45 protein-coding genes, 1 tRNA gene and 1 pseudogene are annotated in these 44,805 nt (G+C 70.5%); 19 read left to right on the forward strand and 28 right to left on the reverse strand.

The features are described 5' to 3' along the window. Positions 1-34 precede the first annotated feature (34 nt). From OUY22_RS13100 to OUY22_RS13115, 4 genes are all read right to left on the reverse strand, one after another. Complete coding sequence (locus OUY22_RS13100) at positions 35-586, reverse strand: hypothetical protein (protein WP_270155169.1); 552 nt, start codon at positions 584-586, stop codon at positions 35-37. Positions 587-679: 93 nt separating this feature from the next. Beyond that, positions 680-2,395 carry a ParB/RepB/Spo0J family partition protein gene (locus OUY22_RS13105; RefSeq protein ID WP_270155170.1) on the reverse strand — a complete coding sequence of 572 codons (1,716 nt, stop codon included), beginning with the start codon at positions 2,393-2,395 and terminating at the stop codon, positions 680-682. Between the two features lie 163 nt (positions 2,396-2,558). Further along, positions 2,559-3,014 carry a single-stranded DNA-binding protein gene (locus OUY22_RS13110; protein ID WP_270155171.1) on the reverse strand — a complete coding sequence of 152 codons (456 nt, stop codon included), beginning with the start codon at positions 3,012-3,014 and terminating at the stop codon, positions 2,559-2,561. A gap of 333 nt (positions 3,015-3,347) precedes the next feature. Further along, complete coding sequence (locus tag OUY22_RS13115) at positions 3,348-6,167, reverse strand: AfsR/SARP family transcriptional regulator (protein WP_270155172.1); 2,820 nt, start codon at positions 6,165-6,167, stop codon at positions 3,348-3,350. A 336-nt stretch (positions 6,168-6,503) separates the two neighbouring features. On the opposite strand from OUY22_RS13115, the gene OUY22_RS13120 reads away from it, so the two are divergent. From OUY22_RS13120 to OUY22_RS13155, 8 genes are all read left to right on the forward strand, one after another. After that, a complete protein-coding gene (locus tag OUY22_RS13120; RefSeq protein ID WP_270155173.1) occupies positions 6,504-7,139 on the forward strand; it encodes an HAD family hydrolase in 636 nt (211 codons plus the stop codon). A gap of 66 nt (positions 7,140-7,205) precedes the next feature. Next, positions 7,206-8,375 (forward strand): helix-turn-helix domain-containing protein, encoded by a 1,170-nt coding sequence (locus tag OUY22_RS13125; protein ID WP_270155174.1) that lies wholly within the window; start codon positions 7,206-7,208, stop codon positions 8,373-8,375. Positions 8,376-8,599: 224 nt separating this feature from the next. Further along, positions 8,600-9,463, forward strand: coding sequence for an SAM-dependent methyltransferase (locus OUY22_RS13130; protein WP_270155175.1), 864 nt, complete (start codon positions 8,600-8,602; stop codon positions 9,461-9,463). Positions 9,464-9,765: 302 nt separating this feature from the next. Further along, a complete protein-coding gene (locus OUY22_RS13135) occupies positions 9,766-9,888 on the forward strand; it encodes a hypothetical protein (RefSeq protein ID WP_270155176.1) in 123 nt (40 codons plus the stop codon). Between the two features lie 178 nt (positions 9,889-10,066). Further along, positions 10,067-11,062, forward strand: a complete 996-nt coding sequence (locus OUY22_RS13140) for an ABC transporter substrate-binding protein (RefSeq protein WP_270155213.1) — start codon at positions 10,067-10,069, stop codon at positions 11,060-11,062. Then, positions 11,059-12,120 carry a methyltransferase gene (locus OUY22_RS13145; RefSeq protein ID WP_270155177.1) on the forward strand — a complete coding sequence of 354 codons (1,062 nt, stop codon included), beginning with the start codon at positions 11,059-11,061 and terminating at the stop codon, positions 12,118-12,120. The genes OUY22_RS13140 and OUY22_RS13145 overlap by 4 nt, the downstream gene beginning before the upstream one ends. Before the next feature lie 43 nt (positions 12,121-12,163). Next, on the forward strand, positions 12,164-13,090 hold the full coding sequence (locus OUY22_RS13150; protein WP_270155178.1) for a thymidylate synthase: 927 nt from the start codon (positions 12,164-12,166) through the stop codon (positions 13,088-13,090). Between the two features lie 5 nt (positions 13,091-13,095). Next, positions 13,096-14,802 carry a carbamoyltransferase family protein gene (locus tag OUY22_RS13155; protein ID WP_270155179.1) on the forward strand — a complete coding sequence of 569 codons (1,707 nt, stop codon included), beginning with the start codon at positions 13,096-13,098 and terminating at the stop codon, positions 14,800-14,802. Between the two features lie 39 nt (positions 14,803-14,841). Here OUY22_RS13155 and OUY22_RS13160 read toward each other — a convergent pair whose 3' ends face one another. Next, the gene (locus OUY22_RS13160; protein ID WP_270155180.1) at positions 14,842-15,024 is read right to left on the reverse strand and encodes a hypothetical protein; all 183 of its coding nucleotides are present in this window, start codon (positions 15,022-15,024) and stop codon (positions 14,842-14,844) included. A gap of 13 nt (positions 15,025-15,037) precedes the next feature. Further along, on the reverse strand, positions 15,038-15,292 hold the full coding sequence (locus tag OUY22_RS13165; RefSeq protein WP_270155181.1) for a MerR family transcriptional regulator: 255 nt from the start codon (positions 15,290-15,292) through the stop codon (positions 15,038-15,040). 181 nt (positions 15,293-15,473) lie between these two features. Between OUY22_RS13165 and OUY22_RS13170 the strand changes: the two genes are divergently transcribed. Together OUY22_RS13170 and OUY22_RS36895 are read left to right on the forward strand one after the other, a co-directional pair. After that, positions 15,474-16,502, forward strand: coding sequence for a helix-turn-helix domain-containing protein (locus OUY22_RS13170; protein ID WP_270155182.1), 1,029 nt, complete (start codon positions 15,474-15,476; stop codon positions 16,500-16,502). A gap of 920 nt (positions 16,503-17,422) precedes the next feature. Next, positions 17,423-17,965, forward strand: a pseudogene (locus OUY22_RS36895) (site-specific integrase); the annotation flags it as partial. A 185-nt stretch (positions 17,966-18,150) separates the two neighbouring features. Here OUY22_RS36895 and OUY22_RS13175 read toward each other — a convergent pair. Next, positions 18,151-18,224: transfer RNA gene (locus tag OUY22_RS13175), tRNA-Arg, on the reverse strand. A 142-nt stretch (positions 18,225-18,366) separates the two neighbouring features. Then, complete coding sequence (locus OUY22_RS13180) at positions 18,367-19,392, reverse strand: ArsR/SmtB family transcription factor (protein ID WP_270155183.1); 1,026 nt, start codon at positions 19,390-19,392, stop codon at positions 18,367-18,369. A gap of 162 nt (positions 19,393-19,554) precedes the next feature. Here OUY22_RS13180 and OUY22_RS13185 point away from each other — a divergent pair, with 162 nt between their 5' ends. Next, on the forward strand, positions 19,555-20,544 hold the full coding sequence (locus OUY22_RS13185; RefSeq protein ID WP_270155184.1) for an endonuclease/exonuclease/phosphatase family protein: 990 nt from the start codon (positions 19,555-19,557) through the stop codon (positions 20,542-20,544). Positions 20,545-20,560: 16 nt separating this feature from the next. On the opposite strand, the gene OUY22_RS13190 is transcribed toward OUY22_RS13185, so the two are convergent. The 12 genes from OUY22_RS13190 to crcB (OUY22_RS13245) form a co-directional block, all read right to left on the reverse strand. Then, positions 20,561-21,271, reverse strand: coding sequence for a class I SAM-dependent methyltransferase (locus tag OUY22_RS13190; protein WP_270155185.1), 711 nt, complete (start codon positions 21,269-21,271; stop codon positions 20,561-20,563). Between the two features lie 46 nt (positions 21,272-21,317). Continuing rightward, on the reverse strand, positions 21,318-22,178 hold the full coding sequence (locus OUY22_RS13195; protein WP_270155186.1) for a fumarylacetoacetate hydrolase family protein: 861 nt from the start codon (positions 22,176-22,178) through the stop codon (positions 21,318-21,320). 122 nt (positions 22,179-22,300) lie between these two features. After that, positions 22,301-23,227 carry an FUSC family protein gene (locus OUY22_RS13200; RefSeq protein WP_270155187.1) on the reverse strand — a complete coding sequence of 309 codons (927 nt, stop codon included), beginning with the start codon at positions 23,225-23,227 and terminating at the stop codon, positions 22,301-22,303. Positions 23,228-23,274: 47 nt separating this feature from the next. Next, positions 23,275-24,219, reverse strand: a complete 945-nt coding sequence (locus tag OUY22_RS13205) for an urease accessory protein UreD (protein WP_270155188.1) — start codon at positions 24,217-24,219, stop codon at positions 23,275-23,277. Further along, positions 24,201-24,878 carry an urease accessory protein UreG gene (ureG, locus tag OUY22_RS13210; RefSeq protein WP_270155189.1) on the reverse strand — a complete coding sequence of 226 codons (678 nt, stop codon included), beginning with the start codon at positions 24,876-24,878 and terminating at the stop codon, positions 24,201-24,203. The genes OUY22_RS13205 and ureG overlap by 19 nt, the downstream gene beginning before the upstream one ends. A gap of 13 nt (positions 24,879-24,891) precedes the next feature. After that, positions 24,892-25,563 (reverse strand): urease accessory protein UreF, encoded by a 672-nt coding sequence (locus OUY22_RS13215; protein WP_270155190.1) that lies wholly within the window; start codon positions 25,561-25,563, stop codon positions 24,892-24,894. Then, positions 25,560-27,284, reverse strand: coding sequence for an urease subunit alpha (gene ureC, locus OUY22_RS13220; protein WP_270155191.1), 1,725 nt, complete (start codon positions 27,282-27,284; stop codon positions 25,560-25,562). The genes OUY22_RS13215 and ureC overlap by 4 nt, the downstream gene beginning before the upstream one ends. Before the next feature lie 5 nt (positions 27,285-27,289). Next, complete coding sequence (locus OUY22_RS37000) at positions 27,290-27,769, reverse strand: urease subunit beta (RefSeq protein WP_270155192.1); 480 nt, start codon at positions 27,767-27,769, stop codon at positions 27,290-27,292. A gap of 33 nt (positions 27,770-27,802) precedes the next feature. Further along, positions 27,803-28,108 (reverse strand): urease subunit gamma, encoded by a 306-nt coding sequence (locus tag OUY22_RS13230; protein ID WP_270155193.1) that lies wholly within the window; start codon positions 28,106-28,108, stop codon positions 27,803-27,805. 9 nt (positions 28,109-28,117) lie between these two features. Further along, positions 28,118-29,050 carry an urea transporter gene (locus OUY22_RS13235; protein ID WP_270155194.1) on the reverse strand — a complete coding sequence of 311 codons (933 nt, stop codon included), beginning with the start codon at positions 29,048-29,050 and terminating at the stop codon, positions 28,118-28,120. 141 nt (positions 29,051-29,191) lie between these two features. After that, positions 29,192-29,569, reverse strand: coding sequence for a fluoride efflux transporter CrcB (gene crcB, locus OUY22_RS13240; RefSeq protein ID WP_270155195.1), 378 nt, complete (start codon positions 29,567-29,569; stop codon positions 29,192-29,194). Beyond that, the gene (gene crcB / locus OUY22_RS13245) at positions 29,566-29,961 is read right to left on the reverse strand and encodes a fluoride efflux transporter CrcB (RefSeq protein ID WP_270155196.1); all 396 of its coding nucleotides are present in this window, start codon (positions 29,959-29,961) and stop codon (positions 29,566-29,568) included. The genes crcB (OUY22_RS13240) and crcB (OUY22_RS13245) overlap by 4 nt, the downstream gene beginning before the upstream one ends. Before the next feature lie 399 nt (positions 29,962-30,360). Here crcB (OUY22_RS13245) and OUY22_RS13250 point away from each other — a divergent pair, with 399 nt between their 5' ends. Continuing rightward, positions 30,361-31,260 (forward strand): CHRD domain-containing protein, encoded by a 900-nt coding sequence (locus OUY22_RS13250; protein ID WP_270155197.1) that lies wholly within the window; start codon positions 30,361-30,363, stop codon positions 31,258-31,260. 12 nt (positions 31,261-31,272) lie between these two features. Here OUY22_RS13250 and OUY22_RS13255 read toward each other — a convergent pair whose 3' ends face one another. The 3 genes from OUY22_RS13255 to OUY22_RS13265 form a co-directional block, all read right to left on the reverse strand. Continuing rightward, positions 31,273-31,686, reverse strand: coding sequence for a sensor histidine kinase (locus tag OUY22_RS13255; RefSeq protein WP_270155198.1), 414 nt, complete (start codon positions 31,684-31,686; stop codon positions 31,273-31,275). A gap of 462 nt (positions 31,687-32,148) precedes the next feature. Continuing rightward, positions 32,149-33,129 (reverse strand): GlxA family transcriptional regulator, encoded by a 981-nt coding sequence (locus tag OUY22_RS13260; RefSeq protein WP_270155199.1) that lies wholly within the window; start codon positions 33,127-33,129, stop codon positions 32,149-32,151. Between the two features lie 67 nt (positions 33,130-33,196). Beyond that, positions 33,197-33,973, reverse strand: a complete 777-nt coding sequence (locus OUY22_RS13265; protein ID WP_270155200.1) for a hypothetical protein — start codon at positions 33,971-33,973, stop codon at positions 33,197-33,199. 385 nt (positions 33,974-34,358) lie between these two features. Between OUY22_RS13265 and OUY22_RS13270 the strand changes: the two genes are divergently transcribed. The 3 genes from OUY22_RS13270 (at position 34,359) to OUY22_RS13280 (ending at position 36,059) form a co-directional block, all read left to right on the forward strand. Next, entirely contained in the window at positions 34,359-34,550 is a 192-nt protein-coding gene (locus OUY22_RS13270; RefSeq protein ID WP_270155201.1) for a hypothetical protein, read from the forward strand. 16 nt (positions 34,551-34,566) lie between these two features. Next, positions 34,567-34,743, forward strand: coding sequence for a hypothetical protein (locus OUY22_RS13275; RefSeq protein WP_270155202.1), 177 nt, complete (start codon positions 34,567-34,569; stop codon positions 34,741-34,743). Between the two features lie 164 nt (positions 34,744-34,907). Next, positions 34,908-36,059 (forward strand): DUF5685 family protein, encoded by a 1,152-nt coding sequence (locus OUY22_RS13280; RefSeq protein WP_270155203.1) that lies wholly within the window; start codon positions 34,908-34,910, stop codon positions 36,057-36,059. A gap of 147 nt (positions 36,060-36,206) precedes the next feature. On the opposite strand, the gene OUY22_RS13285 is transcribed toward OUY22_RS13280, so the two are convergent. The 5 genes from OUY22_RS13285 to OUY22_RS13305 form a co-directional block, all read right to left on the reverse strand. Further along, a complete protein-coding gene (locus tag OUY22_RS13285) occupies positions 36,207-36,752 on the reverse strand; it encodes a 2,4'-dihydroxyacetophenone dioxygenase family protein (protein WP_270155204.1) in 546 nt (181 codons plus the stop codon). Positions 36,753-36,995: 243 nt separating this feature from the next. Next, a complete protein-coding gene (locus OUY22_RS13290; RefSeq protein WP_270155205.1) occupies positions 36,996-37,826 on the reverse strand; it encodes an IclR family transcriptional regulator in 831 nt (276 codons plus the stop codon). Positions 37,827-37,883: 57 nt separating this feature from the next. Further along, positions 37,884-38,669: an SDR family NAD(P)-dependent oxidoreductase gene (locus OUY22_RS13295; RefSeq protein WP_270155206.1), complete on the reverse strand. Its 786-nt coding sequence runs from the start codon at positions 38,667-38,669 to the stop codon at positions 37,884-37,886. Further along, positions 38,659-39,705: a transketolase family protein gene (locus OUY22_RS13300; RefSeq protein WP_270155207.1), complete on the reverse strand. Its 1,047-nt coding sequence runs from the start codon at positions 39,703-39,705 to the stop codon at positions 38,659-38,661. Before OUY22_RS13300 ends, OUY22_RS13295 begins: the two co-directional genes overlap by 11 nt. Next, positions 39,696-40,562 (reverse strand): transketolase, encoded by an 867-nt coding sequence (locus OUY22_RS13305; RefSeq protein WP_270155208.1) that lies wholly within the window; start codon positions 40,560-40,562, stop codon positions 39,696-39,698. Before OUY22_RS13305 ends, OUY22_RS13300 begins: the two co-directional genes overlap by 10 nt. A 180-nt stretch (positions 40,563-40,742) precedes the next feature. Between OUY22_RS13305 and OUY22_RS13310 the strand changes: the two genes are divergently transcribed. From OUY22_RS13310 to OUY22_RS13325, 4 genes are all read left to right on the forward strand, one after another. Further along, positions 40,743-41,807, forward strand: a complete 1,065-nt coding sequence (locus OUY22_RS13310) for a zinc-dependent alcohol dehydrogenase (RefSeq protein WP_270155209.1) — start codon at positions 40,743-40,745, stop codon at positions 41,805-41,807. Further along, positions 41,804-42,889 carry an SDR family oxidoreductase gene (locus tag OUY22_RS13315; protein WP_270155210.1) on the forward strand — a complete coding sequence of 362 codons (1,086 nt, stop codon included), beginning with the start codon at positions 41,804-41,806 and terminating at the stop codon, positions 42,887-42,889. The genes OUY22_RS13310 and OUY22_RS13315 overlap by 4 nt, the downstream gene beginning before the upstream one ends. Positions 42,890-43,038: 149 nt before the next feature. After that, positions 43,039-44,049 carry a sugar ABC transporter substrate-binding protein gene (locus OUY22_RS13320; RefSeq protein WP_270155211.1) on the forward strand — a complete coding sequence of 337 codons (1,011 nt, stop codon included), beginning with the start codon at positions 43,039-43,041 and terminating at the stop codon, positions 44,047-44,049. A gap of 47 nt (positions 44,050-44,096) precedes the next feature. Continuing rightward, the coding region (locus tag OUY22_RS13325; RefSeq protein WP_270155212.1) for an ATP-binding cassette domain-containing protein at positions 44,097-44,805 on the forward strand (709 nt) is incomplete at its 3' end.

A 44,805-nucleotide genomic window follows, 5' to 3' on the forward strand; every position in this document is an offset into this window, starting at 1 on the left:
GGGGGCGGGGACCCAGAGGGGCAGGGGGTGGGGGTTACAGCGTGGTGAGGAATTCCTCGTCGCTCGGCAGTTGGTCGAATCGCCAGCCCGTGACCAGGGCCGCCGGATAGTGATCGTGGGGGTGCGGCCGGGTGGCGAAGCGGCCTCGGTTGTGCGGGGCGGCCTGCCGGCCCCGGTACACCTCGAAGACCTGGGTGTCGAGGTCGACGAGGTAGCCCCACTCGCAGTCGGAGGACTCCACGGGGTAGCAGGAGGCGTCCTCGATGACGCCCGCGCGCAGCATCGCCTCGGGGCCGCCCTGGGTTTTCCAGAGCAGTTCCACCCAGGAGGTGACGCCGCAGGAGGAGAGGTCGTCGGCGTACTCGCCCAGCCGCTCGATGTCTTCCACGGTGGGCCGGGTGTCGGAGCGGACCACCCGCAGGGCGGCGACACGCTCGCGCAGCAGGTCGGGCGTCTTCGCGGCGGTGCGCAGCCACGCCAGCACGAGCAGGCCGATGCCGTCCGGGCCGGAGTCGAAGTGGTTGTAGGCGATCTTCTCGGTGTGGTCGGTGACGAAGCCGACGAATCCACGGCTGGCCATGGTCACCGGACCTCCGCGTCGGTACAGGTCATGTCAGGTCCTTCGCGTCGTTGGCGGGAATGCCGGAACTCGGTGGGAACGGGGCAGCCGCCGTTGGTTTCAGGCCGCCTGGAGACCGTCGTCGGCGATGACGGTCTCCGTGCCATCGGCCGCCCCCGGGTCCGCGGGTTCAGAGGATGTGGCGTCGTGCTCCGGGATGTCGGCGGTGGTGGCGCCGTGCTCGGGTGCGGGCGCATCGTCCGCGGCGGGGTTCTGGTCCACGGCTGAGTCCGCCGGATCGTCGTCGTCCGGGCCGGGAGTGACCGGTTCGGTGGCGGGCGTGTCTCCGAGGTACGGGACGCCGTCGATCAGGGCCTGCTCGATGGGCGCCGGCACGTACGCCTTCTCGCCGAGCTCCGGCCCCAGCTCGTTGACCAGGAAACGCAGCCAGGCAGCGGCGTCAGCGGTCGAGCAGGGGCTGTAGCGGCCCTCGCGCCAGGTGTTCTTGCACTCGGCGGAGGCCTGGCTCATCTGGTACTCCCACGCCACGGCGATCGGCAGGAGCTGGAGCATGGTCAACCGGCCGGCAGCGGCGGTGGCCAGGGCCGCCTCCAGGTCCGCGGGCCCGCCGAGCTTGCCGTACAGCGTCGACAAGGCGGCTGAGCCGAGCTTGTCGCGCACCGGCGCCGGCATGTCGTTGAGCATGCGGGTGATGAACCTGGCGACCGGCTTGGGCGCGCTCTTGCGCGCCAGCAGCGTGGCCAGCCACTCCTGGCGGACCGTGGCCGCCGCCATCCACGCCCGGTTGCCCTGGACGACGACCTTGCGGGACGGGCCGTCGTGCTCGGTCTTGGCGGGCGGCGGAAGCGTGATGGCCGGCGGTGGCGTGTAGCCGTGCCGCTCGGGGGTGCTGCAGTACAGCTCCGGCTGTTCGGGGCGAAAGCTGGAGAAGAACGCGCCGCGGCCCGGGCAGTCGGTGTGCTGCTCGGGGTCGAAGCCCTCCATCCTGGTCGCGAGCCGGCTGAGGCGGACGGCACCGGCCGGTTCGTCCTCGGTCACTGGAATGCCGGCAGCGGCGAGGTCGGCCAGTGCCCGGTCGTGCGCGGCCGCCTCCTGGCGTTCCCGGCGCACCCGCTCGATGGCGTGCCGGCCGCTGTGCCCCCAGCTGGAGATGAAGGAGTCGATCCGGGCCAGGGCCTCCTGGTCGCCGTCGAACTCCTCCAGCAGCGCGAGCTCGTCCAGCGTCCAGGCGTACTCCATGGCCTGGGCCCTGCGGCGGGTCCGCTCCGACAGCTTGCCCGCGGCGATCGCCTGGGCGACCTCCTCCCGGGTGCGGCCGGTCCGCTTACGGATCTCGGTCCTGGTGGCGCCCAGCTGGTGGGCCATGAACAGAGCGCGGGACTGCTCGAACGGGGTGAGGCCGATGCGGAAGTCGTCGTCGTTCTCCACGACCTGGTCGACCAGCAGGCTTGCCTTGTCCTCGGCCTTGGTCAGGTCGATCAGGCACAGCAACTTCGGCAGCTTGATCGTGATGGCGCCTTCCAGGCGGCGGTTGCCTTTCACCACCCACCAGCGGTGTTCCTCTTCTCCCTCGCCGCGCTGGTAGTCGGCCGGGATCGGGATGACGGTGACCGGGACCTGCAGCTGAGCCTTGAGCGAGGCGCAGAACTCCTGGGTGAGGTGGTAGTCCTCCCGCACGTTGTCGGGGAAGTGGCCGAGCTGGCGTACCGGGATCCGCGCCAGGCGGAAGTCCTCGGGCAGTTCCAGATCGGCATCGGGTTCGACGGTCTCGGAATCGGAGCCGGACGGCTCGCGGGCTTGGTCGGTGATGGACATGGGGCAGCGACTCCCGTCGGGACGAGTGGAAGGGAAGAGGGCTCCCGCCGCCCGCCCATCCGCGCAGGCGAGTGCGCGGAGGACCCGGCGGGGCGGGCGGCGGGAGGAACGAAGAGACGCCGGCGGGAGGGAAGGCCGGTGCCTCTTCGGCTTGGGGAGGCCGTCAGGCCGCGGCGGCGGTGGACGCGGTCTGGTCGGCGGCGGAGGCTCCCTGCACCATGCGCGGGGAGACGGCGCCGGGCTGCGAGGGGCTGACGCTTTCGCCGACCATGCTGTAGCGCGAGGACAGCCCGATCGCGGTGGCGGTGATCTTGATGATGCTGCGTACGGTCGGGTGACCCTTGCGGTCCTTGGACTCGAAACTCCGGGCGACCATGTCGCATCCCTGGACCACCAGCAGGTGGCCCTTGCGGTAGGACTCGCCGGCGCGGATGGCCGCGACCCCGTAGGTGACCACCTCGACCGCCCGGGTCGGCACGTACGGAGAGCCGTCGCGGCCGGGCGTCGGCGGCCCGTTGACCTCCAGCCTGGCCGACCACATGGCGGGCGAGTCGCCTTTGGCGGGGAAGAAGCGGGGCGGGAAAGCGATCCTGCCGGTGACGCTGATCTGGATGTCCATGTGCGAGGCCCTTCCTCGGCCGACGCCCCGGACGGGGCGCGGCGGACTTGATCGGCTGCCGGGGCGAGCTCTGACCGTGTGGTGGAGCCCGTCCCGGCAAGGCAGACCCAGCGCCGCCGGGCGTGAGGGCCGCAACCGGGTGGTGCCGGCCACGGGCAAGATGTTTTGCGCCAGCAAAAGATCTCTGCCGTGGCGGGCACGAGCCTCCTGGCGAGAACCCGGTCTGCGGCGCCGCGCCCAGGGCGGCGCACAGTCAGCCGGCCGGGACGAGCCCGCCATCCGGTCCCTGACCCGAACTGATCCCTGGCTGATCAGGATGCTGGGGCGCGGCGGCTATCCGGCGAGCTTGGCCCGGCAGCGCTTGGCGTCCTCCGCTCCCCCGTCCGCTTCGAACGTCGCGGCCGCGTCCCTGTACTGCTCGTCGGCCTCCTGCCGGCGCCCCAGCGCGGCCAGCGCGTCACCGGCCGCCTCCTGCGCTTGTGCCTGCCCGGCTCGGTGGCGCAACCGCACGCTCAGTTCGCGCGCCTGCTCGCTCAACCGCAACGCGGGCTCCGCGTGACCGGCGTTGAGCATCAGCGTGGCCAGTGTCTGCAGTGCCAGCCGCAGGTAGGACCGATCCTGCGGGGCCTCAGCGAGTTGCTCGGCCGCGGTCACCGCCTCATGGCCCAGGGCCAGCGCGCGTTCGTGCTCGCCGCGCGCGCTGAGCACGGTGGCCATCGCCCGCAGGCAGACCAGCTCCGCGTGACGGTTGGCGATCTCGCGGGCGATGCGCAGCCCTCGACCGGCGTCCGCCTCGGCTTCGCTCAGCAGAGCCGAGTGATCCGGGCCGCTCGAGAGCTGACGGCGGCATACCGCTCGCAACGCCAGCGACCGCGCCAACCCGAAGAGGTCTCCACTGCTCTCCCTACCTTGCACACAGTCATCCAGCAGTGGCAGCGCCCGCTGTGCCCCACCCGGCCCCTGCATGATCAACGCGGCCAGACGATGGCGCACCTCCGCGGTCATGCGCGCATCGGTGGGCGAGAAGCTCTGCAGCAGGTGCCGCCACATGTCCGCGGCGTCGCGATGGCGGCTCTCGCGATACAGATAGGACGTCACGCGCAACGCCAGCCCCATCGCCAGGCGGTGTAGCCCGTGCTCGCTGACGATCCGGATCACGTACAGGAGATTCGCCGCCTCGGTCGCCAGCCAGCCATCGGCGTCGTCCACGATCGACTGGCGGACATCCGCCGGCGCGAACATGACCATCTCCAGCACCACGACGGGCGGGTCATGCGGTTCCCGGGCGATCTGCTCGTCGGCCAGGCTGGCCAGCTCCAGCCAGCCCAGCATCAGCCGGTGGATGGCCCGGTCGCGCTCGTTGGGCCGTTCGGCCAGGCGCGCGGCGGCGAAGACGCGCAGCAGGTCATGCTGGTGATAGCGGGGCTGGCCCAGCGAGTCCACCCCGAGCATGGTCAGCAGGCTGCGGCGGCTCAGGCGCTCCAGCACCTCCTCGACGTCGTCGATGTCCCCGCCTCCCAGCATGGCGACCTCCCAGCCGGCGAACCCGCCCGGCCTCAGCAGCGACGCCAGGCGGAAGACCCGCGCTTCGGGATCCGGCAGCGACTCGTAGCTGTCGGCGATGCTTGCCTCGACCGTCATGCCGTCGGCCTGCAGCATGCTCAGCAGCCGCTTGCGCAGCCGGGTGACGAACATCGCCAGCGGCCAGTGCGGCTGCCCGGATAATCGAGCGCCGGCGATCCGCACGGCCAGCGGGAGCCCGCCACAGGCGTCGACGATGTCGGCGGCCGCGACCGCGTCGGACCGGATGCGCTCGGCGCCGATGATCTCGCCCAACAGGGTCAGCGATTCCTCCGATGACAGGGGTTCCAGCCGCACCATCCGCATGCCGGCCCCGCCGACCAGGTGCGCGCGGCTGGTCACCATCACCGCGCATCCCGGCGTACCAGGTAGCAGCGGGTCCACCTGGTGCATGCCGGACACGTCATCGAGCACCACCAGGACCCGGCGGCCGGCCAGGACCGAGCGGTAGAGCGCGGTGCGGCCGGGAACGGTGGCGGGCACGTCGCTGAGTTCGACGCCCAGCGCGGCCAGCACCTCCCCCAGCACATCGGTGATCTCCCGCGGCTGGTCGGACATGCCGGCGAGATGCACGTACACCTGGCCGTCCGGGAAGTGCGGCCGCAGCAGGTGCGCGACCTGATGGGCCAGGGCGGACTTGCCCACTCCCGGAGGGCCGCTGATCGAGGCGATAGGCATGCGACCGGTCTGTCCGGCGGTGCGCAGGTATCGCGTCAGTTCTTCCATCTCCGCCGCGCGACCGGTGAAGTCGCTCACCGCCGGTGGCAGTTGTGCCGGAGCCAGTCCCCCGGTGCCCCATGTGGTGGCGGAGGTTGCTTGCTCGTTCTCGTCCAGAGTGCGGAGATCGAGGGTGTCGTTGACGATCTCGTCACGCAACCGGCGCAGCCTCGCCCCTGGGTCCGCCCCGGCCTCCTGGGCCAGCAGCGTCACCAGGCCGTCGTAGTGCCGTAACGCCTCCATCCGGTATCCGGCCCGGTGCAGGGCGGTCATCAGCAACGCGTTGAGCATCTCCGACAGCGGATCCTCAGCCAGCTCCCGGCGGAGGTCGCCGAGCAGCTGCTGGTGCTCCCCCGTCTTCAGCCGGGCCTTCAGGAGGTCCTGCTGGGCGACCTTGCGTTCCCACAGCAGTTCTTGCCGCCAGGTCGCCAGTCGGATGGGGTCCTCGGGCACGTCGGCCAGGGGAGGGTCGCCCCATAAATCCAATGCCCTTCGTAATGAGGCGACTGCGGCATGTTGATCACCGGTTGCTATCCGGACCCGACCCTCCTCGGCCAGCAGCCGGAATTCCGTCAGGTCGAAACTGTCTTCCGGGCGCAGCACGATGCGGTAACCATGACCACGTGCGGACGGAATACGCCCCGGCAGCAGTTGACGAAGCTGCGACAAGGCAGTTTTCAGCGAGTTCTCCCGGCCGTAAGTATCACCCCAGACCGCCTGCATCAGTGTCTCGGCGACGATCCCGTCGGAGCCGGCCAGCAGCAGTGTCGCCAGCAGCGATCGCCTGGTACGCGTGATCTCGACCGGCTCGTCCCCGCACTCGACCTGGAGCCGGCCCAAGATGGCGAACCGCACAGGAGCCCTCCATTCACCATGTGAAGGCGATCGGCGATGTGATAGCAGTGATTCCTGATCAAATATGACCAATGTGGATATTACTGCGCAAATCCACGAGAGGATCATGACCCGGCGACAACCACATCACAACCGGGTCAACACCATCGCCTGACAGGTTCCCAAGGGGTCAAGAGTCTCGCCTGCGAAGACGGACTGAGCCTTGTGTCTCGTTTCCATTGACGTGAAACATGTATGCGTTATCTGCCTTGAGTGAAGGGGCTCGGCGTCTCCGAGTATGAACAGCTCCAGCGCCGCCGGCTTCTCCCTCAGAGGCCGAGCCAATAGGCTCGGGCAGTGAGGAGAACCTTCGTCTTCGATGTCGGCGAGACCATCGTCCGCGACGACCGTTACTGGGCATCCTGGGCAGACTGGCTCGACGTACCGACACACACGTTGTCGGCGCTCGTCGGCGCTGTAGTCGCTCAAGGTCGGGACAACGCCGACGCCCTTCGACTCCTGCGACCCGGCATTGATATCAGGGCCGAGTATGCCGCACGTGAAGCAGCAGGTCGCGGTGAGCGCATCGAGGAGGCCGACCTCTACCCGGACGTCCGACCGGCGCTCGCCGCGCTGCGGGCGGCCGGCCACCGCGTGCTCATCGCCGGGAATCAGACACGTCGCGTCGCCGAGCTGCTACGCGCTCTCGACCTTCCCGTCGACGGGATCGCCACCTCAGGCGAGTGGGGCGTCGCCAAGCCGCACCCGGCATTCTTCGCCCGCCTGGTGGAGTTCGCCGACACTCCGCCTGAGCGAATCGTGTACGTCGGCGACCATCCCGCCAATGACGTCATCCCGGCCAAGGCGGCCGGCCTCGGCGCCGCTCACATACGGCGCGGCCCCTGGGGGTACTTGTGGGCCGACGATCCCGGCACGGCCGCGGCCGACTGGCGGATCACCAGCTTGCGGGAGCTCGTCGACATCACCGGGTGACGCGAACCTCTGGGCACAATCGTCACCGGGTCGCTACAGTCCGAGAAGAGCACACGGGAGCACCTCATGCCTACCACTCCTCACCGCGGGATAGGCAAGCGTGTCGCCTATTACCGGAGCGTCGCTCGCCTCACTCAGCAGCAGTTGGCCGATGCCGCGAGCATCCATGTGGGCACGCTACGCAAGATCGAGCGTGGAGCTCGAGGGGCTGGCGACAACATCCTGGAAGCACTCGCCGCGGCGCTCGGCATCGACCCGTCGCTATTGGTAGCCGATCGGGCGCAGGCAAGCTCCCGGATCGCCGCGGCGATCCCCGCTCTGTCGGCAGCCATCGCGGCCTATGATCTGCCCGACGACGGACCCGTGCGCCCGCTGCCGGAGCTCCGTGCTGCCGTCGCCGAGGCGACCACGTGGCGGCTGGCCTCCCAGTACGTGCGCATCACGCGCCGACTGCCCGAGCTGCTCGGCGAGCTGTTACGTGCCGGGCCCGACCACGATCCCGACGTGGCAGCACTCCTCGCGTCCGCCTGTAGAGCGGCGGACGCCGTCGCCTTCAAGTTCGGCGCCTACGACCTATCCGCTAGATACATCGAGCTGATGCGGTGGGCCGCCGCCAAAACTGGCGACCCCATCCTGACCTCCACGGTCGCCTACGTCCGCACGGAGACTTTCTTCGCCTCCAACGCCCATGCCAAGGGCCTGCTTGCCCTCGAACTCGCCATCGACGCCGCGGCCTCGCCAGACACCCCGCCAGCCATCGCCGCGTGCGGCGCACTTCACATGCGGGCTGCTGTGATTGCCGGTCGTACCGCAGACGCGGACGCCGCCGACCTCCATCTCGCCGAAGCCCGTCGGCTGAGCGACCAGGTGCCCGAAGCCATCTACTCCGGCACTGCCTTCGGGCCGTCATCGGTCCGCATACATGAGGTGTCCGTCGCGGTCAGCCTCGGCAGAGACTACGTCCGTCGCGCCCTTGACATCGTCCGCGGGTGGACACCGCCGCCTGAGCTGCCCGCCGAGCGGCGCAGCGGGTTCTACATTGAGCTGGCCCGCGCGCAACTGTGGTCCGGCTTGCCGGACGACGCGTTCGAGTCCCTGAAGATTGCCCGGCGAACCGCCCCTCAACACGCGCGCGACCATCGATGGGTACGGGAGGACGCCGCGACTCTGCGCAGACTCAAGCGCGCCAACAGCGAGGATCTGAACAGCTTCGCCGAGTGGTGTCACGCCACCTGACCCCGGTGACCCACATTGGGTCACTTCCCCTCTGGCCTCCGGACGACCATCTGAGTGTCACAGCGACCAGACGGGACCCGCTATGTCAGAGGCAGCACTCCCCACCAAGCTGATCACCGCGCTGGACGACGCCACCACTCTGCGGGCCCGGCGGAACTGCAGGTGGAGCAGGACACCTCCCGCCCAGCTACTTCCCCTCAACCCATGTCGGAGGTCAGCGCTCGATGAGCCTCCCTGATCACGCCCCCACGCCTGGCGTCGAGCCCCTGTCCCAGCAGTCGACACCCGCCCGCCTGTACGGAGCGCTCGGCGAAGGCAAGGATCACTTCCAGGTCGACGAGGACAACGCCGCCGCGCTCGACGAGATTCTGCCGGGCATGGCGCGCATCGTGCCGGACAACCGCAGCTGCCTGCGCCGCATGGTGGCCGCCGCAGCGGATCTGGGGATCAGCCAGTTCGTCGACCTCGGCTCCGGCTTGCCCGACCAGCCGCCCAACCTGCACGAGGTGGTTCATGACCGGCAGCCCGGCGCGAGCTTCGTCTACGTTGACCGTGACCCGGTGGTGTGCACGCACGGGCGTGCCCTTCTACGCGCCCCCCGGGTGACCATGGTCGAGGCCGATGTGCGTGACCTTGACGACGTGTTCAGTCGGCCTGAGGTGCGCATGCGGGTCGACTTCGGGCTGCCGGTATGCCTGGTGCTCGGCGCGGTTCTCCACTTCCTTGCTGATGATGAGGTCCGCGGGGTGATGGAGGCGTCCCACGACTGGTTGCCGCAGGGCAGCCTGCTGCTGGTCACGCACGCCACCAGCGACCAGCCCCACTACACGCCCGAGCAGGTCGAGGCCGCCCGTGACTTCTACCAGGCTCAGACCGGCGAGCGGCTTTACCTTCGCCGGGTGCAGGAGATCGCCGACCTGGTACTACCCGGGTGCGCGCCGATGTGGCCCGGCCTGGTCAGCACCGCCTTCTGGCGGGCGGGCCCGGAAGCGGGGCCGGACGCACGGGCACCGTACTTCGTGGCTGTGGCCGCCGAAGTGCGTGGTCTCGTCGAAGATCGGCGTGCTGTCCAGGAGTCGGCCGGATGAGCGGCGACTCCCCAGACCGGCGGCGGAGCCGGTCGCACCCCGGATGTACTCCTATGCCCAACAGGATGGTCCGGGGCGACGACCACACCGCGGGCTTCGCCGCCTTCAGATGCTCGTGGTCCGATGCGGAGATTCGTCGCACCCCCGTCGGGCCACGAGTGTCCACCTCATGCTCTGCGCGGCCCACTCCAGCCGTATGTCGCCTGCCCGGCGGATGCGGCGGCCGGCGCAGCAAGGAGGACGGGGCAAAGGCAGGCCACCGCCCCCTGCCCCGTCCTCCATCTCATGAAGAGAGCTGACACATGGACGCCGGCATCGCGCTGTCCTGCCTCACCCGCGGGGATCTGGACACGGTGGCCGCCGCGCCCGCGCACGACGATGACGGTCAGGAGCCGACCTTGGCTCCCGACCAGGACGAGGCCTAGCCGAGCCGTTCGGCCGGTCGGCACAAGCTGCCCGGCCGCGCCGCGCTGACCCTCCTGTCACGGTGCGGCCGGGTGCCCCTCCCCCGCCAGATGTCCTCCCTCGCCTCTGTACGCCTTGGGATGTTCACACATGACACAGCTACAAAGAGCAATATTGTCCGTACTCACTGTGCTCGCCATGGTGGGGTGTGGCTCTCCGCCGTCAGCCTCTCGCCCGAGCGGCAGCCAGCTGCAGACAGTCAAGGTCGGGATCATGCCCATACCCGACTGCGTCACCGTCCCCCTCGCGAACATGAGGGGCTACTTCGAGGACGAAGGGCTTCAAGTCGAGATCGAGACCGTCCAGGGCGGCGGCGTCGCCCTGCCCAAGCTCAAATCCGGAGCCCTGTCTTTTTCGATCATGAATTACACCGCCGCCGTGCTCGCCGAGTCCCAACAGCCTGGCACTCTGCGCATCGTCGCCGACGCCTACCAGTCGGCTCCCAACACCTTCAAGCTCATGGTCGCCAAGAACTCACCCATCAAGGGCCTGGCCGACCTGCGCGGCAAGCACATCGCGGTCGTGACCCTGCGCTCGGTCGGCACGCTGACCACCGAAGCCGCTTTGAAGATCTCAGGCTTGACCGCCGACGACGTGCGAATCTCCGAACTGCCGCTGCCGGACATGATCCCGGCGCTCCAAACCGGGAAGATCGATGTCGCCTGGATGACCGAGCCGTTCATCACCGCCTACCAGCAACTCGGCGGGCAGACGCTCTACGACGTGATGCAGGGCCAGACGGAGAACTGGCCGATCGCCGGCTGGGCCACCACCACCGACTACGCCAAGAACCACCCCCGCCAGGTCGTCGCGTTCCAGCGCGCCATCCTCAAGGCCCAGGCCGACGCCCAGAACCGGCAGGTGATCACCGACACTCTGCCCACCTACACCAAGATCGGCCCCGAGACGGCGGCGACCATCACCCTGGGAACCTTCCCCATGAACCTCCACCCGGATCGCATCCAGCGGGTGGCGGACGTGATGCTGGAACACCAGTACATCACCGGCGAGCTCGACGTCAGCCGGTTCCTGATGCCGCCCCCGGCCACCGTCGGCCACTCTCCGGCGCCACCGCCCCCGCCGGCCACGCCCTCGACGCCCGCCGCCACGCCGTCAAAGGTGCCCACGCCGTGACCCTTCACCAGCACCCCGACGCCCTGACCTTCAGCCTCGTCGACCCGTACCAGCACATCCAGAAGATGCTCGACGCCGTCCCGGACTTCGCCGCCCTGCACGCCGCCGTCGAGCTGGACGTCTTCGAAGCCCTGGCGACCCAGACGGTGACCAGCGACGAGCTGGCCGACGCCTGCGGCGCCGACCCGGACGCGATGAACCGGCTGCTGGGCTGGTTGCACGCCCGTGGCTTCGTCGCCGACAGCTCCGCCGGCTACCGGCTCACCGAACTCGGCCACGTCCTCACGGCCGAGGCCGACCCGTCCCAGCGGCACGCGGTGCTGGTGGCGGGCTCGACGTACTGGTGGAACGCGATCGGCCGCCTGGCCCACACCATCCGCCGCGGACAGCCCACACAACTTGAGGGTCAACCGGTGTACGAATACCTCGCCTGCACTCCCGGACTGGCCGAACAGTTCGACCGGTTCATGACTGCGCGCAGCACCGCCGTCGGCCGCGACCTCGCATCCCTCGACGGGTGGGCCGAGGTCCGGCTCGTGGCCGACCTCGGAGGCGGCCTGGGCGGCGTCCTGGCCGCCCTTGTCCATGCCCATCCCCATCTACGGGGCGTCCTGGCCGAGCGCCCCGGCGTCACCGCGCGCGCCCACGCCTACCTGAAGGAACAGGGCCTGCTCGGCCGCGTCGAGATCGTCGCGGCCGACATCTTCGAGGAGATCCCCCGGGGAGCGCAGCGGTACCTGCTGTCGTCGATCCTGCACAACTACAGCGACGAAGCGTGCGTCAGCCTCCTGACCGAGGTGCGCCACGCCCTCCAGGACAACGCCGGCGGACAAGTGTGGATCGTCGAGGGCCTGCTGCCCCGGCGCACCAGCACGCCCAGCCCCTGGTATGCCACCGACATCCGGATGATGTCCCTGTTCCAGGGCGGCCAGGTACGCCGCGCCTCCCAGCTACGCCGGCTGGCCCGACAGGCCGGGCAGACCATCGTGCACGCGACGCCCCTGCCCTGCGGACAGACCGTGCTGGCCGCCCGGCCGGCACGCGGGCATGAGAGCTGACCACGCCGGCGCTTCCTCCCACCCCGAGCAAGGAAGGTGACCCGTGACGACCATTTCCGGTGACTCGATCACCGAACTGTTCGCCCGTGCCGTGAGGCTGACCATCGACGGTGAGAAGGTCATCCCTCGCGGCATGGACACACGCGAGCTGCTGGACGTGCGCCTGTTGCTTCACGAGCCTCGCGCACGTCTGCTGGCCGCTCCTTCGGGGCGCGTTTTGAACACCGCGTTCGCCGTCGCCGAGACTGTCTGGATTCTGTCGGGCTCCGATGCGCCGTGGATCTACGAGTTCAACGGTCAACTGCGGCAGTACGCCGAGGACGACGGCATTCTGCGAGGCGCCTACGGGCCACGCTTGCGCTGCTGGGACGGGCACGTCGATCAGCTCGCTCTGGCGCTCGCCACTCTGCGGGGCGATCCCGATTCGCGACGGGCGGTCATCCAGCTCTACGACCCCGCCCGTGACGCCGGCGGGCACCGGGACGTGCCCTGCACGCTGGGCTACCGCTTCCACCTTCGCCAGGGACGCCTGCACATGGCGACCACCATGCGCAGCCAGGACCTGTGGACCGGGCTGCCGTACGACGTCTTCGCCGCGACCACGCTGCACGAGTTGATGGCCTCCTGGCTGGGCGTGGAGCTGGGTGTCTACCACCATCATGTCGACTCGCTCCACCTGTACGAGCACGACCTGGACAAAGCGGCCAGCGTCCTTAACACGACGGTCCCGACGTCCGGGAAGCTGCCCTCGCTGGAGACGCCGTGGGAGGGGTTCGACGCCTTGCTCGCCGATGTCCGCTATGGCCGGAGGGTGAACCATCCGGGCTGGGACACGATGACCGCCGTGCTGGCCAGCTACCAGCAGTGGAAGCGCGGCCAACGCGAAGCCGCCGTCGCCAAGGCTGAGGACATCGAGGGAGCACTCGGCGAGGGACTGCGCGCCTGGTACGCCGTTCTGCGGGGGCGGTGATCTCGATGCAGCCCTATGTCGTCCTGGGCGTGTGCTCCTTCACCCACGACTCGTCCGCGGCCCTTCTGGTGGATGGCGAATTGGTCGGGTTCGTCGAGGAGGAACGCCTATCCGGGGTGAAACACACCCGCACCTATCCCGAGCATGCGGTCACCTGGTTGATGAGCGAGGCGGGCATCACGCCTGAACAGGTCAACGAGGTCGCCTACAACTTCCACGGTCTGCACTACCTGCGCGTTGTCCCGGCGGCCCTCGGCCTGGTCGGCGACCCAGCCAGCCGTCACCGCGCGGTGGCGCGCGCGGCCAGCTTCACCAAGGTCGCGCTCCGTACCGTCCGCCGCGTTCAAGCCCTGAGGCGCCGTTTCCCGCACGCCCGCGTCCGCCCGTCGCTGCATCACCGCACCCACCAGATGTACGCCTTCGCCGCGTCCGGATGGGAGAGCGCGGCCGTCCTGGTCGTGGACAGCCTCGGCGAGGCGCAGACCACCACCATCGCACTCGGCCGCCAATCAGAGCCCGGCCGGCCCGCTCTGCGGCCCGTGTACGAGCTGACCGACCCGGCCTCGCTCGGCTACGCCTACGGCTCGGTCACCGAGCATCTGGGCTGGCGGCGCGGCGATGAGGAAGGCACTGTGATGGCGCTGGCCGCCTTGGGCGATCCAGCACGCTTCCGGGCGCTGTTCGCCGACGCCATCCCGATCACGCCGACGGGGTTCGCTCTGCACCCGGGCTACTTCGCGCCCAGGGTGCTCGCGTCGTCCTTCGCCCGTCTGACACCTCGCTTCGCCGCGGAGACCTGCCCGCGCCGTGCTTCAGACGCCCCGATCAAGCAGGTCCACCGGGACCTGGCCGCCGCGCTCCAAGAACGCGCCGAGAACGTGATGCTGCATCTGGCGGCCCTGGCCAAGACACGTACCGGGAGGCGGCGGCTGTGTGTCGGTGGAGGAGTCGCCACCAACTGCGTGGCTGTCGGCAAGATCGTCAAGTCTGGCCTCTTCGAGGAGGTGTTCGTGCCGCCGGCTCCGGGCGATGCGGGAACCGCGATCGGCGCGGCAGCGGCCGTACACCTGGAGGGCAGCGCGCGTCCGCTGGCCGGGGTTGCCAACGCCTGTTACCTCGGCCCCGCCTACGCCGATCAGTTGCCGGATCTTTCACGGTTCACGGTGCATCGGCTCGATGGTGATGTCGCCGAGGTTCTGGCGGAGCGGCTCGCCGACGGTCAGATCGTCGGCCTCTTCCAGGGGCGCGTCGAGGCTGGACCACGTGCGCTCGGCAACCGCTCGATCCTGGCCTCACCGCTGAAGCCTGGCGTGGTGGCACGGCTCAACGACACCGTGAAGTTCCGGGAGTCGTTCCGCCCGTTCGCGCCGATGGTGACGGCCGAACGCGCCGCCGAGTACTTCGCCCTCGGTCAGGAGGCGCCGTTCATGTCGATGGCCTCGTCCGTGACCGACCTGGCCCGCGAGCAGATCCCGGCGGTCGTGCATGCCAACGGCACGGCTCGCGTGCAGACCGTCACCCAGGACGGCAACCCGTTCATCCACAAGGTGCTGACCGCCTTCGCCCGCCGCACCGGCGTCCCCGTGTTGATCAACACATCCCTCAACGTGAAAGGCAAGCCGATCTGCGGCACCCCGGCCATGGCCCTGGACTGCCTGGCCGGCAGCGGCCTGGACGCCCTGCTGCTGGAAGGCCGGTGGATCACCACATGAGGATCGGCTACAGCTTCTGGGGGTTCCTGGGAACCGGCATCACCGACACCCCGCGTGGCAGGTGATCACGACGACGCCGGTGCTGGTGACGCCGACCGACAGGGATGGGTGCCGGTCGTCATGCGCGGGGCAGAGGGTGCTCTTCTGGGTGGCGGAGCCGCGCGGTGCGTGGCCGGTCCTGTCATACAGCGCTTGCAGGATGCGCGTGTACGGGGTGCTCATGGGGCGGCCCCGGTCAGGACGCGAGGTCGGCGGCCTGGGCGGGCGGCGCCGGGGTGAGCGCGGGGTCGTCGATGTCGAGGCAGCGCAGCAGGGCGGCGCGGCCGACGCGGTAGGTGTGGCCGACGCGCAGGACGGGGCAGGGGAACTGGCCGCTGCGGGCGAGTTCGTGGGCTTTGGTCCGGCCGATGCCGAACGCTCGTGCGGCGGTGACGAGGTCAACGGTGACGGGCAGGGCGAGCAGTTCCGCGGTGGTCAGGGCCTTGGCCATGGAGGGCGTGCCTTTCTGACGGTCCGCTCGGGATCGTGGTGGCAGGCCGAGCGGTTCATGACATATGGGATTGAATCTCGCTCGTGATCAGGATGGCATGGACAATGCCAACCCTTCAACCCTAGTGTTAGTGGATATCCATCTATTTGGGATGAATCGCAGCGATGCCGAGGAGTGACGCATGCCGGCGGACCAGACGCGCCACGAACCCAAGCGAGAGCCGGGCGGCCGCAGCTTCAGCGAAGAGAACGTCGCCCTGCGGATCGCCTGGGAGATGCGCCGCCGCGGCTGGTCACAAGAACGCATGGCCCAAGAACTCACCAACGCCGGCTGCCCGACCCACCAATCCGCCATCTCCAAGATCGTCAACCCCAGACCCGACGGCAGCCGCCGCGCGATCAGCGTGGACGAGGCCATCGCCCTGGCGCGCGTGTTCGGCATCGCCCTGGAAGAACTCCCCCTTCCCATGGACGACGCCCAAGGCCGGGACCTGCACGACCTGAGCCGCACGGTCACCCACGAAGGCCGCAACGCCACCGAGCAGTACGCGCACTTCCTCCTGGCCTGGGCTCGCCTGCGTCACCGCCTCACCCACCAGGACAGCCGAACCGCCTACGAAGGCTTCCTGGTACAGCGAAAAGTCGACCCGGACACGGCCGAGCAGGCGATCGCCTTCTGGCGGGACGCCGACTCCTGGCGCGAGGCGACAGCCGCATACGACGTGCTGCACCGGATTCTGCGGGCCATGGGCGACGGGCGCGACCTGACCCCGCCCGCACACCAGTCCCGGCGGCGTCACAGCGTCGTGGCCGACCTCGTGCGCCTGCGCGACCTGTTCGCCACCAAGATCCCGGGCTCTCCCGTACGAGTGGTGCCGGACCTCATCTATCACGCCACCGAACTGCTGGTACGCGCCGGCATCCAGGAAGCCGCCATCGGCGTCATCGACGCCTACGACCGCGGCACCGCCCACCCCACCGACCCGGTGGTGGAGGCGATCGAGCGCAGGCTGCGGCAGATCAGCGACCGGCCACCGCAGGACCGCTGGGATGAGCTCGAGAGCCTGGCGGCCCGGATAGCGCTGCACTGGCGGGGTCACGAACCCCGGCGGTCGCCCGAGGAACTGGCCGCCGAGTTGGGCGTAAGCATTGAGGACTACCAGGAAGCAAGGAGGTTCGGAGGAATGACCCGCGAAATCGGAGCGAGGTGAGCTGCACATTGACGGGCAACGCGTTCAGACGATGCAAGTGCCGCGAGAACGGCCGTGAGCTCGGTTCCAAATGCCCGAAGCTCCGCCGTAAGGACGGCTCGTGGAATCCCAACCACGGCATCTGGTACGGCAAGGAGGAACTCCCGCCCGGCCCGGACGGCAAGCGGAGGTACCTGAAACTCGGCGGCTTCGCATCGGCGGACGAGGTGACCGCGTGCTTCCAGGCGATCGGGCGCCTGTTGGACATTCCCGACGCCGGGCCTGATGGGCATGAGGCGCGGATGGAGATCCTCACCATGATCAAAGCGGCGCACCGCAAGAGGGCGCCGATGCCGGAGTACGAGGAGGTGCAACGCAAGTACCGGGCCGGTCAGCCGCTGCAAGCGATGACGTTCGGCGAATACTGGGAGCGATGGGTGGCCCGGCGTCGCCGGTTGAAAGACATCCGCGAGTCGACACTGCTCGGGTATATCTCGCACCATGACGCGCACTTCGGCGAGGTGCTCGACCAGATACGCCTCGACAGGTTGTTCGCGCCGAAGGTCGAGGAAGTGTTCGCGCGGATCGACGAGAAGAACGCGACCCTGCTCGAGGGCCGGAAGTCACCGGATCCAGAGGTGCGAAAGGCGGCACGTCGGCGAAAACCCGCCGGCCCGGCGACGAAGCAGAGGATCAAGGCGACGATCCGCACCGTACTGGCGGATGCGCAGCGTGAGCACCTCGTCGGCTTCAACGCCGCGGCCCTGGTGACGCTGGAGTCGGCTCCCCGGCCGAAGGGGGTCGTGTGGACGGAGGCACGCTGTACGGCTTTCGAGAAGGCGTTCCAGGCGCGGCTCGCGGCGGTGCGGGCCGATCCCGCACTGCCGTCGGTCTCGGCGGTCAGTGTGTGGGGGGCGACGGATCTGCGGCCGTCGCCGGTGATGGTGTGGACGCCGGCCCAACTCGGCGCCTTCCTCGACTATGCGGCCTCCGATCGGCTGTACGCGCTCTATCACTTGATCGCCTTTCGCGGGTTGCGTCGCGGGGAGGCGTGCGGGGCGCGGTGGGTGGATCTCGACTTCGACGATGCCGTGCTGACGGTGGCCAGACAGCTCACGATCGTGGACCGGAAGGTACGGGAAGGGCGTCCGAAGACGGAGAGCAGTGATGCGCCGGTGGCTCTCGACTCGGGGACGCTGGCTGTGCTGCGCGCGCACCACCGGCGGCAACGTAAGGAGCGGCTGGCGTCGGCGGGAGCATGGCTTGAGTCGGGTCGGATCTTCACCCAGGAGGACGGCAGCGAGCTGAAGCCGGACTGGGTGTCGGAGTACTTCGAGCGGCTGGTCTTCGCAGCCGGGCTGCCGCCGATTCGTCTGCATGATCTGCGGCACGGCGCCGCGACCCTGTATCTCGCGGCGGGGAACGACATGAAGACCACGAGCGCGATGATGCGGCACTCGAATCAGGCGATCACGTCGGACACCTATACGAGTGTGCTGCCGGAGCTGGCTCGGATGGCGGCGGAGGCGAGCGCGGCGCTGGTGCCTCGGCGGGTTCGTGTGGGGACCCCGTCCGAAACTGGCGGTCCCCCTTCGGTCCCCCCACGCCGCCTGATCGGCTGCCGGCTTCAGAGCCTCCGAAAACCCGCAGGTCACAGCGGTGATACAGGCGCGCCCTGCAGGATTCGAACCTGCGACCGTCGGATTAGAAGTCCGGTGCTCTATCCAGCTGAGCTAAGGGCGCTCTCGCCTTATTGTGCATGATCTGGCGACCTGCCATGTACACGATTTCCCCCGTGTCCGCCCCTACCCCGTCACGGCGCCCGCGCACCACCCGTCTCGCGTTGCCGCTCCGTCACCCCGGCGTGCAGAGGAGTGGTGCCGGTTCATGGGTGGTCGGCGGTGCCTTCCAGGAGTGCCGTGCCGAGGGAGGTGAGCGTGTGCAGGACGGCGGGGCCGTCGCGGTGGGTGTCGATCAGGCCGGCCTCGCGCAGCACGGTGGTGTGGCGGCTGGCGGCGGCGGGTGAGATCCGCAGCATGCGGGCGAGTTGGGTGGTGGTGGCGCTGCGGCCGAGGGCGTGCAGGACGGCTGATCGGTTCGCGCCCATCAGCGCGGTGAGGTTGGTACGGCGGGTCGCCTCGGGTCGCCACCGGTGCCGTTGGTCGATGGGGTAGATGAGCACGGGCGGGAGGTCGGGGTCGGCGAGGGTGAGCGGGGTTCGCAGGCAGAAGTACGAGGGCACGAGCCGCAGGCCGCGTCCACCGAGGATGAGGTCCTGGTCGATGACGTACTCGGTCTCCAGGACGGGGGGCCGCCAGCGCAGGAGCGGCGCGAACCCGGCGAACAGCCCTTCGACGCCGCCGGTGAGGAGGGCGCGGGCGCGGCTGGCGTGGTCGGCGGCGGTGGCGGAGCCGGCGAGTTCGCGGTAGGGGGCCACGGCCGCTTGGTGGTAGTCGCGCAGGGCCGTTTCCATGCTGGTGAGCGCGGGGGCGCTGCCTTCGGCGATGGGCCGGACCCAGCCGGGCAGGTTCCGGTGGCGGGCGAGTTGGCGCAGTTCGGCGGTCAGGCGGGGTCTGGGGGTGCGGAGCAGCGCGGTCAGGCCGCTTTCCAGCCCGCGGTGTCCTTCGTACGGGGTGAGGAAGTCGGGGAAGTACGGGCCGGCGGGGACGAGCGTGTCGAGCAGGCGGGCGCCGCGCCGCATCCGGGAGGTGGCGGCGGGGTCGGCGTGCAGGTCCTCGTACCAGGGCTGGAAGGCCGGTGAGCGCGCGCGGTCCCGGAGGCGGAACCTGGTGAGGATCATTTCCCAGAGGGGGTCGGGCTCGTCGGCGAGAGTGACGCGGGTGAGGTCCTCAGCGTGGAAATGGATCCTCAGCGTCCCCATTCCGCCCCCGTTGTTGACAGGTCTTGTCATGCGAACGACACCATGGCGGCGATTCGGCAGTCAAGCAGATTTGGGGCATTTGTCAGCTTTTCGGTGGAGCGGAAAGGCCCTTCCACCCGTCCGCCGAAAGGATCACCATGGGGAGGCTCTTCGATCATCACCGTCATTTCCCGACACGTGAAGGAAGTGCACGTGAAAGTCGCGCACCCTCGATCCGTCCGCCGTCTCCCGGCCGCCCTCGCCGCGGCGTTCGCCCTCGTCCTCGCCATGACCTCGCCGGGCGCCGCGAACAGCGTCCGCGGTGAGCAGGCCGATCCCGTCCAGGTCAAGCCGCAGTCCGCGCGGAGCGTCGCCCCCATGGGCGCCAGGGCCGCGGCGCTGACGGCGAACGCCCGCAGCGGCCAGGCCAGATCGGCTCGCCCCGGAGGGGCGGCCAGGACGCAGGCCGCCCGGTCGTTCCACGCGCTCCAGCTCAACCTGTGCAACAGCGGCAAGGCCAAGTGCTACGCCGGCGGCCGGGCGATCTACGAGGGCGGCGACCTGATCTACCACCTCGCCCCCGACCTGGTGACGCTGAACGAGATCTGCTCGATCGACCTGCCGAACTACCTCCAGCCGTCACTCGCCGAGGCCTGGCCCGACGACTGGACCTATTACGTCTTCTACCCGGCGCTCGACAAGCCGACGGGCAACCCGATCACCTGCACGAACGGCGGCACGTTCGGCAACGCCGTGCTCGGCCGGGTCCCGGCGGGCCTGTGGCAGGGGGCGAACGGCTGGGTCGGCGCGTACCCGACCCAGGACAGCGGCAACGAGGTGCGCACGTTCGCCTGCGCGTACGCGGTGGGCGACCACCTGGCCTGCGCCACCCACCTCAGCGCGAACAGCGAGCCGATCGCGCTGGCCCAGTGCAAGGCCCTGACGTTCGACGCGGTGCCGTACATCAGGTCCCAGGAGGGGATCTCCGGCAAGACCGTCGTCGGCGGCGACTTCAACCTGGAGTACGACACCTCCGACCCGGAGAACGCGCAGAACTGCGTACCGGGCGGCAACACCCGCAAGGGCGACGGGGACGTGCAGCACGTCATCTTCAGCAACGACTTCTCGTTCGTCAGCCGGAGCACGTACGGGCTGTCCTACAGCGACCATGACGGCATGCTGATCCGGCTCACCAAGCCGTGACCGTCGCCGCGGCGCGCTAGGTCCTGCGCGCGAGGACGAGCCGGCACCGCGGGCCGCCGTCCTCGCGCCGGCCCAGCGCCGTCAGGGGGACGGTCGTCACGCTGAAGCCGGCCGCCTCCAGGTCGTCGCGGACCGCGCTGAGCGGGCAGGTGCCGTAGTACATGACGAACGGCGGGCGCCACACGGCGTTGCGCACCCGCATGACCGCGTCGAAGCCGAGCAGCGCCCAGTAGCGGGCCGAGGTGACGGGCGGCGGCGCGCCGATGGGGAAGGCGAACAGGCCGCCCGGCCGCAGCGCGCGGTGCACCTCGGAGAAGAGGGCGAGCCGCTCGGCGGGCAGGAAGTGCCCGAGCGCGCCGAAGCTGACCGCGAGGTCGAAGGCGCCGGCGAAGGGCAGGGCGCGGACGTCGGCCTGGACCCACCCGGCGTCGGGGTGCGCCGCGCGGGCCCGCGCGAGCATGCCCGCGCTGAAGTCGACGCCGGTGGTCGCCTCCCGGCACAGCGGCGTGAGGACCCGCATCGCCGCGCCGGTGCCGCAGCACACGTCCAGCCCTCGCCCGAACGGCCCGAGCGGACGCAGCGCGTCGGCGGTCGCGTCGAGGATGACGTCGGGGGTCCGGAAGGGCGTGTGGTCGAACGTCGGGGCGAGCAGGTCGTAGCCGCGCTCGACCGACGACAGCGCCTGGACCATCAGTTCGCGCAGAGACGGACCCCGGGGCGAGAACACCGGCCCAGGTTACTCTTCCCGGCTCCGGTCAGCACCAGAGCGCGCGCTAGCGGGGTCCCACGACCCGCTGGCGCTGCCTGCCGAGGCCGTCGATGCCGAGTTCGACGACGTCACCGGGGCGGAGCCAGATCTGCGGGTCGTGGCCCATGCCGACGCCGGGCGGGGTGCCGGTGTTGATCAGGTCGCCGGGTTCCAGGACCATGAACTGGCTCAGGTAGTGCACGATGACGTACGGGTCGAAGATCATGGTCTTGGTGGTGCCGGTCTGGCGGCGTACGCCGTTGACGTCCAGCCACATGCCGAGATCGCGCACGTCGGGGATCTCGTCGGGGGTGACCAGCCACGGCCCGGCGGGGTTGAACGTCTCGGCGGACTTGCCCTTGCTCCACTGGCCGCCGCGCTCCATCTGGAAGGCGCGTTCGCTGACGTCGTTGACGACGCAGTAGCCCGCGATGGCGTCGCGGGCCTCCTCGGCGGAGCCGAGGTAGGAGGTGCGGCGGCCGATCACGACGCCGAGCTCGACCTCCCAGTCGGTCTTGGTGGCGCCGCGCGGGATGCGCACGTCGTCGTACGGGCCGACGAGGGTGTTGGGCGACTTGGTGAACAGGATCGGCTCGTCGGGCACCGGCTGGCCGGTCTCGGCGGCGTGGTCGCGGTAGTTGAGTCCGATGCAGAGGATCTGGTGCGGGCGGGCGATGGGGGCGCCGATCCGCTCCCCCGCGAACGCGCGCGCCTCGCCCCCGGCCACGCGGTCGGTCAGCAGGGCGGTCAGCGGGGCGGCGCCGCCCGCGGCGAAGAACCGCTCGTCGAAGTCGGGGGTGACGTCGGAGACGTCGATGTAGTGGGTCTCGTCCACGCGGACCACGGGCTTCTCGGCGCCGGGCGCGCCGATGCGCATGAGCTGCACTGATCGCTCCGTCAGTTAGGGGGTCGCGCCGGAGAGGCCGGCACGCGGGCCTCCGCTCGGCCGCGCCCCCGCATGCTAGATCGTCGTCCCGGGGATGAGAAGGCCCGGCCGGCGCGGGTCCGTCAGAAGGAGGAGGTGCCGGCGGGAGCCGCCGGGTCCGGCCACAGGTAGCGGACGGCCAGGATCGCGGCGAGCCCTCCGGCGACGTTCATGGCCAGCCTGACGATGGACGCGGTCCACGGCTCCGGATGGCCGAAGTCGGCGAGCAGCAGGACCATGACGGGCATCCAGATCGACCAGTAGGCGTAGTTCGCCGCCCGGTACGTGTGGGCCAGCGCCCCGGCGGCGCCCACGCAGAAGGCGGTCACCAGCGTGGACGGGTGGCTGATCAGGATGAGAGCCGCCAGCGCGCTGCCGACCATGCCGCCCAGCATCCGCTGGGCGTAGCGGGTGCCCATGCCCGCCGGCGTGGGCCGCAGCGTGACGAGGATGGCGGTGACGACCCAGTGCCCCCCGGAGACGCGCATCCCGAGCAGAGCCATGATCGACATGGACACACCGACCAGCAGGCCGAGCCGCCCGGCGTGGCGGGCCCGGGTGGCGAGGCTCAGGCGTGACGGCGGGACGCTGACCGACAGCCGGCCCAGGAGCAGGACGGCGAGCGCGGCCCACACCGCCCCGATGAGCTGGGCCAGGCCGGGCACGCCGACGCCCGGGTCGTCCATGATGCCGACGAACAGGCAGGCGAGCGCGCCCGTGGTACCCAGGACCGGCCAGAACGCCCCGGCGACGGCCGCCGCGGTCACGCCGGCCGCCACGAGCCACGGCTGCGCGGCGACGAGCCAGACGAACACCCCCGCCGCGGTGACGGCCGCCCCCCGCACGAGCATGAGCAGGCGCAGCGGGTACGGCGACGGGAACAGCATGAGCGTGGCCGACAACGTCACCGCCGCGCCCAGCGAGGTCCGGCCCAGCCCGGCGCCCACCAGCAGCGGCACCACCATCAGCACGCCGGCCGTCAACCCGGCCGGGACGTCCGGCTTGCCCACCGGCCGGAGCAGTTCCCATAGCCGCTCGGCCCATCTGGCGGCGATGTTCAGGGTTTGCGCCTGTCGGGCGCCGGGCTGCCGATGATCGCCCTTCTGACGGCGTCCCACAGCCGGTTCAGGGTGGTGATGACCTGCGGCGACTCAGGGCCGAGCAGTCTCACCCAGGCGCCCGCCCGGTTCGGCAGCGTGCTGGCCCCGCCCGTGAGCCCGCCGGCGGCCACCACCCGGTGCATCGTGTCCGCCAGTTCGGCGGCGTCCACCGCGGACGTGATCACGTACAGGGTGGAGAGCACGCCGTGGTCGCCGAACACGGCCGGGCCGGTGACCGGCGTCAGGGCGGGCACGAGCCTGATCGGGTCGGCGAACAGCAGCTCGCCGCCGGGGCGGCGGACCTCCAGGTCGCTGCAGTAGGCGGTGTAGTCGTGCCGTTCGCCGCGGGCCAGCCGCCCGGCCAGCATGGTCTCGGCGAGGATCACGGTGGCGGTGGGGTCGAGCGTGACCTCGGTGCGCTGGTAGAAGCGCGACTCGGCGAACGGGATCACCGCGTCCGGCAGATACTCGACGTAGCCGCCGGGACCCGCCGTGATGGTGACGAGCTGACTGGCGTAGTCCTGCTCCATCCGGAAGATCTTGGTGGCGGCCTGCGTCATCACGTGCACCGCCGCGTCCGCGCCGCAGTTCAGGTCGATCCGGTAGCGGTCGCCCTGCAGCGCTCCGGCGCCCGCGGCCATGACGATCACATACGGCATGTCCGGGCGGGCCGGGTCGTAGTAGAGCGGCCGCATGATCTGCAGCGGCGTCTTCTGGTAGTGGGCCGTCATCTCGGTGCGGCCGCCGCGCCGTTCGAAGGCCAGGTCGAGCAGGCCGACCTTGCCCGGGCTGCCGACCGGGAGCCCCGTGTAGGGGCCCTCGGCGTAGCGGGCCACGGCGTGCGGGATCGACGTGATCGTGTAGTGGCCGGCCGCCAGCCGGTCTACGCGGTCGGCGAGCATACCGGCCTGCGGCCGGCGATGAAGTCGGCGACCGCCTCCACCCCGGTGCCCTTCAGCGAGTCGGTGAGGATCACCGGGCGTCCCTCCCTGACGCGGTCGGCGTCGCGGGCCATCACCTCCAGGTCGGCGCGCACGTACGGGGCGATGTCGATCTTGTTGATGACCAGCAGGTCCGAGTTCGTGATGCCCGGTCCGCGCTTGCGCGGCATCTTGTCGCCCTCGCCGGTGTCCAGGACGAACACGTACACGTCGGCCAGGGCCGGGCTGAAGGTGAGCGTGAGGTTGTCACCGCCGCTCTCGTACAGCAGCGTGTCGATGTCGGTGAAGCGCTGGATCAGCTCGGCGCCGGCGGCGAGGTTCATCGTCGGGTCGTCGCGGACGGCGGTGTGCGGGCAGGAGCCGGTCTCGACGCCCACGATCCGCTCCGGCTCCAGGACGCCGTGGAGCGTGCGCTTGACGTGGTCGGCGTCCTCCTGCGTGTAGATGTCGTTGGTGACGACGCCGACGCTGTGACCCCGCTCGATCAGGATGGGGACCAGGGCCTCGATCAGGGCCGTCTTGCCGGAGCCGACGGGGCCGCCGACGCCGACCTTGAACACGCCCTCCAGCTCGGGCCGCACGGCGGGGTGGGCGTCGTGATGGTGGTGGTGATGGTCCATGTCGTGCTGCCTTTCAGGTGGTGAACAGCCGGGCCTCCGCCCGTTCGTGGACGGCGCTCATCGTGTCCGCGACCGGGGCGGCGGCGTGCAGGTCGTACGGGCCCGCGGCGGCCAGCGCCTGCGCCGCGGCCCGCTCGATCGCGCCCGCCGCGGCGTACAGCGTGGCCTGCGCCTGCCGGAAGTCGAGCCGGCCGAGGCGGACGGCGGCGCTGACCCAGCTCGCGGCGAACGCGTACAGGTCGGCCGTCACCGCGCCCTCCACCGGCACGCCGAGCCCGGCGTGCGCGGCCCCGAGGACGACGGCGTGGTTGCCCGGCGTGCGGCCGGTCTCGACCAGTTCGGCGAGCCGGGCGAGTTCCGGGGTGCGGAAGACCAGGGCCGCCGTGCGCAGGACCTGGTTACCGGTCCTGGTGGCGGCGGCCCGGATCTCCCGGTTGAGTTTGATCGCGTGCAGCCGCCGGTCGGTCTCCACGACCGCGTCCCAGTCGCCGGCCGACACCGCCCGGTGGGTGAGCACCAGGGCGGTGGCGTCGCCGGGGCCCGCCGCGTGCAGCAGCACGTCCTCCAGCAGCTCGCCGACGTCGACCGGCCCGGCCTGCGTGTACGCCTCCAGTCCGTGGGACAGCGTGTACAGGCCGCCGGGGAAGGCCGAGTCGGCGAGCTGGAGCTGGGCGAGCAGGCTCATGCCAGGAAGAACAGCTGGTTCAGCGGCAGCTCCCTGGCCGGCTCGATCGTCGCGTGCTCGCCGTTGACCATGACCTTGAACGTCTCCGGGTCCACGGTGATCCTGGGCAGCGCCGAGTTGCGCACCATGTGCCGTTTGTCGACCGTACGGGTGTGGCGGACCTTGGCGATCAGCCGCTGCAGGCCGAGCCGTTCCGGCACCCCGGCGGCGATCGCGGCGTCCGGCAGGAAGGTCACGTTGCACTTGCGCTGCGCCATGCCCATCGCGCCGAACATCGGCCGGTAGTAGACGGGCTGCGGCGTGGGCAGCGAGGCGTTCGGGTCGCCCATCTGCGCCCAGTTGATCAGCCCGCCCTTGATCACGAGCGCGGGCTTGGCGCCGAACGAGGTGAACGGCCAGAGCACGATGTCGGCCAGCTTGCCGTCCTCCAGCGAGCCCACGGTCTCGGCGATGCCCACGGTCCTGGCCGGGTTGATGGTCAGCTTGGCGAGGTAGCGCAGCACCCGGAAGTTGTCGTTGCGCTCGGAGTCCTCCGGCAGCTTGCCGCGCTGGTCCTTGTTGTGGTGCGCGGTCTGGAAGGCGCGGGTGAAGGTCTCGCCGACGCGGCCCATGGCCTGGGAGTCGGAGGAGAACATGCTGATCACGCCCATGTCCTGCAGCACCGTCTCGGCGGCGATGGTCTCCGCGCGCACCCGGCTGTCGGCGAAGGACACGTCCTCGGGGATGTCGTGGCTGAGGTGGTGGCAGACCATCACCATGTCGAGCAGCTCGTCCACCGAGTTGATCGTGTACGGCAGCGTCGGGTTCGTCGAGGACGGCAGCGCGTTCGGCTCTCCGGCGATGCGGATCAGGTCGGGCGCGTGCCCGCCGCCCGCGCCCTCGGTGTGGAAGGTGTGGATGGCCCGGCCGTTGATGGCGCTGATCGTGTCCTCGAGGTAGCCGGCCTCGTTGAGGCTGTCGGAGTGCAGCGCCACCTGGACGTCGAAGTCGTCGGCCACCCGCAGCGCGCAGTCCACCACGGACGGGGTGGATCCCCAGTCCTCGTGCACCTTCAGCACGCACGCCCCGGCCTCGATCTGCTCGGCCAGCACGGCGGGCAGGCTCGAGTTGCCCTTGGCCATGATGCCGATGTTGATGGGCAGCCCTTCGACGGACTGGAGGATCCGGCCGATGTTCCACGGGCCCGGCGTGCAGGTCGTGCCGCGGGTGCCGTCGGTGGGGCCGGTGCCTCCGCCGATCAGCGTGGTGATGCCGTTGGTGAGGGCGTGCTGGGCCTGCTGCGGCGTGATCAGGTGGACGTGCGGGTCGATGGCGCCCGGCGTGGCGATCATGTTCTCGCCCGCCAGCACCTCGGTGCCCGCGCTGATCACCAGCCGGCGGTCCACGCCGTTCTGGGTGTGCGGGTTGCCGGACTTGCCGATGCCGACGATCTTGCCGTCCTTGATGCCGATGTCGCCCTTGACGACGCCGAGGATCGGGTCCAGCACGACCACGTTGGTGATCACCAGGTCGAGTGCGATGGTGGCGTTCTGCGAGAGCGGGTCGGACGACATGCCGTCGCGGATGGTCTTGCCGCCGCCGTAGACGGCCTCGTCGCCGTAGTGGCCGGCCGTATGGTCCTTCTCGATCTCGATCACCAGGTTGGTGTCGGCCAGGCGGACCCGGTCGCCCACCGTCGGGCCGAACATGCTCCCGTACTGCTCGCGGCTCATCGTGGCCATCGGTGTCAGCCCTTCTTCTTGCTGGGAGACTTCTTGGATCCGGCCGGCTTCTCCGCCTTGCCGGCCTTGCCCGCCTTGCCGCCGCCGGGCGGCTGGACGGTGGCCGACGGCTCCGGCTCGTTGGCGTAGCCCAGCTCCTCCAGCAGCCGCGTCGCGCGGATGTGCGCGTCGCGGGTCCGCAGGCCGCCGTTGACCAGGCCCCCGAAGCCGACGACGCGCAGGCCGCCGCCGTACTCGACCAGATCGACCTGGTGGGTGTCGCCCGGCTCGACGCGGACCGCGGTGCCCGCCGGGATGTCCAGGTGCATGCCGTACGCCTTCTCACGGTCGAAGCTGAGCGCCCGGTTGGCTTCGAAGAAGTGGAAGTGCGAGCCGACCTGGATGGCCCGGTCGCCGGTGTTGCGCACGGTCAGCCTGACCGTCCGCCGCCCGGCGTTGATCTCGATCGAGCCGTCGGCGTAGACGACCCTGTCCGTGTCCGTCATGACGAACCGGTCCTTTCTGGTCTGGTGGCGAGGTCAGCCGCCGATGGGGTCGTGGCAGGAAACGAGCTTGGAGCCGTCCTTGAACGACGCCTCGACCTGCATCAGCTTGAGCATTTCGCGCACGCCGGGCATGACGTCTCCGGCGTCGAGGACGTTCTTGCCGAGCTCCATGCACTCGGCGACGGTCTTGCCCTCGCGGGCCGCCTCCAGGACGGCGGCGCTGATCAGAGCCACCGCCTCGCTGTAGTTCAGCTTGAGACCGCGTTCGCGCCGCTTGGACGCCAGGTCGGCGACCACGTAGATCAACAGCTTGTCGAGTTCACGTGGGGCTAGGTTCATCAGCTCTCCTTAGGTGGGACTGCGCCGCAGGCCGGAGAACGCCGGCACTGCCGCGAGGAAGATCCAGGTGGCGATGACGAAGGGCCAGGTCAGGGTGTGTCCGCCGACGGGCTCGAAGAAGTCGGTGACGAACGCCGTGAGCACGGTCGCCGACACCGCCCCGGCCACCGCGTACAGCACGCCGAGCCGGGACAGGACGACGAACGTCCCGGTCAGGGCGATGCCGGTGAGCACCGCGTTGTAGCCGTACAGTCCGGCGCCGATGTCGGCGGCGGGCGCGCCGAGCACGATCGCCACCACGATGCCGATGGCGCTGGAGAGCAGCGCGGCCAGGGCCACGAGCCGGCCGCCGAACCACAGGCCGATCAGGAAGATGAGTCCGACGTACCACTTGCCCTGGAAGAACACCTGGCCGATCCCGTTGAACAGGCCCTGCCACAGGTCGGTGAACGTCAGCTCGCGCCCCGGGTAGGCGGCCGACGGCGGCGGCGCCATGCTGCGCCCGCGCCAGATCCGCTCGAACACCGGGGCGCCGATCACCAGGAAGGTGGTGACCGCGCAGAACGGCGCGGTGAAGGTCGGTAGGTTGTACGGGGCCAGCAGCGCGACGAGCGCCGAGGTCAGCACGCTTCCCATGATCGAGCCGATGATCACCAGCAGCACGGTGATCCAGTGGACGTCGAAGTACAGCACGAGCGCGACGCCGATCAGCGTCCCGTTGAAACCCTCCAGCCCGCCGGTCACCCGATCGGACGACACGCCGAGCACCACGGCGGTGAGCGTGGCCACGGCGGCGCCGAGCAGGCCGAAGACCCCGAACTGCCAGCCTCCGACGAACAGCGCGACGATGAAGCAGAGAGCCGTCCGGTAATCGGTCTGGAAATCGACCTGGCTGACACCACGGGCTATCGCGGGCGGCAGCTCGGCTGCCTTGACATTCACATGCCCGCCCCTGTCTTTCCGGTTCGAATGATGCGACGAGCGGCAACATTCCCCGGCGAGTCCCTGCTAAAGCGCAAATACCATTTAGCAGGACAACCATAAGAAAAGTCGCCCATTAAATGATGATTTCTATAACCACGATCATCCCGCCACAGCCCTGCCGAGCAGGTAGCACAGGCTCACCGCGGCGAGACCCGCCACGAGGTTCATGCCGATGTTGACCAGCGCCTTGCCGGTCGATCCGGCTGTGAGCAGCTTGTACGTGTCGGTGCTGAACGTGCTGAACGTGGTGAGCGCGCCGCAGAAGCCGGTGCCGATCAGCGACAGCACGGTGTGGGAGAGCGCGTCGACCGACGACAGCCCCATCAGGAAGCCGAGGATGGCCGAGCCGAGGACGTTGACGGTGAGCGTCCCCCACGGCAGGGCCGAGCCGAACCTCTTCTTGACGGACGAGTCGACCAGCCAGCGGGTCGGGGCGCCGGCCAGGCCGCCGATGAAGACGACCAGGACAGTGATCATTTCCGGCTCCCCGCGATCGACATGCCGACCCGGACGGCCAGGAGTCCCAGCACGACGCTGAGCACCAGATAGACGGCGGCCCAGCCGGGCGTGCCGTCCACGGTCAGCTCGCGCACCCCGTCGACGTAGTGCGAGAACGTGGTGAAGCCGCCCAGGAACCCGGTGCCGAGCAGCATCTTCACCGGCTGCCGGTGCAGCGGGTGCCGGGTCAGCTCGGCGGTGAGCAGGCCCATCAGCAGGCAGCCCAGGGTGTTGACGATCAGCGTCGGCCACGGCAGCGGGTGGGACGCCCCCAGCAGCGCCTCGGTGAGCAGGTACCGGGCGACCGCGCCGATGCCGCCGCCGACCCCGACGAAGGCCAGGGCGCGGCCCATCCGCGGCGTGTCAGCCATCACTCCTCCTTGCCGGACCGGGGTGCCGGAGCCCGCCCCGGGTCTCCCGCGTCCGCGGGAACCGGTGGACGACCTTGCCGATCACCGAGCCGTCCGATCGAGGCGAAGCCCCTCTCCTGGAGTGATCGGCGAAGCCCTTCTCAAAACCGGTAATGGCCTCCTTTTTGGCCTTGCACTCCAAAATTAGACTTCGGGCGGAAAGTCGGAGATGGAAATATCGATAGCGGAAAATGACTGGCGCATGACGGTTCCGCAATTCCCTCAGCTGCGGCACAGCCTCCTCGCCCGGGAACCCCGCCGGACGATCTCCGGCGAGTGCGTACTTTTCCTCACTCCGGCGGTTGAACTCCGCGGCGCGGCGGGCCGTACCACGCCACAGAGACCACCGAAAGGGTCAAGATGGACAAGCGCACCCTCGTGATTCCCGGCCTGGCCGCCGCCACCGCTCTGATCGCCGCCTCGCTCAGCCCGGTGACGGCCCAGGCCGTCACCCCCGTCTACCTGGCCGCGGCGCTCACCGGCGCCAACGAGGTGCCGGGCCGGGGCGCGAAGGCCGGCGACCCCGACGGCCGCGCCCTCGCGGTGTTCAGGATCCACGGCCGTCGCGTCGACTACGCCATCAGATGGCACAAGCTGGGCGCGCCCAGCGGGTTCCACATCCATCGGGGACGGGCGGGCGAGAACGGCGAGGTCAAGGTGCCGTTCTTCGGCCAGGCCCTGCCGGCCGGCCTGCACGCCGTCAAGGGCACGGTCCGGGTCGCGGACCTCCAACTGCTCCACCGCATCGCCGCCAACCCCGGCAACTGGTACGCCAACCTGCACAACGCCGACCACGCCGCCGGGGCGGTGCGGGCCCAGCTGTACCGGATCCGCCCGGTGGAGCTGGAGTCGGTGCTGGCGCACGGGTTCGGCAGGACGCTCACCACGCGGGCCGACGGCCGCCAGGAGGTGGCGGCGCCCGGGACCAAGGTGGGCGACCGCGACGGGCGGGCCGGATGGCTGGTGCAGCCGCAGGGCAGGCGCGTCTGGTTCGCCACCGCGTGGAAGCGGATCGGCGCGCCGGTCGCCGCGCACGTCCACCGCGCGCCCAAGGGCAGGAACGGGCCCGTCGCCGTGCCCTTCTTCGAGGCCAAGAAGGGCCTGCCGCCCGGCGTCAACGGCGTCGCGGGCAGCGCGCCGGCCGCCCCCGCGCTGAGCCGCCGCATCTGGAACAACCCGAAGAACTGGTACGTCAACCTGCACACCAAGCAGTTCCCCGGCGGCGCGGTCCGCGGCCAGCTCTACCGCGGTGACTGGTGAACCGCCGCCGCGTCAGCCCTTCTTCCGTGACCCGCGCGGGATGACGCCGCTCACCGTCGTGCCCTCCTGCGGCACGCTGTTGACGGTGAGCGAGCCGCCCATGGCCGCGAACGCCGCGCGGCCCGCCGCCAGGCGCGCCTCCAGCCCCGCCACCGGCATCCCCGCGCCGTCGTCGCTGACCGTCAGGCGCACACGGGCCGGGCTCACGGTCAGGGCGATCGCGACCCTACGGGCCAGCCCGTGCTGTTCCAACTCCGCCAGTACGGCGCGGATCACCGGCCGCACGACCGCGTCGACGTCCGCGGGCAGGCCGTCATCGGGGAGCGCCCACGTCTCCACCGCTATGCCGCTCAACGACGCCCAGCGGGCCAGTTCGTCCTCCAGGCAGACCGACGTCGACTCGAGCGATGGGTCGGTAGGCACCATGAAATATCACCTTTTCTTATCCCCGTTGCGTGAACCGTACTTGGTTCTGGACCGGATGTGTCCCAGGACGCCGGAGATCGCGGCCCCTCGCGCCGGCCCGACCGGGCCCGCGGGCCCGGAGGACGGGCGTCCCGCCCGTCCGGAACACCGGTCCCGTGCCGGAGGGACGCGGCGTGTGACACGCTGACGGCGTGTCCGATCCCGCCGCCGACGGCCACCCCCCGCCCACGGGCGTCATCCCGTACGGCCTGCTGGCGCTCCTGGCCCGCGTTCCTGCTCAACGCGCTGTCCTTCGGGTCCGCCACGCACGACGATTTCCCGGTGACCATGGTGGCGCAGCTCTCCGGCGGCTCCACCGTCTCGGTGTGGGTCAGCGCGGCCGTACTGCTCGGCGCGCACACGCTCCTCGGCGTCCGGCCCGCCGCCCGTCCCGAGCTGTGAACCTCCCCCTGGAGAGAGCGGTCAGGCGGGGGCGCGCTCCGTCGCGGAGGACTGGGTCATCCGGTAGTGCGAGGGCGGCACCCCGTAGCGGTCGACGAACGCCTGGCGCAGCGTCTCGGCGGTGCCGAAGCCGCACCGGGCCGCCACCACGGCCACCGGCAGGGACGTGGAGGCCAGCAGGTGGGCCGCGGCCTCGGTCCGGGCGTGCCGGATGAACCTGCCGGGGGTGAGGCCCGCGTGCTTGAGGAACAGCCTGGTCAGGTGACGGTCGCTCACCCCCGCGCCGGCGGCCAGGGTGGACGTGGTCAGATCACCGGCGAGGTTGGCGACGATGTGGCGCATGACCCGTTCGACCAGGCTGTTGTCGGGTGGGGGCGCGGCGGTGAACATGCTCATCTGGGCCTGGTTGCCGGGCCGCTGCAGGTAGGTGACCAGATGGCGGGCGACCCCCCGGGCCACCTCGGGGCCGTGGTCCTCCTCGATGAAGGCGAGGGTGAGGTCGATGGCGCTGGTCACCCCGGCCGAGGTGGCGACCTCGCCGTCGCGGATGAAGATGGGGTCGGGGTCCACCTGGATCTTCGGGTACTTGGTGGCCAGATGCGGCGCCCACTCCCAGTGGGTGGTGGCCCGCCGACCGTCGAGCAGGCCCGCCTCGGCCAGGATCTCCGCCCCGGTGCAGACCGACGCGACGCGGCGGCTCTCCCTGGCCAGACGGCGGACGTGCGCGATGATCAGCGGGTTGTCGGCCGCCGCCATGCACCCGATGCCGCCGGAGACGACGAGCGTGTCGAGCGGGCCTCTCAGGTGTTCGAGGGCCTCGTGGGCCTGCAAGGTCAGGCCGCTGGCGCAGGTGATGGGGTGTCCGCCGAGGGTGGCCAGGACCATCTCGTAGGCGGGGTTCGCCCCGCGCCAGTTCGCGCTCTGCAGCGCGGACGTCACGCAGGCGATGTCGAGTAACTGCGCGGCGGGATAACCGACGACGACGACACGGCGCTCGGGCATGCCTCGACTGTACGGCGTACCCGGGGAACGGGCACGCGACGTCGGCCGTCAGCGTGGGACGCGGGCGTCAGGGGCCGGTTTCGGGCAGGGGCTGGGGGCGGACGGGCGCGGGGAGCAGCTTGCCGAACGGGACGGAGCGCAGCGCCCGGAGCCGTTCGGCCGCGCCCGGGTGGCCGTGGTCGGCGGCGAGCTTGTAGTAGAACCTGGCGATGTCGTGCTTGGTCGTGCTCTCCCGCTCGTACGCCTGGCCGTAGCCGAAGGCCAGGTCAGCCGCCAGCGTCAACGGGGGCTGATCACCGGCGAAGGACTCGGCGCCGGGATGGCGGCGGCGGACCGCGATGTGGGCCCAGTACCGGGACGCGGCGACCTCGCCCGCCAGCGCGTGCACGATCGCCAGCCGGAAGGCAGGCTCGGAGCCGCCCTCGGCCGCCCGGCGCACCAGGTACGCGACGGTTCTGGAGGTGCGCCGCTCGGCCTCGTCGGCGGGCGTCCGGTAGAGGTCGAACGAGCCGGTCACCTGTGGCCCCGGCTGCTCGCTCCTCGCGGCGGCCCAGCGGCTCTGCCATTGCTCCAGCGTGCCGAGGCGGTCCACCGGCAGACCCGTCTGCGCGGCGTGGCGATGACACACCATCACGAAGGAGGCGACCAGCTTCCAGTCGGGGAGGCGTTCCCGCTTGCAGTTGAGGATGTCGCTGAGCGTGCTGGCGGGCAGCTCCTTGGGGACGTCCAGTGCGCGTGACAACAGGTTCATCTCGGAATAGCTCGGCTGGCCGGCCGATTCTCGCAGCTCTTTGAGCTGGGCAATGAAGGCGGCGTGGAACTTGCCCGCAGGGGTTTCGGTCATCGTCCTTGGAAGTGTCGGCGACAGATGTCGCCATATTTACAGAAAAAATCCCCCAGCTTGGATGGTTCTCCCATTTCCATCTCGTCCGGTATCAGTTGCCACTCCAGGGGGTACCCGGCTCAGCGGTCCCAGCGCGGTCCCGGCCCTGAATCCGCTGATCATGCCGGTGCCGGTGCGGGGTGCGCGCGCCTTGGACGGCGCGTTTCCCGGCAAATCCGGAAAAATCCGGATGAGATCGTAAGATCGCGCATCGCCTTTCCCCCGTCGGCGCCTTTTTCCGATCTTCTCCGGCCTCGTCCGAACCCGTTTGAGCCGCTGGCCCGGCCCCTCCCCGGCCCGCCACGGTGAGGACGTTCACCGCCGTTCCAGGAAAGGCCGTCGCCCCATGACGTTGTTCACGGCTCGCCCGCCGAGTTTCGCGTACCGTGCCGACGCCCCCTGCCCGGCGGACGAGCACCTGCTGATCACGCTCCTGACGACCTGGGTGCTCGCGACCGGGCGCACGCCGCCCGCCGCGCGCCCGGAAGACCTGACCCCCGACGAACTCATCGACTTCTGGGCCGACGACCGCGCCTGAATGGGAAGAGGACCCCATGTTCACCACCTGTCAGCTGCTCACGCTCACTCTGGCGATCCTGATCGCCGCGATCACCTGCGCGCTCGTCCTGGCCACCGGCGCCGCGTGGCCGGGCGCCCTGCTCAGCGGCGGCGGCGCCGGCGCGGCCACCCTGGCGGCCCTGCCCCGGCTGCTGAAGCGGCATGACCCGTAGTGAGCCCCTACCGCTGGAAATCGCGGTCGCGACCGTCGTCCCCCTGCGCCGGGATTCCTGGTCCGTACGGGACTGAACGATCCGGGCATCGGCCGTGCGGAATAGACGAGCCGCACGGCGCTCGGGTGCTACGGTTGGCCCGCCATACACGTAAAAGGGGACATATGTTCGGCATCGTCCGCCCATGTCGGCACGTCATGTGCAAGGGCCTCTTCGCGGACTGGATGGGGCATCTGTGCGGGCTCTGTCTGGCCCTGCGCGACGAGCACGGGCACCTGTCCCGCGTGGTGACGAACTACGACGGCCTGCTCGTGTCCGTGCTCACCGAGGCCCAGTCCCCGGCGTCCGCGCCCCGCCGGCGGGCGGGCGCGTGCGCGCTGCGCGGGTTCAGGGGCGCCGACGTGGTGGAGGCGGAAGGGGTGCGGCTGGCGGCCTCGGTGTCGCTGCTCCTGGCTGCGGGCAAGGTACGCGACCACGTGGCGGACCGGGACGGCGTGTACGCCCGGCGGCCGGTGGCGGCCGGCGCGGGCCGCCTCGCGCGCCGCTGGTACTCGGCCGGGACCGCCACGGCCGTCACGCTGGGGTTCGACCCGGCCCCGTTGACGCGGGCGGCCCACCGGCAGGCGGTCCTGGAACGATCCCCTGCCGGGACGACGGCGCTGCGGGAACTGACGGCGCCGACCGAGGACGCCGTGGCCGCCGCCTTCGCGCACACCGCGGTGCTCACGGGCAAGCCGCACAACCGGGAGGCGCTGGAGACGGCCGGGCGCGAGTTCGGCAGGCTGGCCCACCTGATCGACGCGGTGGAGGACGTGGCCGCCGACACGGCGTCCGGCGCGTACAACCCGCTGACCGCCACCGGCACCGGGCTGGACGAGGCACGCCGGCACTGCGACGACGCGGCGGCCAGGCTCGGCGCGGCCGTGGACGAACTGGACCTGGCACGTCCCGGCCTGGCGCGCGCCCTCCTGGTCAGGGAGACCGGCAGGGCGGTCTCCCGCGCCTTCGCGACCGCCGGCCCCCACGGCGACCGGCGGGCGCCGGAGGCTCCGCCCGGCGACCCCGGTCATCCCGGCGCGCCGCCCGGGAAACGGCCGCCGAAGCGGGACCCCGGCGGGCTGCTGTCGTTCGCCTGCGCCGCCCTGACCTGCTGCACGTGCGGCCTGTACCGGCCGCCGTGGGACGAGGAGCACGGGAACTCGTGCTGCCAGCGCTTCGACTGCTCGGGCTGGGATCCCTGCAGCAGCTGCGGCGAGTGCTGCAACTGCTGTAGCTGCTGCAACTGCTCCGGCGACGGGTGCTGCTGCGACTGCTGACTCGCCGGTACGCGCACCGCGGTCCGGGACCGCCCCGGGGGCGCGTCCGGATGCGGCGTCCGGATGTCACGTACGGATACCGCGTCCGGATCTGTCACGCCCGGGGGCACGTCCGAGGGGCGCGTCCGAGGGCGTGGAGAGAATTGCCTAGCGGATGAAACGGTCTACGTAGTCGGCGCCCAGCCCTACCTCGGCGTAGTGACGGCGAGCGTTCTCGATCTTGGAGAACACGTCCTCAACGCCCGTGGGGTTGCCGTCCGGGTCGACGTAGATGTACGCGCCCGTGACGTGGAACAGGGTCCTCATCTCCTCGACGCCCTCCGGCACTTCCAGGGTGTGGATGTCGCCCGGCGGCTCGAAGGCGTAGCTGCCCTCCTCGGCCCACCAGTCGTGCTCCAGGTAGTGCCAGCGGCCGCGGAGCGTCGTCGCGTGGACGGGGCCGGCGTGCCGGTGGCGTGACAGGATGCCGGACTTCCTGACCCGCAGGATGTTGACGAAGTAGCCCTGCGTCGGGCTGAGCAGGAGCGGACGGAACGTCACGTCCGGCGCCTGCGGCACCCAGAGGCGCTCGTCGCACTCGGCGTCCAGCGCCCCGAGCTCCACGAGGTCGTCCACGGTGTTCGGCAGGAGCGGCCCGCGGTAGGGGATCGCGGCGGCGCTCCGGATCATGTCGGCGGTAGGTGTCTCCGTCATGACGGTCGTTCCTCTCTCGGTCGGCACAGGTCTCGGTCAGCGCGGATCTCGGTCGGCGTACGGCTCGGTCGGCGTACGGCTCGGTCGGCGTACGGATTTGGTCGGCGCAGGTGTTGGTCGGCGCAGGTGTTGGTCGGCGCAGGTGTTGGTCGGGGCACGGTCAGGCGGCGCACGGTCGGGCGGTGCCGGGCTGGGTGCGGTCGACGCGGGGTGCCGGGTGGGGGCGGCAGCGGGGTGGTCGGGCTAGCGGTGGGTGTCGGAGGGCAGGGGCTTGCCCCACCAGGTGGCGGGGCGGGCCCAGCCCAGGTCGCGCGACGCCCGCTCGGCGGCCTCGACGGTCAGCTCGGCGAGCCGGTTGGCGGGGTCGAGGATGACGTCGCGCAGGCCGCTCACGGACAGGGCGCCTTCGAGCTCGTTGCGGAAGTTGAACACGGGGGCTCCGACGGCGGCGATGCCCGGTGTCACATTCTGGTCGGAGACGGCGTAGCCGCGCTGGCGCGTGACCTTGACCTCTTCGTTGATCTCCGCCGCGGTGCCGCCGTCCTTCGCGCCGTTCTCCGCGAAGTCGAGCAGCCACTCGCGATAGACGTCCTCGGGGGAGAACGCCAGGATCGCCATCGGCCCGGCCCCCAGGTGGAGCGGCATGGAGCCGCCCAGTTGCAGGGCCAGGCTCTGCACCCGGCGGCCGTCGAGCCGCTCGACGCAGACGGCGTCGAGGCCGCGCCGGATGCACAGGAAGACCGTCTCGCCGCTCTCGTCGTGGAGGTGCTGCATGTGCGGCAGGGCGGCACGGCGTACGTCCATCCGCCGGACGGCGCCGGAGCCGAGGCGGAACAGGTGGAGGCCGATGCCCCACTGGCCGCGGGTGCCGGACTCGACCCAGCCGAGCGCGGCCAGGTTGCGCAGCAGCCGGTGGATGGTGCTGCGCGGCTCCTGCAGCGTCTCGGCGAGCTCCGCCGCGCTGACCCACTCACGCTGGGCGAGGATCTCCAGGATGGCGGACGCCTTGTCGAGCAGGCCGACCGGCTCGCCGTCACCGGCAGAGGGAGCGCCTGGCGAAGCCTGTCCTCTCATGGAACGAACCCTATCTTGGTGGTGGCGTGACACTGTCCGATCAACGGTCGGGGAACGTCAGTCTCGGTGGAAGGTTCCGTCGACGGTGATGCCGCCGTCGACGGCCAGCACCACCCCGGTGACGAACGCCGCCTGCGGGGAGACCAGGAAGGCCACCGCGTCGGCCACCTCCTCGGGGGTGCCGAACCTGCCCAGCGGCGTGCGCCGCAGCAGGGTCTCCTCGTCGAGGACGCCCAGGGCCAGCCCGGAGCGGAACATGTCGGTGTCCATGTAGCCGGGCGCGACCGCGTTCACCCGGATACCGCGCCCGCCCCATTCGACCGCCAGCACCCGGGTGAGTCCTGAGATGCCGGTCTTGGCGGTGGTGTAGGCGAGCCGCAGCGGCAGGCCGAAGGTCGAGCCCACCGACGCCAGGTTGACGATCGCGGCCCGGGGGCTGCGGGCCAGCAGCGGGAAGGCGGCGCGGGAGCAGCGCATGCTGCCGCCGAGGTGGACGTCGAGCTCCCGCATGAAGCCTTCGGTGGGGAAGTTCTCGGCCGGCGCCCGCGCGATCACGCCGGCGTTGTTGATCAGCGCGTCGAGCCGTCCGAAGCGGGCGTCCACCTCGTCGAGCAGCCGGGCGACGCTGTCGTCGTCGGTGACGTCGGCCTGCGCGGCGACGGCCGTGCCGCCGTCCTTCGCGGCCACGTCCGCGACCGTCAGCGCCGTGGCGGCGGCGCCGTCGGCGTTCAGGTCGGCGATGACGACGTCGAATCCGTCCCCGGCGAGCCTGGCGGCGATGGCGGCGCCGAGCCCGCGGGCGGCGCCCGTGACGAGCGCGACGGGTCGTGACTCAGCGGGCATCGGAGGTGATCCTTCCTGACGTCAGGAACGCGCGGGCCTCCTCGGCGACACCCGGCCCGTCCAGGCGGTAGTGGCGGTAGAGATGGGTCGGCGGGCCGATGAGGGCGTACTCGTCGCGGATGCCGTGCCGCAGCAGGGGCACGCCGATCCCGTGGTCGGTCAGGGTCTCGGCGACCGCGCCGCCGAGTCCGCCGTACACGTTGTGCTCCTCGACCGTCATCAGCCCGCGCGACCGTTCGGCGGCGGCCCTGATGGCGGCCACGTCCAGTGGTTTGATCGTATGCATGTCGATCACGCCCACGCTGTAGCCCGCGCCGCGCAGTTCCTCGGCGGCCACCAGGGACGGGTGGACCGACGTGCCGGTGGCGATGATGGTGAGGTCGTCCCCCAGGGAGTGCACGATCGCCTTGCCGGGCTGGATCCGCTCGTCGCCCGGCTGGTACACCAGGGGTTCGCGGCCGCGGCCCATCCGGAAGTAGACCGGGAGCGGGTGGTCGGCGTACGCCCTCATGAGCGCGCCCATCGCCACGTGGTCGGCGGGCGCGACGACGGTCATGTTCGCGATCGACCGCATGATCGCGATGTCCTCGGTGGCGTGGTGCGAGGTGCCGTAGAAGCCGAAGGTGATGCCGGAGTGGTGGCCGACGAGCCGGACCGGCTGCTGGGTGTAGGCGAGGTCGGTGCGGATCTGCTCGCAGCACAGCAGGGCCAGGAAGGAGGCGAAGCCGGTGACGTACGGCTGCAGTCCCGTGGTGGCCAGGCCGGCGGCGACGGACACCGAGTTCTGCTCGCTGACCCCGAGCTGCAGGTAGCGGTCGGGGTGACTCTCCCGGAACGCCCACAGGCCGTTGGAGTACGACAGGTCCGGTGTGAGCACGACGACGGGGCGGCCCTCGTCGACCAGGGCGCCCAGCTGCTCCCCGAGGGCGAGCAGGCCGGGCGACTTGAGCAGCATGCTGGGGATGTGCCAGGTGCCTTCGGCCATCGGCCGGCCGTCGGCGCCGAGGGGAATCAGGCTCTCGGTGTTCAGATCCACTTCTCGTCCTTCAGTTCGCGGACGACGGCGGCCTCGTCCTGTTCGGCGAGCCAGCCCAGATGCCAGCCGAAGTCCCGTTCCATGAAGCCGACGCCCTTGCCCTTGACGGTGTGCGCGATGACGGCGGTGGGCTTGGCGATCTCGCGGTCGCGGATGCGCAGCAGGGTGTCGAGCAGCGCCGGCACGTCGTGGCCGTCGACCTCCTCGACCTCCCAGCCGAAGGCCCGCCACCGGTCGGCGAGGGGCTCGATCGCGATGATGTCGTCGACCTTGCCGTCGAGGCAGTAACCGTTGCGGTCGACGATGGCGACCAGGTTGCCGACGCCGTAGTGTCCGGCTGCCGCGGCGGCCTCCCAGATCTGACCCTCGTGCAGCTCGCCGTCGCCGAGCAGGGCGTAGACGTCGAAGTCCCGCCCGGTCATGCGGGCGCCGAGCGCCATCCCGAGGCCCACGGACAGGTTGTGGCCGAGCGATCCGGAGCTGAAGTCACAGCCCGGGACCTTGGTCATGTCGGGGTGGTCGCCGAGCGGGTTGCCGAGGCGGGTGTAGCCGTCGAGCAGCTCGGGATCGAAGAACCCGTGGTCGGCCAGGATCGGGTAGAGCCCCACGGCGGCGTGGCCCTTGCCCATGACGAACCGGTCGCGGTCGGCCCACGCGGGGTCTCCGCGCCGCAGGCGCAGCACCCCGTAGTACAAGGTCGCGAGGATCTCGGCGCAGGAGAACGTCGATGAATAGTGCCCCGTCTTGGCGATCGAGATCAGGCGGACGGTCTCGAGGCGGACGAACTGGGCGCGCTCGCGAATCCGCTCGACCAGCTCCGATGAGGTCGTGAGGGGCGCGCCTTCACTTGCCGGCATGCAGTCGCTTCCTTACGTGGTGTCAGGGCCATCGGCTTAGCCATCCAGGGCTACCCGCTCCCACTATGAACGAAGATCAAGAATCAGTCAATGGAACATGCTCTCAGTTCATGAGATCCAACAACGGTCCAGTCTCATATAGCGAATGTTAGTCCTACTCATTGACATCTAGCGTTCTGGTTGCGACGCTTTCTCGTCATCGCCCGACTCAACGAGAGGAACGCCATGGAGGCGCTGGTCTACGCCGGTCCCGGCGCGGTCGAAGTCCGCGACGTGCCGAACCCCGAGCCCGGCCGGGGCGAGGTCCTCGTGGAGATCGGCCACGTCGGCGTCTGCGGGACCGACCACCTCCTGGTGCGCGGCGGCCTGGCCCGGGTCCGGCCCGGCGTGGTCATCGGGCACGAGATGGCCGGCCGCGCCGTCGGCGGCGATCTGGACCGGGCCGGCCTGCGGCCCGGCGACCCGGTGGCGGTGGAACCCCTCATCAGCTGCGGGGTGTGCCGCACCTGCGCCCGCGGGCACCGGCACATCTGCGAGACGCTCGGCCTGTACGGCATCGACCGCGACGGAGGCGCGGCGAGCCACGTCGCGGTCCCCGCCGACCGGCTCCACCGGCTGCCGGACGGCGTCCCCTCGCGGGTCGCGGCGCTCGCCGAGCCCCTCTCCGTGGCGGTGCACATGGTCGCCAGGGCCGGGGTGGCGGCTGGGGACAAAGTCATGATCTTCGGAGGCGGCCCCATCGGCGCGCTCCTGGGCCTGGTCGCCCGGCTCTCCGGCGCCGGCGCGGTGCTGGTCGCGGAGCCGCGCGCGGACCGGCGGGCGTTGCTGGCCGAGCTCGGCATGACCGTGACCGACCCGCTCGCCGCCGACGTGACGGCGTGGTGCCTGAACCGCGCGCCCGGCGGGGTCGACGTCAGCTTCGAGGTGTCGGGCGCCGACGCCTCCTACGCGGCCGCGCCCGAGGTCACCAGACCGCGCGGCACCGTCCTCGTGGGCGCGCTGACCGACCGGCCGGCGCGGGTGCCCATGTCCCAGGTGATGTTCAAGGAGCAGCGGCTCGTGGGGTCCCGCGTCTACACCGGCGACCACATGGCCCGCGCCGTGAGCCTCATGGGGACGGCGGGCCTGCCGCTCGACGCGCTGGTCAGCGACGTGGTGCCGGTGCGCGAGGCGCCCGGCCGCGTCTTCGGCGGCGGGCCCGCGGGCCTGATGAAGACCCTCATCGCCGCCGGTGACGGATCATGACGGTCCTCGTGGCGGGCGCGTCCGGCGTCATCGGGCAGGCCGCCGTCGAACGGTTCCTGGCCGACGGGCTGGACGTGGTCGCCCTGTCGCGCCGTCCTCCCGACGTGGAGCCGCACCCCCGGCTCCGGCACGTCACCGTGGACCTGACGGACGCGGCCGCGTGCCGGGACGTCCTCGGGCGCCTGGAAGGCGTGACGCACGTGGTCTACGCGGCGTTGTTCGAGAAGCCGGGCCTGGTGGCCGGATGGCTCGAAGCGGACCAGATGCAGACCAACCTGGCCATGCTCACGAACCTCGTCGAACCACTCGTCCAGGCGCCCCGGCCGGCCCTCCGCCATGTGAGCCTGATGCAGGGCGCGAAGGCGTACGGCGGCCACGTCCACCCGCCGCGCCGGATCCCCTCCCGCGAGCGGGAGCCGCGTGATCCCCATCCGAACTTCTACTGGCTGCAGGAGGACTACCTCCGGGAGGCGGCCGGGCGGCACGGGTTCGAGATCACCGTCTTCCGCCCGCAGATGCTGATCGGCGGGGCGACCGGCTCGGCCATGAACGTGGTCCCCGTCATCGGGGTCTACGCGGCGCTCTGCGCGCGGCTCGGCCTCCCGTTCGGCTTCCCTGGCGGGCGGTCGTACGTCTGGGAGGCGGTCGACGCCCGGATCGTCGCCGCGGCGCTGTCGTGGGCCCGGACGTCGCCCGCGGCCTGGGGAGAGACCTTCAACCTCACCAACGGTGACGTGTTCGAATGGCGTGACCTGTGGCCCGCGATCGCGGCGGAGCTCGGCGTGGAGCCCGCGGCGGACACGCCCCGGGCGCTGGCGGACTTCATCCCCCGGCACGAGCACGTGTGGGCGGAGATCGTACGGACCCGGGGGCTGCGCCCGCTGCCCCTACCGGATCTGCTCGGCCAGTCCCACCACTACGCGGACCGCTGCTTCGCCTACGGCAGGGACGATCCCATGCCGCCGAAGTTCCTCAGCACGGTCAAGGTGCGGCAGGCGGGCTTCCATGACTGCGTGGCCACCGAGGACTCGATCCGGTACTGGCTCGCCCACCTGCGAGAACGCCATATCTTGCCCCTGTAACACCCTTGAAATCCCATTCTCACTCTGATGTCATATGTCCACTGAGTTGGACAAGAGGCTTTACCTAACGGCCGACGTCCCGCTTAGCGCTACGTCGGGCTCGGATGCGACTGCATCTCTTCGTACGACGCAACAAGACAGGAGAAGACGTGATCGCAAAGTCGACCCGTCGGTTCAGCAGAATCCGCACGCTCGCCGCTGTGGGCGTCACGGCGGCCCTGGTCGCCGCATGCGGGGCCGACACCTCCACCGGTCAGGCGGGCAGCGCCCCGGCGGAGGGTGACCCCTTCAAGGTGGGCATCGTCGCCCTGGACGCCACGCAGATCACCGCGCTGAACGAGCGCACCGCGGCCCAGAAGAAGATGAAGGAGATCGGCTGGGAGACCACGGAGATCAACTCCGACGGCGACCCCGCCAAGGCCATCTCCGCGATGCAGAACCTCGTGCAGAGCGGCGTGAACGCCATCATCGTGCAGACCTACACCCCCGACCAGCTGGCGGCGGGCCTGGCCGCCGCGAAGGCCGCCGACATCCCGGTCTTCTCGACCGCGGGCGGGGTCGCCGGCGGCGGCGAGGCGGGCGCCGTCGAGCTCGTGGCCGCCGCCAACGTCAACGACAAGGTGATCGAGGCCATCAAGGACAAGCCGAAGGTGGAGCTGCTCCAGCTTCGCTACACCCCCGGCGCCCCCTGCCGCTCCCGCGCCGAGGACCTCGACGCCAAGCTCTCCGGGCTGTCCAACGTCAACGTCACCCGCCAGGAAGTGAAGATCCCCGGCGGCGAGCAGTCGGCGCAGGAGGCCACCGCCGCCTGGCTGCAGGCCCACCCCGACGACGGGCAGACCACCTTCGTCATCTGGCCGTGCTTCTCCGAGGCCGCCATCGGCGCCGTGTCCGCCGAGAAGCAGGCCGGCCGCGGCCCATACGAGCTCTACACCTGGGACATCTCCAAGCCCGCGATCCAGGCCATCAAGGACGGCTACGCCACCGGCGTGCTGTGGATCCAGGTCGACAAGGCCGGCGAGCAGATCGTCGAAATGATCAAGGAATGGCGTGACGCCGGCGGGTCGTGGCAGACCAAGAACGTGACCGCGCCCAGCGTCCTGCTGACCAAGGACAACATCGACCAGACGCTCCAGGAGAACCCGGAGCTTCTCAACTGACGTTCAGGCGACCACGCAAGGCATGACGAGGAAGGCGAGTCAACGTGATGGCGACAGAGCACGCGGCCGCGCGGGCGGCGGGAGACGGTTCCGCGCCCCTGCTGTCGGTGCGGGGCGCGGTGAAGCACTACGGCCTCGTCCAGGCCCTGCGTGGCGCCGATCTCACCGTCCAGCGCGGTGAGGTGCACGGACTGCTCGGCGCCAACGGCGCCGGGAAGTCCACCCTGGTGAAGATCCTCGCCGGCCTCGCCAGGCCGGACCAGGGCGGCTTCGAGCTCGACGGCGCCGCCCTGCGCCCGGGGAACATCCGGGAGGCGGCGGCCGCCGGCGTGCGCCTGGCGCACCAGGAGCTCGCCATCGTCCCGGCGCTCAGCGTGCGGCAGAACCTCCACCTGGGCCGCTACCTGCACCCCGAGCTGGCCGGCGCCAAGGAACGCGAGCAGGCGTACACGGAGCTGTTCGAGGAGTGGGGACTGGACATCTCGTTCGACGCCGTCATGCGCGAGCTGTCCCCCGCCCACCAGGCGACCGTGGCGCTGGCCAAGACGCTGGTGGGCGACGGGCGCCTGCTCATCCTCGACGAGCCGACCGCCTCACTCGGCCCGAAGGAGGTGAACGGGCTGTTCTCCATCATCCGCCGCCGCGTCGCGGCCGGGGCGGGCGTCATCTTCGTCAGCCACCGGCTGGGCGAGGTCAGCCGGCTCTGCGACGCCATCACCGTGCTGCGCAACGGCCAGCGGGTGCACGACGGCCCGA

It is taken from the genome of Nonomuraea corallina (assembly GCF_027620315.1).
GTDB lineage: Bacteria > Actinomycetota > Actinomycetes > Streptosporangiales > Streptosporangiaceae > Nonomuraea > Nonomuraea corallina.

What these genes read in the sequence shown, in the direction of transcription:
- OUY22_RS13125 (WP_270155174.1), top strand. Translation starts at nt 7,206, where the DNA reads ATGCCTACCACTCCTCACCGCGGGATAGGCAAGCGTGTCGCCTATTAC.
- OUY22_RS13170 (WP_270155182.1), top strand. Translation starts at nt 15,474, where the DNA reads ATGCCGGCGGACCAGACGCGCCACGAACCCAAGCGAGAGCCGGGCGGC.
- OUY22_RS13230 (WP_270155193.1), bottom strand. Translation starts at nt 28,108, where the DNA reads ATGAACCTAGCCCCACGTGAACTCGACAAGCTGTTGATCTACGTGGTC.
- ureG (WP_270155189.1), bottom strand. Translation starts at nt 24,878, where the DNA reads ATGGACCATCACCACCACCATCACGACGCCCACCCCGCCGTGCGGCCC.
- OUY22_RS13205 (WP_270155188.1), bottom strand. Translation starts at nt 24,219, where the DNA reads ATGCTCGCCGACCGCGTAGACCGGCTGGCGGCCGGCCACTACACGATC.
- crcB (WP_270155196.1), bottom strand. Translation starts at nt 29,961, where the DNA reads ATGGCTGACACGCCGCGGATGGGCCGCGCCCTGGCCTTCGTCGGGGTC.
- OUY22_RS13105 (WP_270155170.1), bottom strand. Translation starts at nt 2,395, where the DNA reads ATGTCCATCACCGACCAAGCCCGCGAGCCGTCCGGCTCCGATTCCGAG.
- OUY22_RS13285 (WP_270155204.1), bottom strand. Translation starts at nt 36,752, where the DNA reads ATGACGGAGACACCTACCGCCGACATGATCCGGAGCGCCGCCGCGATC.
- OUY22_RS13270 (WP_270155201.1), top strand. Translation starts at nt 34,359, where the DNA reads ATGACGTTGTTCACGGCTCGCCCGCCGAGTTTCGCGTACCGTGCCGAC.
- OUY22_RS13110 (WP_270155171.1), bottom strand. Translation starts at nt 3,014, where the DNA reads ATGGACATCCAGATCAGCGTCACCGGCAGGATCGCTTTCCCGCCCCGC.
- OUY22_RS13165 (WP_270155181.1), bottom strand. Translation starts at nt 15,292, where the DNA reads ATGGCCAAGGCCCTGACCACCGCGGAACTGCTCGCCCTGCCCGTCACC.
- OUY22_RS37000 (WP_270155192.1), bottom strand. Translation starts at nt 27,769, where the DNA reads ATGACGGACACGGACAGGGTCGTCTACGCCGACGGCTCGATCGAGATC.
- OUY22_RS13180 (WP_270155183.1), bottom strand. Translation starts at nt 19,392, where the DNA reads ATGACAAGACCTGTCAACAACGGGGGCGGAATGGGGACGCTGAGGATC.
- ureC (WP_270155191.1), bottom strand. Translation starts at nt 27,284, where the DNA reads ATGGCCACGATGAGCCGCGAGCAGTACGGGAGCATGTTCGGCCCGACG.
- OUY22_RS13255 (WP_270155198.1), bottom strand. Translation starts at nt 31,686, where the DNA reads ATGGTGCCTACCGACCCATCGCTCGAGTCGACGTCGGTCTGCCTGGAG.
- OUY22_RS13135 (WP_270155176.1), top strand. Translation starts at nt 9,766, where the DNA reads ATGGACGCCGGCATCGCGCTGTCCTGCCTCACCCGCGGGGATCTGGAC.
- OUY22_RS13130 (WP_270155175.1), top strand. Translation starts at nt 8,600, where the DNA reads ATGAGCCTCCCTGATCACGCCCCCACGCCTGGCGTCGAGCCCCTGTCC.
- OUY22_RS13265 (WP_270155200.1), bottom strand. Translation starts at nt 33,973, where the DNA reads ATGACCGAAACCCCTGCGGGCAAGTTCCACGCCGCCTTCATTGCCCAG.
- OUY22_RS13260 (WP_270155199.1), bottom strand. Translation starts at nt 33,129, where the DNA reads ATGCCCGAGCGCCGTGTCGTCGTCGTCGGTTATCCCGCCGCGCAGTTA.
- OUY22_RS13160 (WP_270155180.1), bottom strand. Translation starts at nt 15,024, where the DNA reads ATGAGCACCCCGTACACGCGCATCCTGCAAGCGCTGTATGACAGGACC.
- OUY22_RS13280 (WP_270155203.1), top strand. Translation starts at nt 34,908, where the DNA reads ATGTTCGGCATCGTCCGCCCATGTCGGCACGTCATGTGCAAGGGCCTC.
- OUY22_RS13305 (WP_270155208.1), bottom strand. Translation starts at nt 40,562, where the DNA reads ATGCCGGCAAGTGAAGGCGCGCCCCTCACGACCTCATCGGAGCTGGTC.
- OUY22_RS13290 (WP_270155205.1), bottom strand. Translation starts at nt 37,826, where the DNA reads ATGAGAGGACAGGCTTCGCCAGGCGCTCCCTCTGCCGGTGACGGCGAG.
- OUY22_RS13250 (WP_270155197.1), top strand. Translation starts at nt 30,361, where the DNA reads ATGGACAAGCGCACCCTCGTGATTCCCGGCCTGGCCGCCGCCACCGCT.
- OUY22_RS13155 (WP_270155179.1), top strand. Translation starts at nt 13,096, where the DNA reads ATGCAGCCCTATGTCGTCCTGGGCGTGTGCTCCTTCACCCACGACTCG.
- OUY22_RS13295 (WP_270155206.1), bottom strand. Translation starts at nt 38,669, where the DNA reads ATGCCCGCTGAGTCACGACCCGTCGCGCTCGTCACGGGCGCCGCCCGC.
- OUY22_RS13140 (WP_270155213.1), top strand. Translation starts at nt 10,067, where the DNA reads ATGGTGGGGTGTGGCTCTCCGCCGTCAGCCTCTCGCCCGAGCGGCAGC.
- OUY22_RS13275 (WP_270155202.1), top strand. Translation starts at nt 34,567, where the DNA reads ATGTTCACCACCTGTCAGCTGCTCACGCTCACTCTGGCGATCCTGATC.
- OUY22_RS13315 (WP_270155210.1), top strand. Translation starts at nt 41,804, where the DNA reads ATGACGGTCCTCGTGGCGGGCGCGTCCGGCGTCATCGGGCAGGCCGCC.
- crcB (WP_270155195.1), bottom strand. Translation starts at nt 29,569, where the DNA reads ATGATCACTGTCCTGGTCGTCTTCATCGGCGGCCTGGCCGGCGCCCCG.
- OUY22_RS13215 (WP_270155190.1), bottom strand. Translation starts at nt 25,563, where the DNA reads ATGAGCCTGCTCGCCCAGCTCCAGCTCGCCGACTCGGCCTTCCCCGGC.